General features: G+C 59.9%; 51 protein-coding genes and 1 tRNA gene (2 of these 52 cut by a window edge). 23 read left to right on the top strand and 29 right to left on the bottom strand.

The genetic code is table 11. From position 1 onward, the window contains the following. Positions 1-735, top strand: partial view of a CaiB/BaiF CoA-transferase family protein gene (locus FHT76_RS21985; RefSeq protein WP_183860947.1) — the 3' portion only. The gene continues 468 nt to the left of window position 1, outside the view; the window shows 735 of its 1,203 coding nt (coding positions 469-1,203); its start codon lies beyond the left edge, outside the window; it ends in the stop codon at positions 733-735. After that, complete coding sequence (locus FHT76_RS21990) at positions 732-2,390, top strand: thiamine pyrophosphate-binding protein (RefSeq protein ID WP_183860949.1); 1,659 nt, start codon at positions 732-734, stop codon at positions 2,388-2,390. Before FHT76_RS21985 ends, FHT76_RS21990 begins: the two co-directional genes overlap by 4 nt. A gap of 39 nt (positions 2,391-2,429) precedes the next feature. Here FHT76_RS21990 and FHT76_RS21995 read toward each other — a convergent pair whose 3' ends face one another. The 3 genes from FHT76_RS21995 to FHT76_RS22005 form a co-directional block, all read right to left on the bottom strand. Continuing rightward, on the bottom strand, positions 2,430-2,774 hold the full coding sequence (locus tag FHT76_RS21995) for a RidA family protein (protein ID WP_183754531.1): 345 nt from the start codon (positions 2,772-2,774) through the stop codon (positions 2,430-2,432). A 73-nt stretch (positions 2,775-2,847) separates the two neighbouring features. Continuing rightward, a complete protein-coding gene (locus tag FHT76_RS22000) occupies positions 2,848-3,186 on the bottom strand; it encodes a TIGR01244 family sulfur transferase (protein ID WP_183860951.1) in 339 nt (112 codons plus the stop codon). 69 nt (positions 3,187-3,255) lie between these two features. Beyond that, the gene (locus tag FHT76_RS22005) at positions 3,256-4,095 is read right to left on the bottom strand and encodes a DUF4432 family protein (RefSeq protein WP_183860953.1); all 840 of its coding nucleotides are present in this window, start codon (positions 4,093-4,095) and stop codon (positions 3,256-3,258) included. A 232-nt stretch (positions 4,096-4,327) separates the two neighbouring features. Here FHT76_RS22005 and FHT76_RS22010 point away from each other — a divergent pair, with 232 nt between their 5' ends. Continuing rightward, positions 4,328-5,683 carry a L,D-transpeptidase gene (locus FHT76_RS22010; RefSeq protein WP_183860955.1) on the top strand — a complete coding sequence of 452 codons (1,356 nt, stop codon included), beginning with the start codon at positions 4,328-4,330 and terminating at the stop codon, positions 5,681-5,683. A 68-nt stretch (positions 5,684-5,751) separates the two neighbouring features. Here the strand turns inward: FHT76_RS22010 and FHT76_RS22015 are convergent, their stop codons facing one another. The 6 genes from FHT76_RS22015 to FHT76_RS22040 form a co-directional block, all read right to left on the bottom strand. After that, positions 5,752-6,465 (bottom strand): ParA family protein, encoded by a 714-nt coding sequence (locus tag FHT76_RS22015; RefSeq protein WP_183860957.1) that lies wholly within the window; start codon positions 6,463-6,465, stop codon positions 5,752-5,754. 232 nt (positions 6,466-6,697) lie between these two features. Continuing rightward, positions 6,698-7,843, bottom strand: a complete 1,146-nt coding sequence (locus FHT76_RS22020; RefSeq protein WP_183860959.1) for an iron-containing alcohol dehydrogenase — start codon at positions 7,841-7,843, stop codon at positions 6,698-6,700. Next, a complete protein-coding gene (locus FHT76_RS22025) occupies positions 7,840-9,225 on the bottom strand; it encodes an aldehyde dehydrogenase family protein (RefSeq protein WP_183860960.1) in 1,386 nt (461 codons plus the stop codon). The genes FHT76_RS22020 and FHT76_RS22025 overlap by 4 nt, the downstream gene beginning before the upstream one ends. A gap of 105 nt (positions 9,226-9,330) precedes the next feature. Then, entirely contained in the window at positions 9,331-10,698 is a 1,368-nt protein-coding gene (locus tag FHT76_RS22030; protein WP_183860961.1) for a glutamine synthetase family protein, read from the bottom strand. Positions 10,699-10,843: 145 nt separating this feature from the next. Beyond that, on the bottom strand, positions 10,844-12,391 hold the full coding sequence (locus FHT76_RS22035) for an amino acid permease (RefSeq protein WP_183754509.1): 1,548 nt from the start codon (positions 12,389-12,391) through the stop codon (positions 10,844-10,846). 126 nt (positions 12,392-12,517) lie between these two features. Beyond that, positions 12,518-13,291, bottom strand: a complete 774-nt coding sequence (locus FHT76_RS22040) for an N-formylglutamate amidohydrolase (RefSeq protein ID WP_183860963.1) — start codon at positions 13,289-13,291, stop codon at positions 12,518-12,520. A gap of 176 nt (positions 13,292-13,467) precedes the next feature. Between FHT76_RS22040 and FHT76_RS22045 the strand changes: the two genes are divergently transcribed. The 7 genes from FHT76_RS22045 (at position 13,468) to FHT76_RS22075 (ending at position 20,282) form a co-directional block, all read left to right on the top strand. After that, positions 13,468-14,340: a MurR/RpiR family transcriptional regulator gene (locus FHT76_RS22045; RefSeq protein WP_183860965.1), complete on the top strand. Its 873-nt coding sequence runs from the start codon at positions 13,468-13,470 to the stop codon at positions 14,338-14,340. A 180-nt stretch (positions 14,341-14,520) separates the two neighbouring features. Continuing rightward, on the top strand, positions 14,521-15,624 hold the full coding sequence (locus tag FHT76_RS22050) for an ABC transporter substrate-binding protein (RefSeq protein ID WP_183754503.1): 1,104 nt from the start codon (positions 14,521-14,523) through the stop codon (positions 15,622-15,624). A gap of 72 nt (positions 15,625-15,696) precedes the next feature. Continuing rightward, positions 15,697-16,590, top strand: a complete 894-nt coding sequence (locus FHT76_RS22055; RefSeq protein ID WP_183754501.1) for an ABC transporter permease subunit — start codon at positions 15,697-15,699, stop codon at positions 16,588-16,590. After that, entirely contained in the window at positions 16,587-17,375 is a 789-nt protein-coding gene (locus tag FHT76_RS22060; RefSeq protein ID WP_183754499.1) for an ABC transporter permease, read from the top strand. The genes FHT76_RS22055 and FHT76_RS22060 overlap by 4 nt, the downstream gene beginning before the upstream one ends. Positions 17,376-17,389: 14 nt before the next feature. Then, positions 17,390-18,451, top strand: a complete 1,062-nt coding sequence (locus FHT76_RS22065) for an ABC transporter ATP-binding protein (RefSeq protein ID WP_016554562.1) — start codon at positions 17,390-17,392, stop codon at positions 18,449-18,451. Between the two features lie 139 nt (positions 18,452-18,590). Next, a complete protein-coding gene (locus tag FHT76_RS22070) occupies positions 18,591-19,925 on the top strand; it encodes an MFS transporter (protein WP_183861411.1) in 1,335 nt (444 codons plus the stop codon). A gap of 51 nt (positions 19,926-19,976) precedes the next feature. Then, positions 19,977-20,282 (top strand): NIPSNAP family protein, encoded by a 306-nt coding sequence (locus tag FHT76_RS22075; protein WP_183860966.1) that lies wholly within the window; start codon positions 19,977-19,979, stop codon positions 20,280-20,282. Between the two features lie 56 nt (positions 20,283-20,338). Here the strand turns inward: FHT76_RS22075 and FHT76_RS22080 are convergent, their stop codons facing one another. The 5 genes from FHT76_RS22080 to FHT76_RS22100 form a co-directional block, all read right to left on the bottom strand. Further along, on the bottom strand, positions 20,339-21,340 hold the full coding sequence (locus tag FHT76_RS22080) for an ABC transporter ATP-binding protein (protein WP_183860968.1): 1,002 nt from the start codon (positions 21,338-21,340) through the stop codon (positions 20,339-20,341). Positions 21,341-21,352: 12 nt separating this feature from the next. Next, positions 21,353-22,435 carry a Gfo/Idh/MocA family protein gene (locus FHT76_RS22085; RefSeq protein WP_183860970.1) on the bottom strand — a complete coding sequence of 361 codons (1,083 nt, stop codon included), beginning with the start codon at positions 22,433-22,435 and terminating at the stop codon, positions 21,353-21,355. After that, complete coding sequence (locus tag FHT76_RS22090; protein WP_016554567.1) at positions 22,432-23,274, bottom strand: carbohydrate ABC transporter permease; 843 nt, start codon at positions 23,272-23,274, stop codon at positions 22,432-22,434. Before FHT76_RS22090 ends, FHT76_RS22085 begins: the two co-directional genes overlap by 4 nt. 10 nt (positions 23,275-23,284) lie before the next feature. Then, positions 23,285-24,232 carry a carbohydrate ABC transporter permease gene (locus FHT76_RS22095; RefSeq protein ID WP_016554568.1) on the bottom strand — a complete coding sequence of 316 codons (948 nt, stop codon included), beginning with the start codon at positions 24,230-24,232 and terminating at the stop codon, positions 23,285-23,287. A 186-nt stretch (positions 24,233-24,418) separates the two neighbouring features. Beyond that, positions 24,419-25,678 carry an ABC transporter substrate-binding protein gene (locus FHT76_RS22100; RefSeq protein ID WP_016554569.1) on the bottom strand — a complete coding sequence of 420 codons (1,260 nt, stop codon included), beginning with the start codon at positions 25,676-25,678 and terminating at the stop codon, positions 24,419-24,421. 524 nt (positions 25,679-26,202) lie between these two features. Here FHT76_RS22100 and FHT76_RS22105 point away from each other — a divergent pair. The 3 genes from FHT76_RS22105 to FHT76_RS22115 are packed head-to-tail and all read left to right on the top strand — an operon-like array spanning position 26,203 to position 28,772. Next, positions 26,203-27,087: an N-acetylglucosamine kinase gene (locus tag FHT76_RS22105; RefSeq protein ID WP_183860972.1), complete on the top strand. Its 885-nt coding sequence runs from the start codon at positions 26,203-26,205 to the stop codon at positions 27,085-27,087. Further along, positions 27,084-27,848, top strand: a complete 765-nt coding sequence (locus FHT76_RS22110) for a GntR family transcriptional regulator (RefSeq protein ID WP_183860974.1) — start codon at positions 27,084-27,086, stop codon at positions 27,846-27,848. The genes FHT76_RS22105 and FHT76_RS22110 overlap by 4 nt, the downstream gene beginning before the upstream one ends. Before the next feature lie 48 nt (positions 27,849-27,896). Then, positions 27,897-28,772 carry a protein phosphatase 2C domain-containing protein gene (locus tag FHT76_RS22115; protein ID WP_183861412.1) on the top strand — a complete coding sequence of 292 codons (876 nt, stop codon included), beginning with the start codon at positions 27,897-27,899 and terminating at the stop codon, positions 28,770-28,772. Positions 28,773-28,861: 89 nt separating this feature from the next. Here the strand turns inward: FHT76_RS22115 and metH are convergent, their stop codons facing one another. Further along, positions 28,862-32,635: a methionine synthase gene (gene metH, locus FHT76_RS22120; protein ID WP_259129498.1), complete on the bottom strand. Its 3,774-nt coding sequence runs from the start codon at positions 32,633-32,635 to the stop codon at positions 28,862-28,864. A 172-nt stretch (positions 32,636-32,807) separates the two neighbouring features. Between metH and FHT76_RS22125 the strand changes: the two genes are divergently transcribed. Next, positions 32,808-34,067, top strand: coding sequence for an AGE family epimerase/isomerase (locus FHT76_RS22125; RefSeq protein ID WP_259129496.1), 1,260 nt, complete (start codon positions 32,808-32,810; stop codon positions 34,065-34,067). 136 nt (positions 34,068-34,203) lie between these two features. Further along, a complete protein-coding gene (locus FHT76_RS22130) occupies positions 34,204-35,457 on the top strand; it encodes a D-arabinono-1,4-lactone oxidase (RefSeq protein ID WP_183860980.1) in 1,254 nt (417 codons plus the stop codon). Between the two features lie 112 nt (positions 35,458-35,569). Here the strand turns inward: FHT76_RS22130 and FHT76_RS22135 are convergent, their stop codons facing one another. The 3 genes from FHT76_RS22135 to FHT76_RS22145 form a co-directional block, all read right to left on the bottom strand. Then, complete coding sequence (locus FHT76_RS22135) at positions 35,570-36,061, bottom strand: heme-degrading domain-containing protein (protein WP_183754475.1); 492 nt, start codon at positions 36,059-36,061, stop codon at positions 35,570-35,572. A gap of 286 nt (positions 36,062-36,347) precedes the next feature. Next, the gene (locus FHT76_RS22140) at positions 36,348-36,731 is read right to left on the bottom strand and encodes a hypothetical protein (RefSeq protein ID WP_183754473.1); all 384 of its coding nucleotides are present in this window, start codon (positions 36,729-36,731) and stop codon (positions 36,348-36,350) included. Positions 36,732-36,980: 249 nt separating this feature from the next. Continuing rightward, positions 36,981-37,724 (bottom strand): SIMPL domain-containing protein, encoded by a 744-nt coding sequence (locus FHT76_RS22145; RefSeq protein ID WP_183860982.1) that lies wholly within the window; start codon positions 37,722-37,724, stop codon positions 36,981-36,983. Between the two features lie 155 nt (positions 37,725-37,879). Here FHT76_RS22145 and FHT76_RS22150 point away from each other — a divergent pair. Together FHT76_RS22150 and FHT76_RS22155 are read left to right on the top strand one after the other, a co-directional pair. Next, positions 37,880-37,955 (top strand) — tRNA-Ile (locus FHT76_RS22150). A gap of 181 nt (positions 37,956-38,136) precedes the next feature. After that, complete coding sequence (locus tag FHT76_RS22155) at positions 38,137-38,979, top strand: SDR family NAD(P)-dependent oxidoreductase (RefSeq protein WP_183861010.1); 843 nt, start codon at positions 38,137-38,139, stop codon at positions 38,977-38,979. A 174-nt stretch (positions 38,980-39,153) separates the two neighbouring features. Here the strand turns inward: FHT76_RS22155 and FHT76_RS22160 are convergent, their stop codons facing one another. The 3 genes from FHT76_RS22160 to FHT76_RS22170 all read right to left on the bottom strand — a co-directional run bounded on the left by FHT76_RS22160 (position 39,154) and on the right by FHT76_RS22170 (position 41,029). After that, positions 39,154-39,396, bottom strand: a complete 243-nt coding sequence (locus FHT76_RS22160; RefSeq protein ID WP_183754463.1) for a hypothetical protein — start codon at positions 39,394-39,396, stop codon at positions 39,154-39,156. Between the two features lie 97 nt (positions 39,397-39,493). Next, a complete protein-coding gene (locus tag FHT76_RS22165; RefSeq protein WP_183754461.1) occupies positions 39,494-39,691 on the bottom strand; it encodes a hypothetical protein in 198 nt (65 codons plus the stop codon). A 1,149-nt stretch (positions 39,692-40,840) separates the two neighbouring features. Then, positions 40,841-41,029, bottom strand: a complete 189-nt coding sequence (locus FHT76_RS22170) for a hypothetical protein (RefSeq protein ID WP_016554582.1) — start codon at positions 41,027-41,029, stop codon at positions 40,841-40,843. Positions 41,030-41,337: 308 nt separating this feature from the next. On the opposite strand from FHT76_RS22170, the gene FHT76_RS22175 reads away from it, so the two are divergent. Next, on the top strand, positions 41,338-42,357 hold the full coding sequence (locus FHT76_RS22175) for an alcohol dehydrogenase (protein ID WP_183861012.1): 1,020 nt from the start codon (positions 41,338-41,340) through the stop codon (positions 42,355-42,357). A 383-nt stretch (positions 42,358-42,740) separates the two neighbouring features. Here FHT76_RS22175 and FHT76_RS22180 read toward each other — a convergent pair whose 3' ends face one another. The 3 genes from FHT76_RS22180 to FHT76_RS22190 form a co-directional block, all read right to left on the bottom strand. Further along, on the bottom strand, positions 42,741-43,310 hold the full coding sequence (locus FHT76_RS22180; protein WP_183861014.1) for a hypothetical protein: 570 nt from the start codon (positions 43,308-43,310) through the stop codon (positions 42,741-42,743). A gap of 210 nt (positions 43,311-43,520) precedes the next feature. Continuing rightward, complete coding sequence (locus FHT76_RS22185; protein WP_259129495.1) at positions 43,521-46,673, bottom strand: efflux RND transporter permease subunit; 3,153 nt, start codon at positions 46,671-46,673, stop codon at positions 43,521-43,523. A gap of 34 nt (positions 46,674-46,707) precedes the next feature. After that, the gene (locus FHT76_RS22190) at positions 46,708-47,895 is read right to left on the bottom strand and encodes an efflux RND transporter periplasmic adaptor subunit (protein ID WP_259129494.1); all 1,188 of its coding nucleotides are present in this window, start codon (positions 47,893-47,895) and stop codon (positions 46,708-46,710) included. A 378-nt stretch (positions 47,896-48,273) separates the two neighbouring features. Here FHT76_RS22190 and FHT76_RS22195 point away from each other — a divergent pair, with 378 nt between their 5' ends. From FHT76_RS22195 to FHT76_RS22210, 4 genes are all read left to right on the top strand, one after another. After that, a complete protein-coding gene (locus tag FHT76_RS22195; protein ID WP_259185876.1) occupies positions 48,274-49,056 on the top strand; it encodes a DUF2092 domain-containing protein in 783 nt (260 codons plus the stop codon). Further along, the gene (locus FHT76_RS22200) at positions 49,053-49,382 is read left to right on the top strand and encodes a hypothetical protein (RefSeq protein ID WP_259129491.1); all 330 of its coding nucleotides are present in this window, start codon (positions 49,053-49,055) and stop codon (positions 49,380-49,382) included. Before FHT76_RS22195 ends, FHT76_RS22200 begins: the two co-directional genes overlap by 4 nt. 77 nt (positions 49,383-49,459) lie before the next feature. Further along, positions 49,460-50,557, top strand: coding sequence for a DNA topoisomerase IB (locus FHT76_RS22205; RefSeq protein WP_259185877.1), 1,098 nt, complete (start codon positions 49,460-49,462; stop codon positions 50,555-50,557). Positions 50,558-50,683: 126 nt separating this feature from the next. Continuing rightward, positions 50,684-51,493: a Ku protein gene (locus FHT76_RS22210; RefSeq protein WP_183861023.1), complete on the top strand. Its 810-nt coding sequence runs from the start codon at positions 50,684-50,686 to the stop codon at positions 51,491-51,493. 21 nt (positions 51,494-51,514) lie between these two features. On the opposite strand, the gene ligD is transcribed toward FHT76_RS22210, so the two are convergent. From ligD to FHT76_RS22235, 5 genes are all read right to left on the bottom strand, one after another. Continuing rightward, positions 51,515-54,028: a DNA ligase D gene (gene ligD / locus FHT76_RS22215; protein ID WP_259129487.1), complete on the bottom strand. Its 2,514-nt coding sequence runs from the start codon at positions 54,026-54,028 to the stop codon at positions 51,515-51,517. A 2-nt stretch (positions 54,029-54,030) separates the two neighbouring features. Next, a complete protein-coding gene (locus FHT76_RS22220; protein WP_183861027.1) occupies positions 54,031-54,855 on the bottom strand; it encodes a Ku protein in 825 nt (274 codons plus the stop codon). A 9-nt stretch (positions 54,856-54,864) separates the two neighbouring features. Next, positions 54,865-55,134 (bottom strand): hypothetical protein, encoded by a 270-nt coding sequence (locus tag FHT76_RS22225; protein ID WP_183861028.1) that lies wholly within the window; start codon positions 55,132-55,134, stop codon positions 54,865-54,867. Between the two features lie 139 nt (positions 55,135-55,273). Then, a complete protein-coding gene (locus FHT76_RS22230; protein WP_183861030.1) occupies positions 55,274-55,627 on the bottom strand; it encodes a hypothetical protein in 354 nt (117 codons plus the stop codon). A 350-nt stretch (positions 55,628-55,977) separates the two neighbouring features. Next, positions 55,978-57,003, bottom strand: coding sequence for a substrate-binding domain-containing protein (locus FHT76_RS22235; RefSeq protein ID WP_183861032.1), 1,026 nt, complete (start codon positions 57,001-57,003; stop codon positions 55,978-55,980). A gap of 315 nt (positions 57,004-57,318) precedes the next feature. Here FHT76_RS22235 and FHT76_RS22240 point away from each other — a divergent pair, with 315 nt between their 5' ends. Continuing rightward, positions 57,319-57,671, top strand: the 5' portion of a protein-coding gene (locus FHT76_RS22240; protein WP_183861034.1) for an ABC transporter substrate-binding protein. 913 nt of this gene lie beyond the right edge of the window; only the first 353 of its 1,266 coding nucleotides appear in the window; it begins with the start codon at positions 57,319-57,321; its stop codon lies beyond the right edge, outside the window.

Consider the following 57,671-nt stretch of genomic DNA (forward strand, 5'->3'; position numbering starts at 1 on the left):
GGCATGTCGGGTTTCATGTCGATCACCGGTGAGCCCGACGGGCAGCCGATGAAGGCGGGCGTTGCGATCGCCGACATATTTACCGGCATCTATGCGGTCGCAGCCATCGAGGCAGCGCTGATTCACGCACAGAAGACCGGCGAAGGGCAGTTGGTCGATATGGCGCTGCTCGATGTCCAGTCAGCCGTACTGGCCAACCAGAACATGAACTACCTGGTCTCCGGCCGCGCCCCGACACGGCTTGGAAACGCACATCCGAATATCTCGCCCTATGAAGTCGTCCCCGCCGCCGATGGCTATCTGATTCTCGCGGTCGGCAACGATGGCCAGTTCCGCCGCCTATGTGCGATCCTCGGTCTCGAGGGTACTGCTGACGATCTACGTTTTTCGACGAACAAGGCGCGCGTCGCGAACCGTGACGAGGTCCGCAGGCTCGTTTCCACCGAAACGTTGAAATGGCAGAAAGCCGACCTTCTTAAAGCCTGTGAGGCCAACGCCGTTCCGGCCGGTGCGATCAACACCATCGAAGAAATGTTTGCGGATCCACAAATTGAGGCGCGTGGATTGCGGGTAGATCTCGCCGACGCAAAGGGTACGGTCATTCCCGGCGTCAGGACGCCGGTCGTGCTGTCGCAGACGCCGTTGCGTTACGAGCGGCCGAGCCCGCGGCTGGGAGAACATCAGGAGGAGGTTCTGGCGGAACTCGCCGAACTGGAGGGGAAAAGACCATCATGAAAAAGACTGGCGGAGAACTGATCGTCGAGGCCTTGAAAGCAAATGGGGTGAAACGCCTCTCCTGCGTGCCCGGCGAGAGTTTCCTTGCCGTACTCGACGCGCTCTACGATAGCGACATCGACGTGATGGTTTGCCGCCAGGAAGGCGGCGCGGCCATGATGGCAGACGCATGGGGCAGGCTCGCCGGCGAGCCCGGCATCTGCATGGTAACCCGCGGTCCGGGCGCTACGAATGCCACCGCAGGGCTGCATATCGCCAGGCAGGATTCTATCCCGATGATCCTGTTCATCGGGCAAGTCCAACGCGATGCAAGGGAACGCGAAGCCTTTCAGGAGGTCGAGTTCCGCCGTGCGCTGACGGAGTTCAGCAAGTGGGTAGGCGAGATCGACGACGCAGCGCGCATCCCGGAATTCGTCACCCGTGCCTTTGCAATTGCAACATCCGGCCGCCCCGGCCCCGTCGTCCTGTCACTGCCCGAAGACATGCTCCGAGACGAGGTAGAGGCGCCCCGCGCCAAGCGTTACTCGCGCGTCGAAGCTCATCCCGGCCGCCGCCAGATTGACGACTTTTACTTGCGGCTACTGAAGGCCGAGCGACCGATGGTCATCGTCGGCGGTACGCGCTGGGATGCGGATGCGGTGGCCGACCTGAAAGCGTTCTCAGAACGCTTCGCGCTCCCTGTCGGTTGCTCGTTCCGTCGACAAATGCTGTTCGACCACCTGCACCCAAACTACGCCGGGGATGTCGGCATCGGCATCAACCCCGCGCTGGCTAAGGAGATCAAGGAGAGCGATCTGCTGATCCTGCTCGGCGGACGGATGTCGGAAATGCCCTCCTCCGGCTATACGCTGATCGACATCCCTTACCCGCAGCAATCACTCGTCCACGTTCATCCGGATCCGTCAGAGCTTGGCCGTGTCTACCGACCCGACCTCGCAATCAGCGCGAGCCCGAGCGACTTCGTTGCGGATCTTGCTGATCTGGAGGCGCCCAGCGAACTCAGATGGGCGGAACGAACCGAACGGATGCATCAGACCTACATGGCATGGTCGACGCCACCGCAAACCGGTCCCGGCCCGGTCCATATGGGACCGATCATGGAGTGGATCGAGGCAAACACGCGGCCAGACACGATCTTCACCAACGGTGCCGGCAACTATGCCACCTGGCTGCACCGCTTCCATCGCTTTCGTCAATTCAACACCCAAGCGGCACCGGCGTCCGGCTCCATGGGTTACGGCCTGCCCGCCGCAGTCGCCGCCAAGCAGCTCTTTCCCGAACGCGAGGTCATCTGTTTCGCCGGAGACGGCTGCTTCCTGATGCACGGCCAGGAATTTGCGACCGCCGTGCGCTATGACCTGCCGATCATCGCCATTGTCATCAACAACGGCATTTACGGCACCATCCGGATGCATCAGGAGCGCGAGTACCCAGGGCGCGTCAGCGGCACCGATCTGACCAACCCGGACTTTGCCGCCCTTGCACGCGCTTATGGTGGCCATGGGGAGACGGTCGAGACGACGGAAAGCTTCGCAGCCGCTTTCGAGCGTGCAAGGGCGAGCGGCAAACCCTCGATCATCGAGGTAAAGCTCGACCCGGAAGCCATTACGCCGACGCGCACGCTGTCCGAAATCGCCCAAACAAAAAGCCGGTGAGCGAAACTCACCGGCCTTACAAATCGCGGTGCCGTCGACTTAGTCGAGGGCGGCCGTAACTGTGAACTCGACCTTGTACTTCGGCGCAGCAAGCTTGGCTTCGCTGGTTGCGCGAGCCGGCGTGTTCGCCGGATCGACCCAGGCTTCCCAGGCAGCGTTCATTTCTGCGAAGTAGGACATGTCGGAAAGATAGATCAGCGTCTGCAGGATCTTCGACTTGTTCGAGCCGGCTGCAGCAAGCAGACGATCGACTTCGGCGAGCGCCGACTTGCACTGTTCCGTGACGCTTTCGCCTTCGCCCACCTGGCCAGCGAGGTAGACGGTGTTGCCGTGGATGACTGCGCCGCTCATGCGGGCGCCGACGTCGATGCGCTTGATTGTCATGATTGTCTCCTATTGACGAAATGAAAGACGCCGCTGGATTGAAGCGGCGTCGAACCTGGATCAGTGATCAGTACTATGCGCGGATGTGGTGCGTCTTCTGATAGATCGCGGTCGAACGCGCACCGGAACGGCAATAGCCGAGCATCGGACGCGGAAACTCGTCCAAGGCATCGACCATGCCCGCAATAGCCTCCTCATTGACGCCCATAGGGCCGACCGGCACATGCGCGATATCGAGACCGAGTTCCTTGGCGCGCGCTGCTACCAGCGCAAAAGGCGTCTGGTCGGGGCTTTCATCGTCCGGACGATGGCAGACGATCGATTTGAAACCCAAAGCCTTGATCTGGTCGAGATCCTCGACCGAAATCTGCCCGGAAACGGAGTACTCGTCGTCGATCTGGCGAATGTCCATCGCTAATCCTCCTGAAATCGTGGGGTGAATGACTACGCCGCCCCATGCGCAGCGTCAACCGCAGATCACTCAAACGAAGGCGAAGCTGAGCGCATAATCGCGGCTCTCGCCGGGCTTCAGCATGACGAATTCGCCCGCCGCTTCCAACTCGGAGCGTGATACCCATCGATGCGACACCGGCTCGATGCCGAGAACATCGACAGGCGTCTTTTGATTGCGCCAGACCTGCAGGTGCGGCAGCGTCTCGGCAAGAATTCGCACTCTGAGAACCCTGCCACCAGTGGCAGCAATCGGGCCAAGCCGCACCTCGGCGAAGCCGCCTTCCGTTGCCGGCGCCTCCACGCAGAAGATGCCGCCCGGTTCCTCGCCGAAATTCCAAGGGAAGCCACCGCCATCGAGCATCTTGCCTTCGAGTCGGGTGCCCGCGTCGAACCACTTCCCACCGATGTTCATATGGTACATCAGGAAGGTCGGAACGACCTTGTCGCTCGTGTTGACGACCTTGTCTCTGAGGCTGACTTCGCCTGTCCCGCCGTGGATGAACCAATGGCGCTCGATGCGCGCCGGCAAGCCTTCGACGGTTACGATATCGATGTCCGCCCTGCACTCGGCATTGCCATTCTCGAACTTCGTCCAGAGAACTTTGGCTGCATGGCCGGGGCCTGATCCATGCAAGGGATATACCTTCCCGTCGGCGCGGCCGGGTATGGGCTCACGATGACGGATATGATCCGGTCCGCAGGTAAAGAGGAAGCCCTGCACGGAATGCGAAATGCGCGCATCGCCGTCATCCGGAACCGCCTCCTTGGGAGCAACATCGACGCCGTTGACAACACATCCGCCGACATCCATCAGCGACGTCTCGTCAAGCATCAGTTTCGGCCCCTTAGCGGCGGCAAACTCGATCATCGTCCAACTTCCTCCCGTTCTGACCACCTTTGCACGGTTATGTCGTGCCGCCGAATTCGTCAATCGCGACCACACGCTGAGCGCACCGGAACCGACCCATGCCCCCAAATGTTTATGACCAAAGGAAAAATCACGGAGTTTTTATCTTTTGTTCAGCACGATTTCATAAATTCCACACTAGCGTCAAAATTCGCAGGTGTGTGTCGGCCAAGTCACTGAAGGGTCTAAAGACGTGAATCGCTTTGTAATATCGGGATTGTCTGCCGCAGCAGCCCTGCTGGCCATCGCTGTCGCGGCACCCTCTGCCGAGGCGCAGCAGTTTTATAATGGTCGCCAACGTGACGTCGTCTTCGTGGCGCCAAACGGCGATATCCTCGACTACATCCCTTCGGGCGCAGCCTACGCACGCGACCGGCGCGGCAACCGTGTCCTCATCGATCCCTACGGCAATGTGATCGCAACCGAGATGCGTGCGCGTGGCTACTACCCGCGCCCGCCGGTGCGCGACGCCTACAATGGCGATGGCTACTACGGAAACGATCCGTACGGCGATGCCCGTTACTCCGAACGCGGTGCAGTCACCGGCTCGATCCCACGCGACGCTGCGATCGACCGACAGCCGCTTGACGATCAGCCTTACCCGCCGGGCGGCGATAACTATGCGTCCATCGAGCAGGATCAGCAGACACCCGAGATGTTGGAGCCGAAGCCGCCCCAGGAGCCGGTGATCACGCTCAAGAACAAATCGAAGTCCGAAATTGTTGCGCTGCAGGTTTTCCTTGATCGCGCTGGCGTGTCTCCCGGCGCCATCGATGGCCGCATGGGCGCGAACGTCACCAAGGCAATCTATGCCTACCAGCAGATGGCCGGCGAGACGCTTGACCCCAACAACACCGATGCCATTCTCGAGCAGTTGCGGATGACGGGCGGTCTACCGCTCGTCAGCTACACGATCACGCCGGCGGACGCCGCCGGCCCTTACGTAGCGGAAATCCCGGAGGACTACGCCCACAAGGCCGCCATGTCGTCTCTCGGCTACACTTCGACAACCGAGATGCTCGCCGAGCGCTTTCACATGGACGAAGGTTTCCTGAAGGAAATCAACCCAGGCGTGGATTTCACCGTCCCCGGCACAATCATCAAGGTCGTTAATCCGGGCGACGCAAAGGGTGGAGCAGTTGCGCGCATCGTGGCAGACAAGGGCCGCAAGCAGGTCTTCGCCTATGACAACAGTGGCAACTTGATCGCCGCTTACCCGGCCTCGATCGGATCGACGGACACGCCCTCGCCCTCCGGCACCGTGACGGTCGAGCGCGTCGCCTTGAACCCGGGCTACACCTACAATCCGAAGATCAACTTTCAGCAGGGCGCCAACGACAAGATCTTGAATATCCCACCGGGTCCCAACGGACCTGTCGGCACGGTCTGGATGGCGCTCTCGAAGCCGACCTACGGCATCCACGGAACGCCGGAGCCGTCGAAGATCGGCCGCACGCAGAGCCACGGCTGCATCCGTCTCACGAACTGGGATGCCACCGAACTGGCGAAGATGGTCAAGCCCGGCGTCACGGTCGAATTCGTCGATTGATCCCAGGCGGCACCAACCAGAAAAAATGCGCCTCTACGGGCGCATTTTTCATTTGTCGATCAGGTTATTCAAGCGGCAGAGCGGATCAGGGGGCCAGTACTGCGCGCCGGCTCCGGCAGTTTGACTGGTACCTTCGCCATGATCTCTTCAGCAAAGCAGCGAGCGTTCTCGCGCGCCTTGTCGAGGTTGCTGACACGGGCTGGATCGAGGGAATGCAGCGTACCGCCGCAGTCGAAGAGATCGCGGAAGGCTGAGCGTTCGATGATCGCAGTATCGAGCACCGGCACCTGACGCTCGCTCAGCAGCGACTTGACGATCGAGAGTGCCCGCGTCGTTACCATCGAGTTGACGCGCGTGAGGACAACCGAGTGCCCAATGCGGATACCCGCCTTCTCATCGAGATATTGCAGCAGCTCGAGCACCTGCGCACCGCCGCGCGCGTCCATCGCGCACCCCTGGATCGGGATCAGCACGCGGTCTGAAAGCCCGATGGCCGTCGCCAACAGCGGATTGCGCGCGCCTGGGAGATCGATGATGAAGTAATCCGTATTGTGCTTGTTTTCCGAAATGTGCAGCGGCAGGGACGCCGATGTGACGAAGTCGATCACCGAGATGTTGGGCACGTGGCCGGACACCTCATGCCATCGCGTGATCCAGTGCTGCGGATCGGCATCAAGGATGGTCACCCGATAGCCCTTTTGGGCAAGCTCAGTGGCGAGGAGAAGTACGGCTGTCGTCTTGCCGGCGCCGCCCTTGGTGTTTGCGAAAGTGATGACTGGCATGGTCGGTCCTCGAAGGGAAAATGTGAGCCTCTCTATGGCTCTGTCGCGCACTCTCGGAAGCATCGTGCGGTTAATGCATCCTTTCTAATCATGGTTAACAACTTCTAAACGCGACACCTGAAATTGCGGCCAGCATTTCTTGCACTTAGGCACAATCACGACGCCATGAACAAAAAAGGCCCGGAAAGCCTAGGCTTTCCGGGCCAGTTCAGGTCCGCCTTCTTCTCTAAGTTCAGAAGCAATCCTTAAAGAGTGCCTTGGTATTTTCGAGCGTCATCTTGACCGGATTGCCGCCAGCGCTCGGATCTTCGATCGCCATGGCCGAAAGCTCATCGATTCGGTCGGGCTTGATTCCCATCGCAGAAAGGCTGTCGGGAACGCCAAGTTCAGAGCGAAGCTGCAGCACGTAGTCGTAAAAACCGTCGAAACCGCCGGAAATGCCGAGATAGGCAGCAGCGCGCGCGATCTTCTCCTCGATCGCCGAACGATTGAAGCGAAGCACCGCCGGCATCACGACGGCATTCGTCATGCCGTGATGCGTGTTGTAGACCGCCCCGATCGGATGCGACAGCGCGTGGATGGCGCCAAGCCCCTTCTGGAACGCGACCGCACCCATGGCTGCGGCCGACATCATGTTGGCGCGGGCTTCGAGATCGGTGCCTTCCTTGTAGGCGCGCGGCAGGTATTCCTTGACGAGACGCATACCCTCAAGCGCGATGCCTGCCGACATCGGGTGGTAGAACGGCGAAGAATAGGCTTCCAGGCAATGCGCGAAAGCATCCATGCCGGTGCCGGCGGTGATGATTTTCGGCATTCCGACCGTCAGTTCCGGATCAGCGATGACAACGCCCGGCAGGAACTTCGGATGGAAGATGATCTTCTTCACATGCGTTTCGGAATTGGTGATGACGCTGGCGCGACCGACTTCCGAGCCGGTGCCTGCTGTGGTCGGCACCGCGACAATCGGCGCAATGCCGTCGAGGCTGGCACGCGTCCACCAGTCGCCGATATCCTCGAAGTCCCAGACGGGCCGCGTCTGGCCGGCCATGAAGGCGACGCACTTGCCGAGGTCGAGCCCCGAACCGCCGCCGAAGGCGACGACGCCGTCATGGCCACCATCCTTGAACGCCTTGACACCAGCTTCAAGGTTCTTGTCATTCGGGTTCGGGTCAACATCCGCGAAGATCGCGCGGCCGAGACCAGCTTCTTCGAGAATGTCGAGCCCCGTCTGGGTGATCGCCATCGACGCCAGACCGCGGTCGGTGATCAGCAGCGGCTTCTTCATGCCGAGGCTCTTGCAGGCGTCCGCCAGTTCCTTGATGCGCCCCCGACCGAGCTTGAAGGCTGTCGGGTAGCTCCAGTTGGCTGTGATGTTCATGCTGTGACTTTCTTCAGATGATAGGATTTCGGACGCGTCAGGTTCTGGAAGCCGATGATCGACAACGAGCCGCCACGGCCGGTTTCCTTGACGCCGGTCCAGCAGAGCGCCGGATCGAGATAGTCTGCGCGGTTCATGAACACCGTGCCGGTTTCGATCTCGCGACCAAGCCGCCCTGCCCGCTCCGGATCCTTCGTCCAGAGCGAAGCCGTCAGGCCATACTGGCTGTCGTTCATCAGGGCGATTGCCTCGTCATCGCTTTTGACCTTCATGATGCCGACGGCAGGGCCGAAAGTTTCTTCGCGCATGAAGGCCATCGAGTGATCGACGTTGACGAGGATCTGCGGCGCAAGATAAGCGCCACCATCATCCTGCGGAAAGAGCTTCGGATCGACCAGGGCCTTGGCACCCCTGGAGACAGCATCGGCGACCTGCTCGCGCACCACCTTGGCGAAACGTTTGTTTGCCATCGGGCCGAGCGACGTCTCCGGATCAAGTGGATTGCCGAGCTTGTAGTTCGACACCCAAGCGACCGACTTCTCGACGAAGCTGTCGTACAGCGATTCATGCACATAAATGCGCTCGATACCGCAGCAGCACTGACCGGAATTATAGGTCGCGCCGTCCATCAGCGTATCGACCGCTGCATCGAGGTCGGCGTCTTCCATGACGTAGCCCGGATCCTTGCCGCCGAGCTCGAGGCCAAGACCGGTAAACGTGCCGGCCGCCGCACGCTCCATCGAGCGCCCGCCTTCGACCGAGCCGGTGAAGTTCACGAAGTTGAAGCTGCCGGCGGCAATTAGCGCCGACGTCCTCTCGTGGTCGAGGAATACGTTCTGGAAGACGTCCTCGGGAACGCCGGCCTCGACGAACGCCTGCACCAGCCGCTCCCCGACAACAAGCGTCTGCGACGCATGCTTCAGAACAACGGTGTTGCCCGCCATCAGCGCCGGCGCGATCGTGTTGATCGCTGTCATGTAGGGATAGTTCCAAGGCGCCACGACGAAGACGACGCCATGCGCTTCGCGCTCGATGCGGCGCTCGAACTTGTCGCTTTCTTCGACGACAAGCGGCGCCAGCGCATCGGCGGCGATCGAGGCGACGTAGTTGGAGCGCTCGTTGAAACCCTTGTACTCACCGCCGTAGCGGATCGGTCGGCCCATCTGCCAGGCAAGCTCCGGCACGACGACGTCGGACATTTCATTGAGCCGCGCGACGCCCTTCAACACCAGCTGAACGCGCTGTTCCAGCGGCCGCTTTGCCCAGGCCTTCTGCGCCTTGCGCGCACGCGCCACCGCGTCTTTCGCCGCCTCCAGCGAAAGCGCCGGGCGTTCGGCGTAAACCGATCCGTCGATCGGTGAAATGCATTGGATCATTCCCATGATCTTCATCCTATGTTTTGGCATGCCGAAACCGGCGGACGCCCCAAACAATCTCCCGAGATATGGAAATCGTGTGACAGGACGCCGTCCGGCCTTGGCTACGCTTTATGCTCTTTCGAAACCGCGCGCCACTTCCCAGTCGGTAACGCGACGATCGTATTCTTCCTGCTCCCACTCGGCAGCACGGGTATAGTGGTCGATAACGTCATCGCCGAAGGCGCTACGCAGCATCTTCGATTCCGTCATGGCAGCGGTTGCTGCACGCAGGGTGCGCGGGATCTCGCGGACGCTGCGAGCGCCGTAGGCGTCGCCGACAAACGGCGACTCCAGCTCCATCTTCTTCTCGATACCCTCGATGCCGGCGGCGAGCAGTGCCGCAAACGCGAGATAAGGGTTGAGGTCCGAGCCGCCGACACGGCACTCGATGCGGATCGCGCGGGTATCGTCGCCGCAGAGCCGATAGCCGGCCGTGCGGTTGTCCTTGCTCCAGATCGCCTTCGTCGGCGCGAACGTGCCAGCCATGAAGCGCTTGTACGAGTTGATGTAAGGCGCAAGGAAATAGGTGATCTCGCTGGCGTGTGCGAGAAGACCGGCCACATAGTTGTTCATCAGCGGTGACATGCCGTACTTGCCGCCTTCGTCGTAGAAAAGCGGTGTCTTACCGTCGGCGCTCCAGAGGGACTGATGGATGTGCGACGAGCTACCAGCGGCATTGTAGTGCCACTTCGCGAGGAAGGTGATCGCCCTGCCCTTCGACCAGGCGATCTCCTTGCAGCCGTTCTTTATGATGGAGTGGCGGTCGGCCATGGTAAGCGCGTCGGCATACCGCACGTTGATTTCCTCCTGGCCCGCCGACGCCTCACCCTTCGAGTTCTCGACCGGAATACCGGCGCCTTGCAATCCGGTTCGGATTGCCCGCATGACCTCCTCTTCCTTGGTCGTCTGGAAGATGTGGTAGTCTTCGTTGTAGGCGCTGGCGAGCTTGAGGTTGCGATAACCGGATGCGTGTGCAGATTCGTAGGTCTGGTCGAATAGGAAGAATTCGAGTTCCGAGGCCATGAACGCCTTCATGCCCATGTCTTCCAGTCGCTTGACCTGCTTTTTCAGGATCGCGCGCGGCGAATGCGGTACTTCTTCATGCGTGTGGTGGTCAAGGAGGTCGCAGAGCACGAGCGCGGTGCCTTCGAGCCATGGAATGCGGCGCAGCGTCGAAAGATCGGGCTTCATCGTGTAGTCGCCATAGCCTTTTTCCCAGCTTGTCGCCTTGTAGCCGGACACGGTTTCCATCTCCATGTCGGTGGCAACGAGATAGTTGCAGCTATGCGTTTCCTTCCACGCGCTTTCCAGGAAGTATTCGGCCTGAAACCGCTTGCCCATCAGGCGGCCCTGCATGTCCACCTGGCACGCCAGAACCGTATCGATGCGCCCATCGGCTACATCCTGCTTGAGATCGTCGAGGGTATAGATGCTCATGGTGAATCCGCCTGAACTTGGAACTGAAATCGGTGCAACGAAAGAGCATGCAGTGAAACGAGTGAGCCGCCGTGATGCGTTTTCGTTGATCCGGAGAACGGGGCCGCTATCGCGGCCCCGGAGTCGGAGAGGGAAGTCGAGAACCTCAGGCTTCGCCGACTGCCTTTTCGGCTGCTGCGATCTCCGCCTGACGGCGCGCAACCTCGTCGCCGATCGGCGGTCCCTTGAAGCGGCGGTTTTCGAAGCCGAACCATACGATCGCGGTCAGCACGAGGAAGCCGACGGTGATGTAGAGAGCCCAATCGTTCGGAGGCTGGATGCCAAGAACGAAGATCAGCACCATCGCGAGGATCGACAGGATCGCGAACAGCTTGAACATGCCCTCGCCGAGGTTCCACGGCCCCATCTTGTCCCACTTCGACGTGCCCCAGGCAAAGAGGCCGAGGGTGATCGGGATCGCGAAGGAGAAGAACAGGAAGATGACCGTGCACGATACGACGATCGTGTAAACCGGCGTCTCACCGATCGAAACGAGCGACGAGCCCCAGACGAAAAGGACAGCGAGGATCGATCCGGTCCAGATGGCCGCGACCGGAGTACGGTACTTCGGGCTGACCTTCGACAGCGCCTTCGATGCAGGCAGACCGCCGTCACGCGAGAAGGCGAAGATCATACGCGAGACCGAGGTCACCGTTGCCAAGCCGCACAGCCACTGGCTGACGAAGATGGCGAGGTAGAGCAGATCCTTGACAACAGGGTTCACCTGGCTGTCCATCGCCCAGAAAAATACATTCCAGCCCTGCTTGGCTGCATCGTCCATGTTCGGCAGCATCAGCACGAAAGCGCACAGCATGATGTAACCGAAGAGCGCCGACCACAGGACCGAGGAAACCATGCCGCGTGGCACGGAATGCGCGGCTTTGACCGTTTCTTCCGAGGTATGCGCCGAAGCATCGTAGCCGGTGATCGTGTAGATTGGCAGCAAGAGACCGAGCAGGAAGACCCACGCGCCCGAAGTCGACGGCCAGACATTGCCACCCGCTTCGCCGGAGTAATTGGCGAAGGTAAAAAGCCGACCAATGTCATAGGACGGTGCTGCCAACAGGCAGACAGCGGCCAGTACGATCGCCGTCGCAAAGATCAGATAACCGGAGAAGTCCGTCAGCTTCGCCGTCAACCCAATCCCCATGTGGTTCACGAGCGCCTGCGCACCGGTAATGATAACCAGGAAGACGATGCGGACCATCGTGGTGTCTGTCAGGCCGAAGTAGCTTGTCCCGAAGGCGCCCATGAAGAAGTAGTAGGTGCCGACGTTGATCGCGCCCAGAACGGTGACGAGACCGAGCAGGTTGAACCATGCGGTTACCCAGCCGGTGAAGCGGTTGCCGAGAATCGAGCCCCAATGGTAGAGGCCGCCCGCGGTCGGATAGGCCGAACTGATCTGCGCCATCGCGACAGCGAACACCAGCGAGACGAAGCAACCGACCGGCCAACCGATGCCGATCGCCGCACCGCCGGCACCCGCCGTGGCTTGCGCCAGTGAGTTGATACCGCCGGAGAGGATGCAAATAATGGAAAACGAAACGGCAAAGTTCGAGAACGAGCTCATCCGCCGTTCCAGCTCCTGGGCGTAGCCCATGGAGTGCAGGATATGCATATCCTGCTTCTTGTCGTGATCCGTGTAATCGGACATGACTTCCCCCTGTTTAGCGATCATCCGCGGGATTGCGGATGATCATCCAGTGCCAAAGTGCCCGTGACGTTTTCGCCTACGGGCGGATCGCAGTTAGACTGCTCCCTGGGGTCTTTTTTTTCATTGTCAGGCGTCCAGGCTTTGCTGGAGAAGCCCTGTCAGATAGTCGGCCACGACCCCTTGACCGTCTTCGTCTGAGATGAGGTCGTTGCGGACCTCGATCATTACATTGCGGAGCCCATTGGACAGCCCATGCAGGATCAGCGTGTGGGTCACGCCATCCGCAGGGCCATAGGGCTCGTTGCGTTCGATTTTGTAGAGAGGCGAGCCGGACGATGCGGCGTTCAAAACGCTGTCTGCAAAGCGGCTGTCTTCGTCGTGCAGTATACCAATTTCCACAGCGCGCGTCTTGCCGTGGTACACCGGAGTGAAGCTGTGGACCGTTGCAATCACCGTCTCCCGCCCCCTCGCCTTACGATCGCGAATCAGTGCGCGAATGGCGTCATGGAAAGGAATATACAACGCTTCTGTCCGCGCGAGGCGTTCTTCCCCGCTGAGATGGGCATTGCCCGGTATCTCATAGACTTCGCTCTTCTCAGGCATGGCTCCGGCTGACTCCGGTGGCCTGTTGCAATCGTAGATCAGCCGAGAAAATCGCTGGTAGATGAGTGTGGCATCGAGAGCCTCCGAAATCCCGCGGGCCACGGCCAAAGCGCCCGGATCCCAGGCAATATGACTTTCCAGCGCTTCATCGGAGAGACCGAGTGTTCCGTACCGCTCAGGCAGCAATCGGGAAGCATGCTCGCAGATCACCAGCAACGAGCTCCTGCCGTTCGGTCGCTCGACCGAAACGCATTCGCCTTCCGCTTCGCTTAGGACCTTGAACTGAGCAGCCACCACAGGCGCATCCCGATCATTAATAAAGTATGTATAAGAAAAGAATTCTTCACGTTTCGACGACTGTCAAGCGCACTCTGAAAATTTCTTTTCATGACAGTAGTTGACATGGATTGTGACAGCGTTGTTAACTTTCAGTGGGAAAGTGGCACAAGACCAATCCCGGGGAGCATGATCGCGTGACCGCTGCGTCGAAGACAGTTTCGGACGTAATCCATTCGCATTTTGGCACGCTGACGCGGGCTGAAAAGCAATTGGCTGAGAGCCTTTTGGACAACTACCCTGTCTCCGGACTGGGAAGCATAACGACGATTGCTGAGAACGCCGGTGTGTCAACGCCAACGGTCGTGCGCATGGTCCAGAAGCTTGGGTTCAAGGGCTATCCCGACTTTCAGTCGCACCTCCATCAGGAAGTCGAAGCAACGATTTCAAACCCTATCGCCAAGCACGACCGCTGGGCCTCCAATGCGCCGGGCACGCATATTCTGAACCGCTTTGCCGACGCGATCATGGGCAATCTGCGCCAGACGCTGAGCGCGCTCGATACAGCGACGTTTGACAGCGTCGCCTCCCTCCTCTCCGACCGCAAGCGCGGCCTCTATTTTGTCGGCGGACGCATCACCGGCGCGCTCGCCGAATACTTCTTCACGCATATGCAGGTCATTCGCCCGAACACCGCTCTGCTCTCATCTAATTCGAGCAGCTGGCCGCAATACGTCCTCAATTTGAATCCCGGCGACTTGTTGGTCATCTTCGATATCCGCCGCTACGAGCAGGAGATGGTCAGTCTCGCGACCGCGGCCCGCAAGCGCGGAGCCGAGATTGTCGTGTTTACGGATCAATGGGGATCGCCTGCCGCCAAGCTCGCGCGCCACACGTTTCGTGTGCAGATCGAGGCCCCATCGGCCTGGGATTCATCAGTCGTCACTCTCTTTATTGTCGAAGCGCTGATCGAAGCCGTTCAGAGTTCGACATGGGACGAAACGAAAGAACGCATGAAAACGCTGGAGGGTCTGTTCGAACAAACCAGGCTCTTCCGCAAACTCAGTTAGGAGGGAAAATACGACAGCGAGATGACAGGCCGCGCTTGAGTGAACAACGTGTCGTAAATGAAACACCGCCGCCAAATGCCTGCTATACAAAGAAAAAATAAGGTCATCAAACTGTCACGAAAGCTTCACGTAACGTCAGTAACAGCATCGTCAGACACTGAACCACGAAGGAGAACAACAGTGATCTCTAATATTTCTAGAATTCTTTCACTTTCTACTGCAATTGTTGTTGCTTCGACTGCAATCGCAGCCGCTGAACCGAGCGCTGAACTCATCGCTGCCGCCAAGAAGGAAGGTACGCTGACCACCATCGCGCTTCCGCACGACTGGTGCGGCTACGGCGACGTCATCGCCGGCTTCAAGGCCAAGTACGGTCTCGAAGTCAACGAGCTGAACCCGGACGCCGGTTCGGGCGATGAAATCGAAGCCATCAAGGCCAACAAGGGCAACACCGGCCCGCAGGCTCCAGACGTGATCGACGTCGGCCTCTCCTTCGGTCCGTCAGCAAAGGCCGACGGCCTGATCCAGCCCTACAAGGTCTCCACCTGGGATTCGATCCCGGATAGCGCCAAGGATGCTGACGGCTTCTGGTACGGCGACTACTACGGCGTCCTCTCGTTTGTCGTGAACACCGACATCGTCAAGGAAGTCCCGAAGGACTGGGCCGACCTGAAGAAGTCGGACTACGCCAACAGCATCGCCCTCGCTGGTGATCCGCGCGCGTCGAACCAAGCTGTCCAGGCAGTTTACGCCGCAGGTATCGCAGCCGGTGAAAAGGATGCGACCAAGGCTGGTGAAGCCGGTCTCGCCTACTTCGCCGAACTCAACAAGGCCGGCAACCTTGTGCCTGTCATCGGCAAGTCTGCCTCGCTCGCTCAGGGCTCGACCCCGATCGTCGTCGCCTGGGACTACAACGGCCTGTCCTGGCGCGATACGCTGAAGGGCAACCCGCCGGTTGAAGTCGTCGTTCCGGCATCGGGCGTTAACGCTGGCGTCTACGTCCAGGCGATCTCCGCCTTCGCTCCGCATCCGAACGCTGCAAAGCTCTGGATGGAATACCTCTATTCGGACGAAGGTCAGCTTGGCTGGCTGAAGGGCTATTGCCACCCGATCCGCTTCAACGACCTCGCAGCCAACAAGAAGATCCCGCAGGAGCTTCTCGACAAGCTGCCGCCGGCTGCTGCCTATGAAAAGGCTGTCTTCCCGACGCTCGACGAGCAGGCTGCTGGCAAGGCTGCCATCACCGGCAAGTGGGACAGCGTTGTCGGCGCGAACGTTAAGTAATCTTTGACACAAGGCCTCTCCGCCCTTGGGCGGAGAGGTTTCGTTTTCATTGCCCCGATAAGGCTGTCGTCTATGAGCACCGTTTCAACATCCGTGGTCACGACCACGTCCATGATAAACCGCGACAAGATCGTAGACTGGCTCGGCATCGCACCGTTCATGATCTTCGCGTTGCTGTTCCTTATCGTGCCGACGCTTTATCTCGTGGCAGGCGCCTTCCTGACGCCTGAAGGCAATCTGACGCTCCAGAACATTGCCGACTTGTTCACGCCGTCGATCCTGAGCGCCTACTGGATCAGCATTCGGGTTTCGGTCGCCTCCGCCCTCGGCGGTGCGCTGATCGGCTTCTTTCTCGCCTGGGCCATCGTCCTCGGCGGCCTCCCAAACTGGGTCCGCTCGGGCCTTCTGACTTTTTCCGGCGTTGCTTCAAACTTCGCCGGCGTGCCGCTTGCTTTCGCCTTCCTCGCCACGCTTGGGCGCACCGGGCTCGTCACCGTATTGCTGCGCGATTGGTTCGGCTTCAATCTCTATTCCACCGGCTTCAACCTACTGAGCTTCTTCGGGCTCACCCTCACCTACATGTACTTCCAGATCCCGCTGATGGTGCTGATCCTGACGCCGGCTCTCGACGGGATGAAAAAGGAGTGGAAGGAAGCCGCGCTGATCCTCGGCGCCACCAACGGTCAGTATTGGCGGATGGTCGCCTTCCCGATCCTCTGGCCGAGCCTGATGGGCACGACGCTGCTGCTCTTTGCAAATGCTTTCGGTGCCATCGCGACCGCCTACGCGCTGACCGGTAGCTCGCTGAACATCGTGCCGATCCTGCTCTATGCGCAGATCCGCGGCGACGTTCTTCACAATGCCAACCTCGGCTATGCGCTGGCGCTAGGCATGATCGTCATCACCGGCCTCTCCAATCTCCTCTACATCCTGCTGCGCATGCGCGCTGAACGGTGGCAAAAATGAAGACTTCACGCCTTGGAGCCTGGATCGCCATTGCGTTCGGCTCGATTTACTTCCTGCTGCCACTCATCGCCACGATCGAATTCTCGCTGCGTATGCGCCGCGGCACATACAGTTTCGACGCCTACGCCTCGGTTTTTTCCGATGCGCAGTTCCGCGAAACCTTCGGCTATTCGATGCTGATGGCTCTGTTGACGATCATCTTCGGCATGCTGCTTGTGGTACCGACCGCCTACTGGGTGCGTCTGCGCCTGCCGCAAATCCGCCCGGTCGTAGAATTCATCACGCTGCTGCCACTGGTTATCCCGGCGATTGTGATCGTCTTCGGCTATCTGAGAATGTACAACTCATCCTCGATCCTGCCGCTGACGGGCTCGACCTCAGGCACCAACGTCCTGCTCGTCCTTTCCTATATGACGCTGTCACTACCCTACATGTACCGTGCGGTCGACACGGCGATGCGCGCAATCGACGTCCGCACCTTGACGGAGGCGGCCGAGAGCCTCGGCGCCAGCTGGACGACGATCATGTTCAAGTGCATCTTCCCGAACGTCATGAGCGGCGTGCTCTCGGGCGCCTTCATCACGCTCGCGATCGTCATGGGCGAATTCACCATGGCCGCTCTCCTCAATCGTCCGGCCTTCGGCCCCTACCTGCAGCTGGTCGGCGCTAACCGCGCTTACGAGCCGTCGGCGCTGGCGGTCATCGCCTTCTCGATCACCTGGCTCAGCATGGGCCTGCTCAATCTCGCCTCCCGCTTTCACCGAGCCGCTCCGGCCAAGTCGTAAGGTATCTGGTTTTCATGGCTTTCCTCGAACTCGCAAACCTCAAGAAATCCTTCGGCGCAACGCAGGTCGTGCATGACTTCAACATGCAGATCGAGAAGGGTGAATTCATTTCCTTCCTCGGCCCCTCGGGCTGCGGTAAGACGACCGTCCTGCGCATGATCGCAGGCTTCGAAACGCCCTCCGCCGGCCGCATAGCCATCGGCGGCAAGGAACAAAACAATCTGAAGCCGAACAAGCGCAATATCGGCATGGTTTTCCAGGCTTACGCGCTGTTTCCCAACATGACAGTTCACGACAACGTAGCCTTCGGCTTGAAGGTCGCCGGTGAGCAGGCAACCGAAATCGATCAGCGGGTAAAGGAAATGCTCGGGCTGATTAAGCTCGACCACCTCGCCGACCGCTATCCCTATCAGCTCTCAGGTGGACAGCAGCAGCGCGTGGCGCTGGCACGTGCGCTGGCGGTGCGCCCACAGGTGCTGTTGCTCGACGAGCCGCTGTCTGCCCTCGACGCCAAGATCCGCGTATCACTGCGCGAGGAAATCCGCGCGATCCAGCAGAAGCTCGGCATCACCACCGTCTTCGTGACGCACGACCAGGAGGAAGCCCTGTCGATCTCCGACCGCATCGTCGTCATGAACGCTGGTCGCGCCGACCAGATCGGAACACCCTTCGAGATCTACAACACGCCGGCCACGCGCTTCGTCGCCTCCTTCGTCGGCACGCTCAACATGATCGAGGCCAAGGTCGTCGATCCCGCCGTCAACCGTATCCAGATCGGCGATCAGGGGGTCACGCTAAAGCAGTCCGTCGCGGCTTTCAAAGCGGGCGATACGGTGTCTCTGGCGCTACGTCCGGAAGCCGGATCGTTGGCCGAGAGCGCACCATGCGACACGAAGCTGACCGGTCAGGTCGTCTCCGCGCACTTCCTCGGTTCGGTTATCCGCACCCGCATGAACGTCGGCGGCAACGTCATTTCCTTTGACATGTTCAACAGCCCCGGCGTAACGCCGCCACAAGCCGGAGAAACCGTAACGCTCCGTTTCATGGCAGCGGACCTGCTCGTCATCCGAGACTGAGCGCGCCCTAACCTTTGCGGTTTTGCCACACTCGTTCCCGCATTTCCGGCGCCATAGCTGAGGCGCCGGAAATTGCTTGAAATGGCGACGTCGATGCGCAACGACGGCTGAAACGTTTTCGTTAAGCAAAGTCAGCATGATGTCTCCCACGACGACAGCCTCCGCGCCTCGCCGCCTCACTTCGCAGGATTTTCGCACACTCGGTCTTTCTGCTCTCGGGGGTGCGCTTGAGTTCTACGACTTCATCATCTTCGTCTTCTTCGCGGCGGTGATTGGCAAGCTGTTCTTTCCAGCCGACATGCCGGAATGGCTGATAACGATCCAGACGTTCGGGATCTTCGCCGCCGGCTATCTGGTTCGTCCGCTCGGCGGCATCATCCTCGCCCATTTCGGCGACCTCTTTGGCCGCAAGCGCGTTTTTGCCTTCTCGATCCTGCTGATGGCGCTCTCTACGCTCGGCATGGCGGCGATGCCGACCTATGCGACCATCGGCATTGCCGCTCCGATCCTCCTTGTGCTCATGCGCATCCTGCAAGGTGCGGCGATCGGCGGTGAAGTGCCCGGCGCTTGGACCTTCGTGGCCGAACACGTTCCTTTCCGCCGGGTCGGTTTCGCCTGTGGCTTTCTCTGCTCCGGCCTGACGCTTGGCATCCTGCTCGGATCCTTCGTCGCAACGATCATTAACTCAGTCTTCACACCAGATGATGTCGCCGCCTATGCATGGCGCATCCCTTTCTTCCTGGGCGGCATCTTCGGCCTGGTTGCCGTCTATCTGCGCCGCTGGTTGCAGGAGACACCGATCTTTGCGGAGATGAAGCAAGCCCTCTCACTCGTTCCGGAGTTGCCGCTGAAAGCCGTCCTGCGCGACTACCCGCGCGGCGTCATCATCTCCATGCTGCTGACCTGGATCCTGTCGGCCGGTATTGTCGTGACGACTCTGATGACCGCGACCTTCCTGCAGAAGCTCTATGGCTACACCGCTCTGCAGTCGCTTGCGGCCACCAGCTTCGGTACGCTCTTCCTGATCTTCGGAACCGCTGCTGCCGGCGCAATCGTCGATCGGGTTGGCTCAGGACGCTTCTTTGTTGTCTCCAGCATCTTCTTTGGTGCAGCAACCTTCGCCTTCTATACCTACGCGGGCGTTTCGCTGACCGTCCTCTTCACGCTCTACGCTATCATGGGGCTTTCAGTCGGCATGGTTGGAGCAGTACCCTACGTCATGGTCCGCGCCTTTCCGGCCCGCGTTCGTTTCAGCGGCCTCTCCTTCTCCTACAACGTCTCCTATGCGATTTTCGGCGGCCTGACGCCTCTTGCAGTCGCATCGCTGCTGCCAATCAATCCGATGGCTCATGCCTACTACCTGCTCTTCATCGCCGCCCTCGCCTTCGTGCTAGGGCTCTATCTGATCGCCAAGGGAGACAGCGTCGAGGCAGACGTCGGCATCGAGGAACTCACCGAGCGCCTCGCCGCCTAGCTGTCGGAGGCGTGTGGCCACCGTCCGGCTTTGCTTCAAAGGAATGCTTCAATGATTACTTGCTATCTGCGTTACACGATCGACCCATACAAGGTTGCCGAATTCGAGGAGTATGCGCGCCTCTGGATTCCGATCGTCAATCGAATGGGAGGCACGCATCACGGCTATTTCCTGCCGTCCGAGGGCGCGAACAACATTGCCATTGCGCTGTTTTCGTTCCCGAGCCTCGCGGCCTACGAAGACTATCGCACGCGCATGGCAAGCGATCCCGAATGCCAGGCCGCATTCGATCTGGACAAACGAAATCGCAGCATCATCAGCTACGAGCGCAGTTTCATGCGCCCTGTCCTTGGCTGATCGATAGAAATGGAAAGCCCCGCTCTATGGCGGGGCTTTCAGTTTGAAGTCGGGCTCTAGCGGATTGCCTGGTCATTGGCATCGAACCGATGCATGTGGCCCGTGTCCGGCGTCGCATAGACGATCTCATCCGGCTCGTACTTATGCTCCCCGAATAGCCGCGCCGTGATCAGGCCGCACTGCTCGGATTCGAGATAGATGATCGTGTCCGCGCCGAGATGTTCGACGTGGACGACCTTCGCCCGCCATGTTCCCTGCTCGCGCGAAAGGGTGAGATGCTCCGGGCGCACGCCGACAGTCTTTGCGCCCGCATCTCCAACCTTGTCACCCGGAATGAAGTTCATCATCGGCGAACCGATGAAACCCGCAACGAAGGTGTTTGCGGGACGGTTGTACAGCTCCATCGGTGAACCGACCTGCTCGATCGCGCCGGCATTCAGGACCACGATCTTGTCGGCGAGCGTCATCGCCTCGACCTGGTCGTGGGTGACGTAGATCATCGTCGCCTTGAGGCTGCGGTGCAGCCGGGCGATTTCGAGGCGCGTCTGAACACGCAAGGCTGCGTCGAGGTTCGACAACGGTTCGTCGAAAAGGAAGAGCGCCGGCTCGCGCACGATCGCACGGCCAATGGCGACGCGCTGGCGCTGGCCACCAGAAAGCTCCGCCGGGCGCCGCGCGAGATACGGTTCAAGCGACAGCATCGAGGAGGCCTTCTTGACGAGCGTCTCGATCTCGTCCTTCGGCGTGCCGGCCTGCTTGAGGCCAAGGCCCATGTTGTCCTTGACCGTCAGGTGCGGATAGAGCGCGTAGGACTGGAACACCATCGCGATGCCGCGCTTGGCGGGAGGCGTCAGCGTCTCGTCCTTGCCATTGATGAGAACGGCACCCGAGGTGACGTCTTCCAGTCCGGCAATGCTGCGCAACAGGGTTGATTTGCCGCAACCCGAAGGTCCGACAAAAATGACGAACTCGCCGTCCTTGACCTCCAGGTCGATGCCCTTGAGCACCTCATGCGTGCCGTAGGTCTTGCGGATGGATTTGAGTTGAAGCGATCCCACTAGTCGTATTCCTTACAGTTTGACCGGCTCTTGGAGCCTGACGGCCTGGCCGATACGCACGCTTTCGTCGGCGGCGAGGCAGATGCGCAGCGAAGCGACGGCGTCTGCCATGTGGCGGTTGAGGTCGATGTCCTCGCGAATGGCCTTCAGCATGAAAGCCTGCTCGCGGTCGCAGAGTTCCTGATGGCCGGGCTCGCCCTCCATCGTCATGTCCTGGTCCGGTCGGATGAACTTTCCGTCAGGTCCCGTCTCCGCGGTGTGCAGGCGGATAACCGAGGTCTTTGTGTGAGCGTCGATATCGTCAGACTTGGCGTTCGGGTCCATGACGATCGAGACCGATCCCTTCGGCGACATGATGTCTTTCACGAAGAACGCCGTTTCCGAGATCATCGGCCCCCAGCCGGCCTCGTACCAGCCGACGGAACCATCCTCGAACAGCACCTGAAGTTGGCCGTAGTTATACATGTCGGGTGCAATTTCGTCGGAGAGCCGCAATCCCATCCCTCGCACCTCCACCGGCTTGGCATCGGTGATCTGGCACATGACATCGACATAGTGCACGCCGCAATCGACGATCGGCGACGTCGTCTGCATCAGCGATTTGTGCGTCTCCCACGTCGGACCACTGGACTGCTGGTTGAGATTCATACGGAAGACATAAGGGCCACCGAGCTTGCGCGCCTCTTCTATCAATCGCATCCAGGATGGGTGGTGGCGAAGGATGTAGCCGATCACCAGCTTCCGGCCAGCCTTCTTTGCCGCCGCGACGACGCGCTCAGCATCGGCGACAGTTGTCGCCAGCGGCTTTTCGACGAAGACATCGCAACCTGCCTCGAAGGCAGCGACCGCGTAGTCGGCGTGGGTGTCAGAATAGGTGCAGACTGCGCAGAGATCCGGCTTTAACTCGACAAGTGCTGCCAGGAAATCCGAATAGATCTCGTAGCCCCGCAACTCCTCAGGCAGCTTTGGCTTGGAGCGGTTGACCAGCCCGACAATCTCGAAACCGGGATTGTTGTGGTAGGCCAACGCATGGCTGCGTCCCATATTGCCGAGGCCGGCGACGAGAACGCGGATTGACTTGTCGGACGCACTCACTTGACCGCTCCCGAAGTAATGCCGCGGATCAGCTGCCGCGAGAAGATGACGTAGAGAACGAGGATCGGCAGGATCGCCAACGAAAGTGCCGCAAGCACTGCGTTCCAATTGGTCACGAACTGACCGATGAAGATCTGCGATCCGAGGGTGACCGTCTTCGTTGCTTCCGACGGCGCCAGGATCAAGGGGAACCAGAGATCGTTCCAGATCGGGATCATCGTGAAGACGGCAACGGTGGCCATGGCCGGGCGCACCAGCGGCAGCACCAACCGGAAGAAGATCGAATATTCCGACAGCCCATCGATGCGACCGGCATTCTTCAGATCGTCGGAGACGGTCCGCATGAATTCCGACAGGATGAAGATCGCCAGCGGAATACCCTGCGCCGTATAAACGAGGATCAGCGCCGTCAGCGTGTTGACGAGGCCGGCTGCCACCATCCCCTGCAGGATGGCGACCGTGCCGAGGCGGATCGGGATCATGATGCCGATCGCCATGTAAAGACCCGTCAGCGTGTTGCCCTTGAACTTGTATTCGGAGAGAGCGAAGGCGGCCATCGCGCCGAACAACAGCACGAAGAAGATCGAAACGACCGTGACGATGAAGCTGTTCTGGAAATAGGTGGCAAAGTCACCCTGCCCCAGCACGGTCTGGTACCCGACAAGGCTGAATGTGGAGGGCGTCGGCACCTGCATCGGCGAACGGAAGATCGCGTTGCGGTCCTTGAACGAGTTGATGATCGTTAGGAACACCGGGAAGATGGCAACCAGCGTATAGCCGATAAGTGCCAGGTGAACGAGACCGGTGCGGATTGGGGATGTGCGTGCTCTGTTGGACATGACACCCTCCTCAGAACTGGTACCGGCGCATGCGCCGCTGGATGGCAAAGAGATAGAAAGACACGCCGGCGAGGATGATCAGGAACATCACTGTCGCGATCGTCGCCCCCATTGAGCGGTCACCGAGCTGCAGCTGGAAACCGAAGAACGTGCGATAGAGCAGCGTACCAAGGATGTCCGTCGACATATCGGGCCCGGCAAGCGCACCTTGCACTGTATAAACCAGGTCGAAGGCGTTGAAATTTCCGACGAATGTCAAGATCGAGATGATGCCGATCGCCGGCAGGATAAGCGGCAGCTTAATCTTCCAGAATTGTGCCCAGCCGGTGATGCCGTCGCACTCGGCGGCTTCGATCACCTCTTCCGGGATGCTGAGAAGCGCTGCGTAGATCAGCATCATCGGAATGCCGATGTACTGCCAGTTCGAGATCAGCGACACGGCGATCAGCGCCGGTCCGGATTGTCCGAGCCATGGAGCGAAGAGCGACTTCATGCCAACAAGGCTCATCAGCCACGGCGCAACGCCCCAGATCGGCGACAGGATAAGCTTCCAGATGAAGCCGACGATCACGAAGGAAAGCAGTGTCGGCAGGAACATCGCGGTGCGGTAGAACGCCACGAAGCGCAGCCGCGGCGTCGACAGCAGCGCGGCCAGCGCGATGCCGATCGGATTCTGCACGCACATGTGAATGAGGAAGAAGATGAAGTTGTTGACCAGCGCGTTCCAGAAGTCACGGGCCCAGCGGGCATCGCCGAACAGCACCTTGTAATTCGCGAGACCGACGAAGGCAGGCGCGCCATCGACCGTGTTGTAGAACGAAAGCCTCAGCGTTTCGATCAGCGGCAGGATCATGATCGCCGAGTAGACGACGAATGCCGGGAAAAGAAAGACGCCGATGTGCCAGCGCACGGGGCGCTTGATGGGAACGACATCGACAGCGGATAGGGCTTCGCTCATGGCTTTTGCCTGTTCTTCTTGGCGGCGCCTCTGGCGCAGCGCATCTGACACGGCGGGCAGAACGCCCTTTCCTCTAATCGTCTCCCCGTCCGCTCGGGTTTCGAAGGCGGCGGGGAGAGGAAAAGCGGATACGAAATTGGCTTTGAGCCGGCGTGAGGGACGGCTGACGCCGCCCCTCGGCTTTCATTACTTGCCTGGCTTGTACCAGCCGTCGAGGCCCTTCTGGAGCTTGTCGGCGGCTGCCTGCGGCGTGTCGGTGCCGTTGATGACGTTCGCCGACTCAATCCAGGTCTCGTTTTCGAGGTTTGGCGTGCCGCGCCCGAGGATCTGATAGGTCGAACGGATCGTCGACTTGTACGGGCCGCGCCAGGAAACGAATTCCTGAGCCAGCGGATCGCTCATCTTCACCGGGTTGGAGTTCAGGCTGAAGAAGCCCGGCAGCGAGTTCGCGTAGATGTCGGCGAATTCGCCGGACGCAACCCACGACAGGAACTTCTTGGCTTCTTCGGCATGCGTGCTCTTGGCATTCAGCGCGACGCCAATATCCGGATGGTCGGAGATGTAGCCCTGGTCGCCAGCCTTCGGAACCGGCGGCGGGAAGGCGCCCATCTTGAACTGCGCCTGGCTGTTGAACAGCGCGATTTCCCAGGAACCGGCCGGGTAGATCGCCGCACGACCGAGCGTGAAGAGGTTCTGGCTATCCGAATAGGTCTGAGCTTCGAAGCCATCGCCAAGGTACGGCTTCCACTTGGCGAGCTCTTCATACGGCTTGACCCAGTCGGCATCCGTCAGCTTCTGCTTGCCTTCGATCAGCGCCAAACGACCGTCTTCACCCTTCCAGTAGTTTGGGCCGATGTTCTGGTAGCCCATGGTTGCGGCTTCCCAGAGGTCCTTCGTGCCCATGGCGAGCGGGATATAGGTGCCGTCCGCCTTGATCTTCTCCAGAGCTGCGAAGAACTCGTCTTCCGTCTTCGGAACGGAGATGCCGAGCTTGTCGAAGGCGTCCTTGTTGTAGATGAAGCCGTGGATGACCGAAGCCATCGGCACGCAGAAGGTGGATTTGCCGTCATCGGTCGACCAGGCAGCCTTGGCAACCGGCGTGAAATTCTCCATGCCAGACAGGCTCGTGAGATCGGCGAGCTGCTGCTTCTTGAAGAGTTCAAGAGACGTATCGAACGGACGGCAGGTGATGATATCGCCAGCGGAGCCCGCATCGAGCTTGGCATTCAGCGAAGCGTTGTATTCCGTCGGCGCGGTCGGCGAGAAGACGATCTTGATGCCCGGGTTCTTGGCTTCGAACGCCGGGATGATCTTTTCCTGCCAGATCTGCAGGTCGTCGTTACGCCAGCTTTCGACCGTCAGCGTGACGTCGGCGGCATGAGCGAAGCCGACGGATGTCAGCAGGCTCGAAGCCAGCAGGAAGCCTTTCAGTGCAGTGTGTCTCATTTCCCTCTCCTGTTTTGAGCGCCGATAAGGCGCCGTTCTTGACCTGAAACGAGCGACTGCATGCACGAGGTGACACGCAGCGCCCCATTGAGGGCCGTCAACAACTGCCGGCCCGAAAGCTCGATCGGCACGACAGGCAAACACCCGTCGACCAGACAGCGTACCCGAACAAGAAACCGATCCGGCACAGCCATGAAAGGGAAAACTGACGGCAAGAACGGCTTGAGGGCGACAAAGCCGCCACGACCGATTCCGCATTTCATCGAGTGGCCCGGCTTATCTCAGTCCTGCCGGTTTATCGCTGCCCGATGCGCTGTTCCCTTTGAGTTGAATTAAGGCCAAAAAAATACCAATTGTCCAGCCAATTTTAACATCTGAACGACAGAAATGCTGCATTAAAAATTTTATCGTTCAAAATCAATAATATAAAAAGATGAATTTTTGCTACGCTTTGCACTTGGTAAATGGTATTTTTTTGGTATTGTAATAAAAACGAGGGAAACGAGCGGATTTTCGGTGGTTCAATGACAGAACTTGCGATCGGCATTGATGGCGGCGGCTCCAGTTGCCGCGCCGCGGTCACGAATGCGGCGGGGCATATCCTCGGCCGTGGCACAGCCGGTCCGTCGAACATCCTCTCCGACCTCGACAATTCGCTGCTCAACATCGTGGCGTCGGCCAGAAACGCATTGCGCGACGCCGGCCTATCGCCTGAAACCGTTTCCACCGTCGCTGCCGTGGTTGGCGTTGCCGGCGCGAACGTCGGCGATTATGCCGAACGGATCGAGCGCGCCCTGCCCTTTGCCAGACGCCGGGTTGTCACTGACGCAACGACAGCCCTGCAGGGAGCTCTCGGCGATTACGACGGCGTGATCGGCGCATTCGGCACAGGGTCCGTTTACAATGCGCGCCGCAACGGCAAGCTCTACGGCATTGGAGGCTGGGGGTTCGTTGTCGGTGATCAGGCAAGCGGCGCTCGCCTCGGCCGCGACCTCTTGGAGCAGTCCCTGCTTGCGCATGACGGGGTGCGCCCGTCCTCGCCTGTGACCCAGACCGTCATGGCCGAGTATGGCGACAATCCCGAGCGCGTCGTCGAGTTCGCCCATGTATCCCGTCCCAATGACTTTGCCCGCTATGCACCCGTCGTTTTCGAGGCTGCAGCCAAGGGCGACCCGGTTGCGACGGCGATCGTTCGGAACGCAGCAGCCTCGATCGGAGAGAGCCTTGATGCACTGCTCTGGCCGGAATGCGAGGCGATCTGCCTGTTGGGCGGGCTGGCGAACGCCTATCGCCCGTGGCTCGCAGAACGTCACGTTGCTCTGCTGCGCGAGCCGCGCGGCGACGTCCTGCAGGGCGCCATCGATCTCGCTGTGAAGTTTCTGCACGAGGAAGGAGCCGGCGCGGTATGACCGACGATTTTGCAAACCTTCTCTCCCCCGAACGCCTTCAGGCCGGCGGCACCGGCCCGCTTTACGTCAAACTGCGCCGCACGTTGGAAGATGCCATTCGAACAGGCACGCTTGGCCATGGCGACGCTCTGCCACCCGAGCGTGACATCGCGGAATTTGCAACAGTCAGCCGGGTGACTGTGCGCAAGGCAATTGATGAACTGGTTGCCGACGGACTGTTGGTTCGCCGCCATGGCTCCGGCACCTTCGTGACCAAGCCCGTTTCGAAGGTCGAGCAGCGCCTTTCGCAGCTCACGTCCTTTACCGAGGATATGGCCCGTCGGGGCATGACCTCGCGCTCTGAATGGCTGCACAAGGGCATTCATACGCCCTCGCCGGATGAAATGATGATTCTCGGCCTCGCGACGGATGTCAGGGTCTCACGCCTCAGCCGATTGCGCATCGCTGATGACCAGCCGCTGGCTATCGAAAACGCCAGCGTCTCTGGAGAATTCCTGCCCGATCCCTTTGTCGTGACAACGTCGCTTTATGCCGAACTCGAGCGCCGTCAGGTCCGCCCGGTCCGCGCCGTGCAGCGGATTTCCGCTACCAACATGAAGGAAGCCGACGCCCATCTGCTCGGCGTACCCGTCGGCGCTGCAGGGCTGTCGATCGAGCGTATCTCCTATCTCGGCTCGGGGCGAGCGGTTGAATTTACGCGCTCGCTCTATCGCGGCGATGCCTATGATTTTGTCGCCGAACTGACGATCGGCGTGCCGTGATGCCTGGTCGCATTGAAGAGACGGCGAATGGCGTCTATTCCATGTACCATGACAGCTCGCATCACACTCCTCGACAGCATCTCCGATCCCGGAAATCCCGCAAAGCCGAATGACGACAGCTTCGGCTGCAACGAGTCCTGCGCCTTCGTCATCGACGGTGCCACGGGGCTCGGCGACCGCCAATATATGGATGTGGCGGGCAGTGACGCCGCCTGGATCGCCCAGCATTTCGCTCGCGGCTTTGAGGATCAGATCACTCGTGAGTCCAGCATCTCGGAGGTTGCGCGCGGCCTCTCGGTCGCAGCCCGGGCAGCTTTTCTCCGACACAACGAGAACGTGCCGCGTTATGCCTGGCCATTGACAGCATTCGCGATGCTGCATCAGACACGCGATGGCTTCTACTTCATCGGCCTCGGCGACTCCAGCGTCTTCCTGCTACAGGAAGACGGCTCCGCCACCATGCACATGGCAATCCCGGGTGCCTATCAATATGAGCAGAACCAAGCCCGAAAACACATTGCGCGCACAGGCGGCATCACGAAGGAAGGTGGCGCGCTCGGCAATACCGAGACCCTCGCCTCGTTGCGCCAGCACCGCGAACGGCAGAATACGCCGGAGAGCGGGGTCTGGACCCTAGGCCTCGTACCGGAGGCAGCCGACCACCTGATTTCTGAACGGCTGGATGTCGGGCGCAAGGCGCACGCAATTGTCTGCAGCGACGGCCTTTCGGATCTCGCGGTCCTTTACGCAGCCTATGATTCAGCGGGCCTCGTACGCACCGCACGCGACAAGGGCTTGCGGCCAATGCTTGATGAACTCAGGCACTTCGAACGCGAGATCGATCCCGAAGGCCTCCGCTACCCGCGCTACAAGCAGAGTGACGATACCACCGCCCTGCTTGTCGAATTGACGCCTGACGCCTGAGACAACTTTCGATTCAGAATCAGTGCTTTGCGCCGAAAACCTGAATCAATCAATGCAGCCGTTGAATCAAATACTGAAGACGCAGCCAATCAGGCCGCGTCCTCGATCTCCTCGTCGCGCTTGCGCGGCACGTAGTTAAGAACCGGCCCAAGCCAGCGCTCGACCTCCGCAACATTCATGCCCTTGCGGTTCGCGTAATCCTCGACCTGATCCCGCTCCACCTTGGCGACGCCGAAGTAGTAGGAATCGGGGTGGCCGATGTAGATGCCGGAAACGGAAGAGCCCGGCCACATCGCATAGCTCTCGGTGAGCGTCACCCCAGCCGCCTTCTCCGCATCGAGCAGGCCGAACAGCGTCTTCTTTTCGGTATGGTCAGGCTGTGCCGGGTAACCCGGTGCCGGGCGGATACCGGCATATTCCTCGGTGATGAGCTGCTCATTGCTGAGATGCTCGTCCTTGGCGTAGCCCCAGTATTCGCGACGTACCTGTAAGTGCATGCGCTCGGCGAAGGCTTCGGCGAAGCGATCGGCCAGCGCCTTCACGAGGATCGACGAATAGTCGTCGTTGGCGCGTTCGAAGCGTTCCGCGATCGCGACCTCCTCGATACCGGCCGTGACGACGAAGCCGCCGATATAGTCCTGAACGCCGCGTTCGACCGGCGCAACGAAGTCCGACAGCGCGACGTTCGGCCGGCCGTCACGCTTCGACAGCTGCTGGCGCAGCGTGAAGAAGGTTGCAAGCTCGTCCTTGCGGCTCTCGTCCTTGAACAGGCGGATATCGTCGCCAACCGCGTTCGCCGGCCAGAAGCCGATGACGGCACGCGGGTGGAACCACTTCTCGTCGATGATCTGCTTCAGCATCGCCTGCGCATCGGCCCATAGCGCACGAGCGGCCTCGCCCTGCTTCTCATCCTCGAGAATAGCCGGGAACCGACCACGCAACTCCCAGGTCTGGAAGAACGGCGTCCAGTCGATGTACTTGGCGATATCAGCGAGATCGTAGCCGTCGAACACCTTGGTGCCGAGGAAGCTCGGTTTGGTCGGCTTATAGACCGCCCAATCGACCTGTTGCGCATTTTCGCGGGCGCGGGCAAGCGGCAGACGCACTTTCTCGGCCTCGCTGCGCGCATGTGCCGCCGCCACCTTGGCGTATTCGGCGCGGATGTCGGCCACGTAGCCGTCGCGATTGTCAGGCGACAGCAGCGTCGAGACCACACCGACGGCACGGCTCGCATCCGTGACGTAGACAGCCTGACCCTTGTTGTAGCCCGGATGGATCTTGACGGCCGTGTGGACACGGCTCGTCGTCGCGCCACCAATCAGCAACGGCAGGTCCAGACCCTGACGCTCCATCTCGGCGGCGACATGCACCATCTCGTCGAGCGACGGCGTAATCAGGCCCGACAGGCCGATGACGTCAACCTTCTCGGCAACGGCGGTCTCGAGGATCTTCGTCGCCGGCACCATGACGCCGAGGTCGATGATCTCGTAGTTGTTGCAGGCGAGCACGACGCCGACGATGTTCTTGCCGATATCGTGGACGTCGCCCTTGACGGTCGCCATCAGGATCTTGCCGGCAGCCTTGCGGTCGTCGCCGCCGTTCTGGCGCTTCTCCTCTTCCATGTAAGGGAGGAGCACGGCCACAGCCTGCTTCATCACGCGCGCCGACTTGACGACCTGCGGCAGGAACATCTTGCCGGAGCCGAACAGGTCGCCGACCACGTTCATGCCGGCCATCAGCGGGCCTTCGATGACGTGAAGCGGACGCTCGGCCTTCCGGCGCGCCTCTTCGGTATCGGCGTCGATATATTCGGTAATGCCGTTGACCAGCGCATGCTCGAGACGCTTCTCGACCGACCATTCGCGCCAGGAGAGATCCTGCACGCGTCCTTCGCGCGCAGCCCCGCCACGGAATTTCTCGGCCACTTCGAGCAGCCGCTCAGTCGCGTCACTGCGGCGGTTCAGCACCACGTCCTCGCAGGCCTCGCGCAATTCCGCGTCGATCTGGTCATAGACGGCAAGCTGGCCGGCATTGACGATACCCATGTCCATGCCCGCCTGGATGGCGTGGTAGAGGAACACGGCATGCATCGCCTCGCGCACCGGCTCATTGCCGCGGAACGAGAAGGACAGGTTCGACACGCCGCCCGAAATATGCACCAGTGGCATCGTCTTGCGGATCGTTCGGGTCGCCTCGATGAAGTCAACGCCGTAGTTGTTGTGCTCCTCGATGCCGGTCGCGACCGCGAAGACGTTCGGATCGAAGATGATGTCTTCAGGCGGGAAGCCCGCCTTCTCGGTGAGCAGCTTGTAGGCGCGGGCGCAGATCTCGACCTTGCGTTCGTAGCTGTCTGCCTGCCCGGTCTCATCGAAGGCCATGACGACGACAGCCGCACCATAGGCATGCAGCAGCTTCGCCTGCGCCAGGAAGTTCTCTTCGCCTTCCTTGAGCGAGATCGAGTTGACGATCGGCTTGCCCTGCACCCGCTTCAGGCCGGATTCGATGATCGAGAACTTCGAACTGTCGATCATCACAGGCACGCGGGCGATATCCGGCTCGGCGGCGATCAGGTTCAGGAACTCGACCATCGCCTTTTCGGAATCGATCAGGCCCTCGTCCATGTTGATGTCGATGATCTGCGCGCCGTTTTCGACCTGATCGCGCGCCACGTCGAGCGCCGCCGTGTAATCGGCATTGGTGATCAGCTTGCGGAATTTGGCGGAGCCAGTGACGTTGGTGCGCTCACCGACGTTGACGAAAGGAATATCCTTGGTCAGCTCGAACGGCTCGAGGCCCGACAGCGACATGAACGGCCGATGCTCGGGGATCGGGCGCGGCTTGTACTTCGCCACCACCTCGGCGATCGCCTTGATGTGTTCAGGCGTCGAGCCGCAGCAGCCGCCAACGATGTTGACGAGACCCTCGCGGGCGAACTCGTCGATCTGCGCCGCCATCAGCTCCGGCGTCTCGTCATACTGGCCAAACTCGTTCGGCAGGCCGGCATTCGGATAGGCGCAGATGAAGGTGTCAGCAACGCCCGACAGCTCCTGCAGGTGCGGACGCATGGCGTTGGCGCCGAGCGCGCAGTTCAGGCCGATCGTGAACGGGTTGGCGTGACGCACCGAGTTCCAGAAGGCGGTCGGCGTCTGGCCGGAGAGCGTGCGGCCGGAAAGGTCGGTGATCGTGCCCGAGATCATGACCGGCAGGCGAATGCCCTTCGCCTCGAAGCGCTCCTCGCAGGCAAAGATGGCGGCCTTCGCATTCAGCGTGTCAAAGATCGTCTCGATCAGGATAATATCGGCCCCCCCGTCGATCAAGCCGTCGATCTGCTCCGCATAAGCCGCCCGCAGGTCATCGAAGGTGACGGCGCGGAAGCCGGGATTATTGACGTCAGGGGAGATCGAGGCCGTGCGGTTCGTCGGGCCGATTGCGCCGGCGACGAAGCGGCGACGGCCATCCTCGCGCTCGGCGCGGATGCAAGCGCGGCGCACGATCTCGGCGCCTTCCTTGTTCAGCGCATAGACCTCGCCTTCCATCGCGTAGTCAGCCTGCGCGATGCGGGTCGACGAGAAGGTGTTGGTCTCAAGGATGTCAGCGCCGGCCTTGGCGTATTTGTAATGAATCTCTTCGATCGCATCCGGCTGCGACAGGATCAGAAGGTCGTTGTTGCCCTTCTGGTGGCAGGCGCAGCCGATGAAGCGATCGCCGCGGAAATGGTCTTCATCGAAGCCCAGACCCTGGATCTGCGTGCCCATGGCGCCATCAAGAACGAGGATGCGTTCGCTCGCGGCTTTCTTCAGCGCAGCAAACACTTCACTACCGTCGCGCTTTGCCCCTTCGGAACCAAACAGAGTATCAAACACGGGCGGACTCCTTGACGTCGTTACGGACCAGATGGTCCAATCACATAAAGATATCTTTATGTCAATATATCCGTGTCATGTGGCGCCTTTGCGGCGCTTGGCAGATGACAGACTCGGGCGGCCTCTATATAGGCGGTTGCAAAGGCTTTGTGCACGAAATCGGAGGAGTATCATGGCACCTGCAAACGGCGACGCCGCGCTCGGAAACTGGACCACCCGCAGCTACCACCGCAACTGGCTGCTTGCGCAGGCAAACGGGCTCTTCGATTTCTTCCAGCACAATTCCATCAATCCCAAGGGCGGCTTCTTCGATCTCGACGACGCGGGCAAGCCGCTCGATGCCGCCGGCCAGGTCCGTCCGATCCATATCGCGTCGCGCGCAGTCCACTGCTTTGCGATCGGCACCCTGCTCGGTCGCCCGGGCGCCTCGGACGTCGTCGACCACGGGATGCAGTACATCTGGAACCATCACCGCGACACCAGAAACGGCGGCTATTTCTGGTCGCTTGATGACAATGGCCCGGTCGACACCAACAAGCAGGGCTACGGCCACGCCTTCGTGCTGCTTGCGGCCTCTTCCGCCAAGACGATCGGCCATCCGCTGGCCGACGGCATGCTTGCCGACATCACCGAGGTCCTGAACACCAAGTTCTGGGAAGCCAAGCACGGCGCAATTGCCGAGGAGTTCACCGCCGAATGGCAGCCACTCGACGGCGGCAACTACCGCGGCCAGAACTCCAACATGCATCTCACCGAAGCGCTGATGGCCGCCTTCGAGGCGACGGGTGATCGCGATTATCTCGCCAAGGCCGAAAGCATCGCCGACCTCGTCATCCGTCGCGCTGCCGGTTCCGTCGGCTGGCGCGTCGGCGAGCATTTCACCACGGCTTGGAGCCTCGACAAGGACTACTATCATCCAAACGAGATGTTCCGGCCGGCAGGCACAACGCCCGGCCACTGGCTGGAATGGGCACGCCTCCTCCTCCAGCTCTGGGTGCTCGGCGGCAAGAAGCAGGAGTGGATGCCGGATGCGGCCAGGAGCCTTTTCTCGCAGTCGATCGCGCTCGGTTGGGACGACGAAAAGGGTGGCTTCTTCTATACGCTCGACTGGGACGACAAGCCGGCCAAGCGCAACAAGCTGTGGTGGCCGGCCTGCGAAGGCGCCGCTGCCGCGCACTTCCTCAATGATCACCTGCCGAGCGACTACCACGAGGAACACTACCGCAGGATCTGGAACGTGATCGAGCGCTCGTTCATCGACCACAAGAACGGCGGCTGGCATGAGGAATTGACGGAGGATCTCGTTCCCTCGCACAGCCTCTTCCCCGGCAAGGGCGACATCTACCACGCCCTGCAGGCATGCCTGATCCCCCTCTTCCCGGCGACCGGCAGCCTGACCAAGGTCATCGCGGAAGCGGGCGGCAAAATCTGATTTGAGCAAGCGCCACCTCCGTGGCGCTTGACCATTATTTTCGAGCGCAGGCCACGACGCTGGCCCACTGTCGCCAAGCGACGACAAGCAGCCGGAATGATTGTGCGCTGAAAAACAGATCGGTGCGAGGTTTTGTATGACGCTTATCCCAACGGCCAATTGGGCGGCCAGCTTTCACTATGGATTCCGAGACTGCCTATACCCGTCTTCCCTGGACGCGGTTTGCGAAATCGTGGCGCGATCGCCAAAGATAAAGACGCTGGGATCCGGCCACTCGTTCAATGCGATCGCGGATGGCGAAGTTGCCCTGTCGCTCGCCGATCTGCCAATCAACCCTCTCGTCGAGAGTGACGGAACGCAAGTTTCCGTTGCCGGTCATTGCACCTATGGCGAGCTTGCGCTTTTCCTCCATCGCCATCGTCTGGCCGTTCACAACCTGGCCTCCCTACCCCACATCTCCATCGCCGGAGCGATCGCAACAGCGACGCACGGCTCGGGCAATCGGAACGGCAATCTGGCGACGGCGGTCTCAGGACTCGAAATTGTCGCTGGCGACGGCCGCCTGATGAAAGTTGCTCGCGGCGATGCCGATTTCGCCGGCATGGTCGTGCACCTCGGCGCCCTTGGTGTCGTTACACGTGTGACGCTTGACGTTCAGCCGGAGTTTCAGGTCGCGCAGTGCGTCTACGACGGATTGGCTTGGGACAAGCTCTTGGCTAACCTCGATGAAATCATGGCTTTGGGTTACAGCGTCAGTGTGTTCACCCAATGGGGCCAGCAAGTGGGGTCGATCTGGGTCAAGAGAACCGCATCAGACGATAAATGGCCTGCGGACATCCACGGTGCAACGCGCGCAACGGTCAACCGGCATCCGATAAGCGGATTGGATGCACAAAACTCCACCGAACAACTCGGGCAGTATGGGCGCTGGTCCGACAGGCTACCGCACTTCAAGATGGGCTTCACGCCGAGCAACGGCGAGGAGATACAGTCCGAGTTCCACATCCCACGGGAATACGGAGCGGCTTCCATCGACGCTCTGCTGTCGATCCGTGAGAAGTTTGCCCATCTGGTGCAGGCGGCCGAGTTCCGGACAGTTGCGGCAGATGAACTATGGCTCAGCCCGCAATATCGCCGCGACACGCTCTCGATCCACTTCACCTGGACTCGGGATCAAGACGCGGTGAACGCGGCTGCGAGGCACATTGAGCAGGCGCTGTCGCCCTTCGCGCCCCTGCCACACTGGGGCAAGGTTTTCACGGGCCACCACGTCGGCGGCAAATATGAAAAGCTTGCCGAATTTGCCCGCCTCCGAGACCGGATGGATCCGGAGCGGACGTTCTCCAACCCGTGGTTGGAAACCGTCGTATTCGGCTCAGGTGAAGGCTAAGCGCTGGCCGCGAACGAGGTTTGGCTCGACCTGATCGAACTGCAACTTTCTCCGGAAGGGATCGCTGGCAGCACAGAGCTCGCGCTTCAAACTACGCCAGCTGGAATGGCAATCATGCCAGACGCAACGCGTCGAGATCCTTCGCCAGCATCAGGGCGAGCGCCTCGACCACAAGGTTGTGGTCGTCGCGCTGTGGCAAGCCGGAGACGGTGACTGCTCCAATGCAGCCGGTGCCCTTTACATTGATCGGAAAGCTGCCGCCGTGTGGCGCATAGTCGGCATCCAACAGGCCGTTGTCGGCAACCGTCTTGCCCTTCTGCTTGAGGTCGAGGCCGATTGCATAGCTGCTTCTGAAATAGCGTAGCACCAGGTTGCGCTTGCGCCGTACCCATTGAACGTTATCCGGCGTAACGCCCGGGAGCGCGGCATAGAAAACCGGCATTGCATGCAGCGTGACATCGATCGCGACGCCGAGACCGCGTTCGCTCGCGAGTTCCTGCAGGAGCCTGCCGAGCTGCCATGCCGTCGTGAGATCGAAGGTGTCGAAGCTTAGCAGCCTCTCCTGGTCGGCGATCCGTCCGAGGTCTTCATCGGGCATGGTCATGTTTGTTCCCTCTCCTGCAATGCTTTTTTCTGAACAAATGCAAGCGGAAGGGAAAAGTAAAGCAGAATCGTGGCGATACCCTAGAGCTACAGGAGAGCATTGTGAATGATCGCGGATTGTCGGCATCGCGGTCTAGCGCAGTCGTATCGGCACCGGCCACAAAATGGATTGACGCACCACATAACGCGGCGGGGGCCGGCGCAGACAATTGCGCCGGCCTCAAGCAGTCCTTCATGCCCCTGTGATTTTCATGCCGGAAGCGCGACGGATCACCGCAGTCCGCCACTCAACTGTCGGCGTGGCGTTCAGCCGTCTGTTCCGCAACGGCGGCGATTTCAGGCACGCCGTTGGCCAGAAGGCGCTTGCGAACCAGGACGCCCATGACGCGGGCGGCGGTCGAGAAACTCATTTGGTCGAGCGGTCCCTCGCCTTCCCAAGGCTTTGTCAGCCGTTCGGTGACGGCCCCGACGATATTCATCGGAACGATATCGTCGCATTGGCGCATCGCTTCAAAGACCTGGCTGATGGGAACGACGCGTCCTTCGAAGGTGACGATTGGTTCCGTGAGTTCCGTATCCCACTCTTCGAAGGCATAGAGTGCTTCGCGGAAGAGTTCCTGAAGGGTGAACGGGGCGTGTCCATTGTGAAGCGGCGGCAAGGCATTCGTCATGTCTGTCTCCTCTTTAGGGCTAGTGCCATTCCTCCTTTTCGGCCGGGCAGCTACGTGGGAAGCAGAACTCAGGTTTCCCCTGCGGGACCGAATAACACGATCTATGTTATAGTGTAATATATGCGTGAGAAAGCCTTTTATCGGCCTCACGGTTCCCGCGCACCGTAGAAAAGAAATAGGCCATTGATATTGCAGCGAATATCAATGGCCGTTTAATCTCAAATGGAAGGCGGCCGAGCCACCCGACGATCATTGCGCGATCGAAAACGTCACGTTGACGGTAATGTTGTAGCTCGTCTCACCGCCCTGGATGGGAACGGCTGAGTCGGCCCCCTCCTTCATCATTGCTGCCCGAAAAACCGGCACCGGCTGCGGGCGCGGCAGGGTCTCGGTGATCTCGACCACGCGGCCGAGCTTGACATCGGCGGCTTCGGCAAGCGTCTTCGCCTTCGCGATGGCATTGGCAACGGCATTCTTGCGTGCCTCCTCCATCGCTTTCTCCGGCTTGTCGTTGGTGAACTGGATGTCGCCGCCCTGGTTGACGCCGAGCGTAACCGCCTCGTCGAGGATGGCGCCGAGCTTGGACAGGTCGCGGACACGCACGCTCAGCGAATTGGACACCTGGTATGCGATCAACTCCGGGGGCTTGGGCTGGCCATCGTTGGATTGCGGATAATTGAATTGCGGTTGCACGGAAAAGCCGGAGGTCTGGAGATCCCGCTCGGCAATACCTGCCTTTTTCAGCGCAGCCAGCACCTCGCTCATCGCCTTATTGTTCTCGTCGAGCGCTTCACGTGCGGTTTTTGCCTGCTTCACAACGGAAAGGTTGAGCACCGCCATGTCGGGCGCTACGCTGGCCTGGCCCTCGCCGCTAACGGAAATCACGGGCTCGCGAGACTGGGAATCGGCAGCCAGCGTCGGCAGTGCCGTGGCAGCAGCGGTCGGAAGGCTCAGCAGAAGGCTGAAGGCGATTGTTCTGGTGTTAGGCAACACGATATTTCACTCCGTGATTGTGAAGTCTCGTTTGTCGTCTTGCCGATTGATTGTGAAGCTATTGCGGCAGTCCCTTGTGACCGCTGCAGAATTGCGTTAGAGCGAAACCCGTTCCGGGGAACCATTGCGCCGGACACGGCAGCGACGTTGCCGCCGGGCCTGTAGCTCAATGGTTAGAGCCGGCGGCTCATAACCGCTTGGTTGGGGGTTCGAGTCCCTCCGGGCCCACCACTCTCTTCAGAGTTTTCTGCGCGCTTCGCCTGTGCCATTTTGGGCGACGGATCGAAACTCATGCGCGGCCTTAATAGGAACGTCCAGGTCGGCCAGGATGGAGTGGCCTTCACGCGCTGTCGTTGACTGTTCAAACGCGCTCGCGCACAAAAGCTCCCGAGCAAGAGGGAGGCTATCCGACATGAAAGATGTCGTCGCATTGGTGACGGGCGGAAGCCGTGGCGTCGGCCGCGGGATTGCGCTTGCTTTGCTCGCCGAGGGAGCCACGGTACACGTTACTGGCAGGACGTTTTCCGAGGTAGAGGCGGGTCCCGAGGGTAACCGCGCCGGATCGCTCCAAGGGCTGGAGCTTGAGGCCGCGAACCTACCCGGACGAGTTGTCATTCATCACTGTGACCACAGCAACGACGCCGAAACCGAGCGTGTGGCCGCGGGGATCCGAACCGGCGGCGGGCTGCATATTCTGGTGAACAATGCGTGGCCCGGCTATGAAGGTATGGTCGAGGATGGCGAATTCACCTGGCCTCGACCGTTCTGGGAGCAACCAAGCCGGCGATGGGACGCCATGATCGGCACTGCACTGAAGGCTGCTTTCATGATGTCGCGGGAAGTGGCGCCGATGATGATCTCAACCCATCGCGGTCTAATCGTCAATATTTCATTCTGGGCAGCTCAACTCTACGAGGGGAATGCGATCTATGGAATCGCCAAAGCTGCTGCCGACAAGATGGCCGCAGATTTCGCGCACGAGCTGCGTCCCCACAACGTCGCCGCCGTCGCACTCTATCCCGGTCTGGTCCGCACTGAAGCGGTCATGCGGAACGCAGATTATTTCGACTTGTCCAACTCCGAGTCCCCCAGGTTTATCGGGCACGTCATTGCCGGACTTTGGCGAGACCCTGCGCTGATGTCGAAATCCGGGCACGCCTTGGTCGCAGCAGAGCTGGGCCGGCAATACGACATAGCTGACATCGACGGCTACCGACCTGTTCCCCTCACAGCGGCGGACTTTGCAAAGAGCTGAACTCGCGTCTGCCTTTGCACAGCCTCGACGGCCTGTCCGCTACCGCGTCGTGCGCATAGATCGGCGATGTCGAGCACCCGGAAAAGTTTGAGCAGCTTCATCGTTTCGGCGCCTCTCGTTTGGGCGGCCCCCTGTGTAAACGGCACCATAGCAACGCTGAGTCGGCCGTTGGGACTAGTGGACAACCGGGGATGCCGGAGCGATGAAAACATCCACGGTTGCCAGAGGAAACCGCGCGATCAGCATACCAGTGAGTTCCTCCTGGGTGCGATGACCGCGATTGAAGAGGTCGAGCGCCGCGCTGCAGATCATCTCCGATCTCTTGTCGTCCGGTTTGGCCTTGTAATGCCTGTACCAAGACTGAACGGACAGCGAGAGCACGGCCAATTCGGTTTCAAGGATACTCGTGACTAGCATTCCTGATCTCCCCCAGATTGAGGCGACCGCTTTACAGCCCCTCATTTGTAAGCCTGCAATCTCTGTTGAGCCGATGCCGAAGATTCCGGCTTGGCATTCAGTGTGAAGCGACGGCGCGACGACCGCTGGACGCGAGATGTTCAGTGATCGCGCGCCGGATTTCCGTGACCGTATCGAAAAGCTTGTTGTCGAGGTCAATGACACTGAACCGGACAGCGATGAACTTGAGGCGGTTTTCGACGGGAACCGCAATCCCGACTTCCTGACCGTTGAATACGACAGCTTGCTTTCGCATAGACAAACCTCGGGCGTGGGCGCACGCACCATCGAGCAATTGGATCAAGGATTGACGACGGAGTCAGCTTGTCGTCGTCGGTCGGTATCGGATCGACACGAGATCACGCACTCGTTGAGCCGTTGCGAAGAAACCAAGTCGTAGAAACAACGTCATCACCCTCCTCGAGTGAGGTCAAAGCGCCGCGGAGTGCTGCCGGAAGTACTGTTAGTGGGAACTGCCCTGTGAAGTGAACGTATTCGAGAAAACCAAGGCAAGCAACTGATTTTTGTGATTTTTTAGCATTTCGAATCATATGACAATTACCGCATGTGCGAAGCCGAAATGACGTACGTGCGTCGCTCATACACAAGAGTTCGAAGGAACGAAGGACCGCCATCTCGGGCGGAAAGCCTCCCATTGAGACCAGGTCCAAGCTTCGTCACCGGTAAGAATTGGCGACCAGCTGCGCTTCCGCCAATCGATCAACTGCCTGAACGGCAAAAATGCGGGCCTCTTTTTTGTGGACACGCCAGGAACAAAATCCGACCCGCTGTGTTTTGGCTATGCTTTGGGAAGTGAAACCCCTCAAAGTGCAACTCGCGCCTCTGCCCCCGCACCCGCGACTGCGGGGCTTTTTCTTCGCTTGCCGTATATGAGGGGAAACTTATCGATCTACACGCGTTTGTTGTGATCGGTCCCCTTTCTGGGTGAGAAACAGAGCCTTCAGATGGATCTCGGCGAGGCATTCAAAGCTTAAGGACCGTATTAGCTATTAAGAGTTCTAAACCTAGGTCACGTCGGTGCGATCAACGTCGATCGCAATGCCACGGCTGAGGGCATCCGAGCCGTAGGGCCTGGTCGATACGATAGATGACGAGCTCATAGACCGCCGTTCTTCGGCGCGAGGCGATTTCGCGCGCAAAGCAAAGTGCAAAAATCAGCTCGATGAGTTCGCTCTCCGGCATTGCCTCATTCTCGCTTACGATCAGAAGACATCCAATTGGCGCAAGAACAAAAATCGAAACATCAGCAAAGACGCAAATACCAGTCCGCCTGCGCTCCCCTAGTTTTCGTTGGGTCGATCCTGGAGCCGACCCCAGCCTCTCCCGGATCGACGAGCGTACGGTTGGCGCCTTTGGCGAATTGGTTCCGACCGTACGCTGCCGATTACTGTTGGTGCTCCGATGCAGCATCAAAATCGGTGACGATACCGTGACGCAACGCCTCTTCCTCGGCTGCTCGCAAAGCCTGCTGGATAAGCAGTATGACAAAATCGTAGTCAGGACTTTCCCAGGATGCCATTTCGCGGGCGACGCCCAATGTAAAGATCAGTTGCTGCACAATTGTCTCGGTCACGACACGACTCCAGTAGGCCGGGCAATTCTAGACGACCTGAGAAAAAGCAACTATCGCAACGATCCCGTGATCTTGTGAGAGAAAACCACCACGCAGTTGGTGGGAATGTACCATTGACCTCCGACAGGGCGGCACGCTGGATTTGGTTGACCCACGCCAGCCGAAACCCTGCCCTATGCTCGGTTGGGTGAGCGGATTGAAGAACACCTCCACCGCACTAGATGCGGCCACGCATGCGAAAGCCTGCCGCGGTGATACGATTGGCAATGCCTGCTGAACGTGAGGTAACGAAATCTGAGGAGGATTCCATGCCGAGCATGCGCGCTGTCGAAGTAAGAAATGCCAATGCGCCTTTGCAACTGGTCGAACGCGAGATTCCGACCCCCGCTGCCGGCCAGGTCTTGATCAAGGTTCAAGCGTGCGGAGTCTGCCATAGCGATGCCTTCACTGTATTGGGAGCCTTTCCCGGCATCGCCTACCCGCGCATACCGGGCCACGAGGTCGTCGGCGTTATCGACCAAGTCGGCGAACGCGTGCCGCGTTGGAAGGCGGGCCAACGCGTCGGAGTTGGCTGGCACGGCGGTCATTGTGGGCACTGCTCCTCCTGTCGCCGGGGCGATTTCGTGACCTGTGAGACGGCACAAATTCCGGGGATCAGTTATGACGGTGGTTATGCGGAGTATATGGTCGCACCGTTTGAAGCCTTGGCCGTAATCCCCGATGAACTCAATGCCGCCGAGGCCGCGCCCCTTCTGTGCGCCGGGATCACCACTTACAACGCATTGCGCAACAGCGGCGTTCGGGCGGGCGATACGGTTGCCGTGCTTGGTGTCGGCGGGCTCGGCCACCTTGGCGTGCAATTCGCCGCGAAAATGGGCTGTCGCACGATCGCCATTGCGCGGGGTGCCGACAAGGAGCCGTTGGCGCGTGAGCTCGGAGCTCATCGCTATCTTGACAGCACCACGCAGGATGTCGCCGCCGAATTGAGCAAGCTCGGCGGAGCCCGCGTGATCCTGTCGACCGTCACCAATTCACAGGCGATGAGCGCGGTGCTTGGTGGATTGGCAGTCAATGGCAAGATGATAGTGCTTGGCGCTTCATCCGAGCCGATTGAAGTCTCGCCATTCCTCTTGATTGGCGGTCGTCGCGGAATTCAGGGATGGCCCTCTGGGACATCGAGCGACTCGGAAGACACGCTCGCATTCAGCGCTTTCGCCAACGTTCGTCCGATGATCGAAACCATGCCGCTGGAGCGGGCCGCAGAGGCTTATGAGCGAATGATGAGTGGGGCGGCGCGGTTCCGGATGGTCATAACGACCGGCAAATAGCTGAGCTTGGGCGAGTTCGAAACTTCACGTTTGCATGCGACAGCGGGAGAGCCGAGAGGTCAGCCTACCCGCGGTGATCCTCTCGAGCCCTCAGGGACCCGAAGGTACCCCTGTGCGTCCTTTTTGGCGGAAGGACAACAATAACTTAGGCTGAGTGAAGCTACTTGGGAAGTTGGACAAAGGTCCGATCGAAAAGAGGGAGGCTGAAGGAGGGTTGGTCCGCGACATCCTAAAGCCTCCCTCATCCTTCGGGGCAGAAGGACAAGGGTCAGTTAGTGCCGACAGTCCGCTTGGCTAGTCGGACTTAGGTCTGACGACTTTGTGACCAAGCTGCGAATCGGGCGCATCTGCGCACCGGTTTCGGAAATGGGACACGCGACGAATTAGAGCCCGTGCGCCAAGACCTTCTGGCAGCCTGGCGACAGGCGAGACATGTTCTCCCTCAGGCAGGCGATGCCGCGGCCGCCACCGAGCGGAACAGCACGGCAGTAAGATCGGAAGTCCGGCCCGCACGCCTCGCGGGCAATGACCATCTCCTCGCGCGGCGAAAGTTCCGGTGCGGCTGCGGCAGCAGGCGCGGCGGCCTTGGGCGTGCCGCTATCCGGCGTTGCCGGGGCTGTCGATGCGTCGGACGATGATTTCGGAGTAGCGGCCTTGCCGCTTCCGCCGAGCGCGCTGATCGCCTGCTTGCATCCGGACGACAGTGACGCCTCATGCTGCTGCAGGCAGGCGAGCGCTTCCTTGCCGCCCGGCGTGACGCCGGAGCAATTCGATAGGAAATCGCTGCGGCAGGCGGACTTGATGGCGTTGCGCTGCGCATCCGTCGGCTGTTGCGCAACTGTCGTGCCCGCAAACAGCGTGACTGCGCAAAGCAGCGGCAGGCCAAGTCTCGTTCTCCAAGTGGCGCGTTTCGCGGATGAGACATCCAATGATGACGACGAGAAATCCTTCATAGTTCCTCTCCCTGCGGAAATCACAGTGTCGACCACGTCGGCATCGTGAGGCTGCTTCTGGGGGCCCTCTTCGGGAGGGCGCGCCCTTGCTATCCACGGCACAGAGGATGGGCCACGATGGGCTCGCCTCTGTCTGGGACAACAAATCCTCAATTGTGGGCGTCAGTGTTGCTCAATGACCTGACAGTCGCGTCTCTGACGCCACGGCATTTATGTCTGTGTATCCGGTACTGCCGCAGTGCGGCGCTTTCGATATTCCTCGAAGCGTTGCAGGATCACATAGAAGGACGGCACCAGCAAAACCGCTAGGCAAGTCGACGCGATCATGCCGCTGAAGACTGAGATACCGATCGACCGGCGCGCATTGGCCCCGGCGCCGGTCGCCAGCACGAGGGGCAAAACGCCGAGAATGAAGGCGAACGACGTCATCAGGATCGGCCGGAAACGCAATCGTGCCGCAAGCACTGCCGCGGCAGCGATTTCCATTCCCTGCATTCGCTTTTCACGTGCGTATTCAACGATCAGAATGGCATTCTTCGAGGACAGCGCGATAAGCAGAATGAGGCCGATCTGCGTATAGAGATTGTTGGCGACGCCGAGCGCCGTCAGGGCGCCGACCGTGCCGAGGAGCGCGAGAGGAACCGCGAGAATGACCGCGAAAGGTAATATCCAGCTTTCGTACTGGCCGGCCAGAACGAAATAGACCAGCAGAATGGCGAGCCCGAAGACGTAGTAGATCTGCGTGCCGACTGCCTTCTCCTGGTAGGACAAGGCGGTCCATTCAAAGCCGGCCCCGGTTGGTAATGTCTGATCCGCGATCTGCTCCATGACATTCAGCGCCTGCCCCGAACTGAAGCCGGTCGCGGCGCCGCCAACGATCGTGGCGGTAGGATAGAGATTGTAGAGGCTGATCAGCGACGGTCCCGGCACGCTGGTCACGTCGATTACTGTACCCAGCGGCACCATGGTGCCATCGCCCGCCTTGACTTTCAGATTGCGGATGTCATCCGGCCGCACGCGGAATTCCGGCGACGCCTGCACATAGACCTGGAAGGTGCGGCCGAACTTGTTGAACTGTGTCACATAGCTCGATCCGACATAGCCCGAAAGCGCAGAGAACACCTGCCCGACGGTGACGCCGAGTGTCTCGGCCTTGATGCGATCGACAGAAACCTCGAGCTGCGGAGCGTCCGCTCGGAACGAGGTCTGCAGCCGCTGCAGCGAGGACTGCGCGTTGCCGCGCTCGACGATCGTATTGGCCAGTGTTTGCAGCAGCGCGAAATCGAAGCTGCCGTCCTTGAGGAGCACCTGCATGGTGAACCCACTGGCGTTGCCGATACCCTGGATTGCAGGAGGAACCAGGACAAGCGTCTTTGCCGTCATGATACTATCCAGCGCGCCGTTCAGGTGCTGGTATATCGACAGCAGGTCCTGGCCTTTTTCCTTTCCACGCACGTCCCAGTCCTTGAGAATGACATAGGCGACACCGGCGTTCGGCAGGCTTGCGCTGTTGTCCAGCACCGAAATCCCGCTGATCGTCAGCACCTGATCGACGCCGGGCGTCGCCTCGGCGATCTCGCTGACCTGCTGCATCACCGCATCCGTGCGCTGCTTCGAGGCGCCGTCCGGCAATTGCGCGCTGATCAGCACATAGCCTTGATCCTCGGTCGGGAGAAACGCAGTCGGAAGACGGGTTAGGCCCCAGAAGGCAACACCGATCAGTGCCAAGCCCACGAGGACTGAGATCGTACTATTCCGCACAAGGCCACCGACAAGCCGCGAATAGCCATTCTCGGCCGCATCGTAAACTCGGTTGAAGCCGCGATAGAAGAAGTTGCGCCGTTCGGGCGGCACAGGCGGCCTCAGCCAGAGGGCGCATTGCGTCGGCTTCAGGGTGATCGCGTTGATTGCGCTGATCAGCGCCGTCGCGGCGATGACAAGCGCGAACTGCCGGTAGAGCTGGCCGGTCAAGCCTGGCAGGAAGGCGGCCGGAATGAAGACCGCCATGAGAACGAGCGTAATGCCGATGACCGGACCGAGAAGCTCGTCCATTGCCTTCTCTGCCGCCTGCCGACCTGGCATCCCCTCCTCGACATGGCGCGAAACCCCCTCGACGATGACAATCGCGTCATCGACGACGATGCCGATCGCAAGGACGATCGCAAACAGCGTCGACAGATTGACCGTGAAACCAAGCGCCGCCATCGCCGCAAACGCACCGATGATCGTCACAGGCACAGTCGTCGCCGGAACCAGCATCGCCCGCCAATCTTGCAGGAACAGCAGGATCACGATCAGGACCAGAACGCCCGCCTCGATCAGTGTCTTGTAGACTTCCTTGATCGACGCCTCAACGAACTTCGTCGTATCGAACGGCATGGTGTATTGAAGGCCGGGTGGGAAGCTTTTCGACAGATCCGCCATCTTCGCTCGAACGGATTGGGCAACCGCAATGGCATTCGCCTCCGGCAGCTGGAAAATGCCGATACCGGTCGCCGGTCGCCGGTTCTGCAGGAAGGACTGGCTATAGGTCTGCGCGCCGAGTTCGACGCGACCGATATCGCGTATACGCGTTATCCGACCGCCATCGGCAGAATCGACCTTCACGATGATGTTTTCGAAGTCGGGAGCGTCGTTGAGACGACCGCTGACATTGAGCGTATATTGGAAATCCTGTCCGCTAGGCACTGGAGGCAGTCCGACTTGCCCCGCCGTGACCTCCTGACTCTGCTGCTGCACCGTACTGATAACGTCCTGCGGCGTCAGTCCGCGGGCCTGCAACAGATCCGGATCCATCCAGATCCGCATCGCATACTGGCCCGCGCCGAAAACGCTGACATTGCCGACGCCGGGAAGCCGAGCCAGTTCGTTCTGAAGGTTGATGACCGCGTAATTCGACAAGAAGAGGCTGTCGAAGCGGCTGTCAGGCGAAGTGAGAGTGACGAACCCCAGGATCGACGTCGACTTCTTCTGCGTCGTCACGCCTTGAACCTGAACGGCTTGCGGCAGCGATGGCATCGCAATGGCGACGCGGTTCTGGACCAGGACTTGCGCCTGATCCGGATCGGTGCCGATTGCAAAGGTGACCGTCAACGAATAGGTGCCGTCGCTGGCACTGGTCGACTGCATGTAGAGCATGTTTTCGACGCCGTTGACCTGCAATTCGATTGGCAATGCCACGGTATCGACCAGAGTCTTGGCACTCGCGCCGGGATAACGCGTCGTCACCTGAACGGTCGGCGGAACTACGTTGGGGTACTGGGCGACCGGCAGCTGGAACAATGCGACGGCGCCGATCAGGACGAAAACCAGCGCGAGAACATTCGAGAGTACCGGCCGCTCGATGAAGAAGCGCGAGATCATCCGTTTCGCCTCCTGGAGCTGATCCGCTGCCGGCTCATGGGACCTTCGATCCGCTCGGATCCCCCGTTGCCGCGGCCTCTATCGTGATTTTCTCAGGCGTGACTTTCATATCGGGTACGGCCCGTTGGATCCCGGCCATGACGACCCAATCCGCGGGATCGAGACCGGATTCGATGACTCTCATCTGGCCATTGCGCTGGCCTATTTTGACGACTTTCTGCTCGATCACGTCGTCCTTGCCGAGCACCAGCACGTAATTTCCCTGCTGATTGGTACCGATCGCATCATCACGAATGACGAGCGCCTTGTCCTGGTGGGCGACAGGAACACGAACGCGGACAAAAAGACCCGGCAAAAGTGCGTGGTCCTTGTTGTCGATGATGCCCCGAACCGAAAGCGTGCCTGTCGAGGCATCGATCTGCGGTGAGACGTAGTCGAGGTGCCCCTTGTGTGGATAGCCCTCCTCGTCGCCGAGCCCGATTTCCACCGGGATATTGGGAAGGTCGGCTTGGGTCAGCTTGCGCCCGGCCTTGGCGAGGCTCTGCTTGATCATCAGCACCTGAGCCTCACTGACGTTGAAATAGACGTAGAGCGGGTCGGTCTGAACGATTGTGGCAAGCTTCGTCGGGCCTGACACGCCGACCAGCGCGCCGACATCCACGAGGTGGTTCGTTACGGTGCCATCGAAGGGCGCGACCACCTCCGTATATCCGAGGTTGATGTTTGCAAGATCGAGGCTCGCCTGCGCGTTCAGGATGGAGGCGTTTGCTTCATCCAGTGTCGCCTTGGCGCTGTCGACGGCTGTCTGTGTAGTCACTTCCTGCTTCATCAGATTGAGCTGCCGGTCGTATTCCTGCTTCGCGCCGACTTGCGACGCCTGCTGCGAAGCCAGTTGCGCCTGGGCTTGGTCAACCTGTGCCTTATAGGTGTCGCGCTGGATGCTGAAGAGCTTGTCGCCCTTCTTTACCGGGGTACCGTCTTTGTAGTCTATCGTTTCAAGAAAGCCTTGCACGCGGGCCTCGATGTCGACCGCGTTTATCGCATCCGTGTTGCCGGTCAGCTCAAAATATTCAACCACCGGCTGCTGCAATGGCTGCGCCACGTTCACCTTCGGCGGCGGCGGCGGCACATACGCATTGTTCCCGCTGTCGCATGCCGATAACGCAGCGACCACCGTCAAAATACCGATATGATGCAGCCCTCGATACGAACTTTCGCGCATTTTTCTGCCCCGATGCATGCACGAGCTTCGGATTTCATGTGCGCCCCTGGCGTATCCCAACAGTCCATGCGCCTGGGCAGAGTATAGTATGAACCAATATTTCCGCATTTCCGCGAAAAGCAATAGAGGCACGCGCGATAAATAGTTGGCGATACGGGATGAAACATGTGACAAAAGATGAACTTGCAGTTACATTTCGGCCGCAAGAAAAAGAAACGTACAGTAGCCGGGCTTCCGTCCAATCCGACGGTCTCCGCGGTTTTTGATGCCCCGAAGGCACTCGAAAGCGTGGCCTTGCTGGCAATGCCGCCGGCGACCTTAACGTACCCAGCATTCGACGCGTACCCAATCAACCGTTGCGAAAGTGAGGGCCGTGACATGGCGAAATTAATGTTGGCGACACGCTTCAAGGTATTGGTGACCTTGTGCGCAATAACCGCAGGCTCGAACTGCCCGGCGTGGGCGGACGACTCGAAGGAATTGCTGAAGGCAATGTCCGACTATATGGCGGCTCAAAAGACATTCTCCTTCGACTATGTCTCTTCCGTGGAAGCTGTGACTCCGACCTTCGAGAAGCTGCAATTCGTCAGCTCCGACACAGCAACGGTCGGCCGGCCGGACAAAATCCGGGTGACGCGCACCGGAGGTTTTGCCGACCTTGACGTCAGCTTTGACGGCACGAAGTTCACGGTTCACGGAAAGAACCTCGACGCCTACGCCCAGATCGACGCAAAGGGCAGCCTCGACGAGCTTTTCGACCGGCTTCAGAACGCCGGTGCAGAAATCCCGGGCTCCGATCTGTTGCTCTCGAACAGCTTCGATACGCTGATGGACGGCGTCACGGAGTCCAAGCACATTTCAAGCGCTGTCGTCGACGGTGTGGAATGCGAATACCTGACATTCCGGAAGAATGATGTCGACTGGCAGATATGGATAGAATCGGGGGCGAAGCCTGTTCCGAAGCGCTATGTGGTGACCAGCAAACACGTGGTGCAGGCGCCGGAATACATGCTCGAGGTCCGGAACTTCCGCACAGGAGAAGATGTGAAGGTGGCAAACTTTGCCATCGAAATACCCGGCGATGCCAAGAAGGTTGATCTCAGCGAACTTGGTCAGATCGATGAACTGCCCGCGCCGACAGAGACGGGAGATGCACAATGAAAACCTCCGTACGGATTTTCGCTATTGCGCTCGCGGTTGCGTTCGCCTCCCTCGATGTCAGCATGGAGGGGAACGACCTAGCCACGGTAACCATCAGCGCATCCACCCCGGCACAAGCCGAAATCGGCCGCCCCCTGACACCGCTGTCCTATGCGGGCGCCGCTCGTCGAACGACACGCCGCGTCGTGCGCAGAACGACCGTCTACGTGAACACGCTGCCGGCAGGCTGCGTCTACGGGCCGTACTACGGGGGCTACTACTACCGGTGTGGATCGCTCTACTACGCCAAGAGCGGCGCTACCTACGTTCAGGTGGTCATCGAATAGCAGGATTGCGGAGCTTTTGAGTGGCTGTTGGTAGGCTGCCGGGCTGAATCGGAACCTACCGACGGCAACGGCGTTTCATGCTCACTGTGGACCAGAGAGCGACCTATAAACAGCAACTTGACGAGAAACTGGCGGCTGCGCTCACCGAGCCACCGGCGACCGGGGGTATCGTCTTTATTGCGAACCTGGTGACGGGCATAACAAGGCGAGCCGTCAAGAACGGATTTGTCTACCACGACGCCCAGGGCACGCGCATCGCCGACCAGGCGGAGCTCGAGCGAATCTCGGCGCTGGCCATTCCGCCCGCCTACACGGAGGTTCTCATCTCCGCCGACCCGAATTCTCATCTGCAGGCTACCGGCCGTGATGCGCGCGGCCGCAAGCAGTACCGCTACCATTCCAAATGGACGGCTGAGCTAGAAAAAAGCAAGTTCGAGCGGTTAGCCGATTTCGGCTCGGCGCTTCCTGCGATCCGCAAGAAAGTAGACTCCGACCTGCGGCGCCGGACGCCCAATATTGACAAGGCGCTGGCGACCATCGTCTGGCTTCTGGACAATCTCTATATCCGCGTCGGTAATGCGAGTTACGCCGCAGACAACGCCTCCTACGGCCTGACAACGCTGCGAAACCGGCATGTGAAAATCTCAGGCTCGAGCATCCACTTCCGCTTCAAGGGCAAGTCCGGGAAGGAATGGCGCCTCAGCCACAGCGACCGTCGCATCACCCGCGCCGTGCGCATGCTCCAGGAATTGCCCGGCCAGCAGCTGTTCCAGTATATCGATGACAGCGGCGCCTCTCATCCGATCCAGTCGCAGGACGTCAACGCCTACATACGGGAGGCGTCCGGAACCGACTTCACGTCCCGGCAATTCCGCACATGGGGCGCAACACAAATGGCAGCAATCGCGCTCGCCGCGCTTGAGCCGGAGCAAAGCCAGCGCGGGCGAGCGCGACAAATGAACGAGGTCGTCGATGCAGTTGCCGCACGCTTGGTCAACACGCGCGCCGTCTGCAGGTCGTCCTACATCCATCCGAAGGTATTCGAGAGCTTCGAAGCAGGTGAGCTTGCCAAGCTCGCTGCCGGCCGGCCGAGCCGAAGCGCCAGATTACTGCGCTGGATGGACCAGGGTGAAATCGCTGTGCTGCGCTGGCTGAAAGGCCTGAACGGGCGCTAAGGGCAGCCGTTTCATACATCCGCCGCTTAGCTACGATCGCGATGGAACCAAACCACGCCCCAGGCCGTTATGGGAAATCGCCGCGAATGCGGCCACGGGAGATGGCGCCAGGGCGCCAGGGCGCAAATGGCACGTCAGACCTATTGGAAGGGCTATCTCAAGCTGTCACTCGTCACCGCCGCGGTGTCGCTCACCCCGGCTACCACGGACAGCAACCAACTTCGATTTCACGTCTTGAACCGAAAGACAAAGAACCGCGTCGAAAGCCGCTACGTCGACAGCGTCACCCACAAGCCAATTGCCGACAAGGATCAAGCCCGGGGATATCCCCGCGGCGAAGACGACTATGTCATTCTCGAGGACAAGGAGCTCGAAGAGGTCGGACTGGAGAGCACCAAGACCATCGACATCGATACATTCGTGCCACGCGGCTCGATCGACTGGATCTGGTACGACAAGCCGCACTTCCTAACACCGGAGGACAAGGTCGGTACGGAGGCATTCTGCGTGATCCGCGAATCGATGAAGGCAAACGATGTGGTCGGCATTGCCCGGCTCGTCCTTTACCGGCGCGAGCGCGCCGTCCTGCTGGAGCCTCAGGGCAAGGGTATCATCCTTTGGACGCTGCATTTCGGCGACGAAGTTCGTCCGCCGGCAGCCACGCTCGACGGCGATGGTAAGGTCGATGCCACCGTGCTTTCCTTGATGACGAAACTCGTCAAGGACCGGACCGAGGAATGGCAACCGACCATGGTGCAGGATCCTATCCAGAAACGCCTGAAAGCGATGATCCGCGCGAAGCAAAAGAGCCTGGTCAAAGCCACACCGCCATCCTCCAAGCGGCCGACAACAAAACCGACAGGCAACGTCGTCAACATCATGGACGCCCTGAAGAAAAGCCTCGCCAAGGAAACGGGGCGTCCGAAATCTCACTGACAGATCGCAAGCGACCGTCCCTTACTTTCGCTTCTCCAGCGGAACGGCGGCGGCAAAGAAATCCGCCCACGGATCGCTCCGCAGGCCATCGAGACGCGCCGGAGCGTTGTCGACGGTGAAATAGGCCGGACCGATTTCCTCGGTCAGCTCGGTCCACTCAAGCGGCATGGAGACAGCAGCCCCTGGCCGGGCGCGGGTGGAGTAGGCGGCGACGGCCGTGTTGCCACGCCCATTGCGCAGATAGTCTATGAAAATCTTGCCGGTCCGCTTCGCTTTCGTAGCGGTCGCAAGATACTTGTCAGGCTGATCTTTTGACATCCCATCGGCGAGCGCCTTGGCGAGGGCCTTGACCTGTACCCAGCTGGCCTTCGGTTTTAGCGGTGTGACGACATGCAGCCCCTTGCCGCCGGAGGTCTTGACGAAGGCCGCCAAACCCGCCGCTTCGAGACGCTCCTTCAACTCGTTGGCGGCAGCGATGATATCCGACCAGCTGACGCCATCGGCCGGATCAAGATCCATGGTGATCATGTCCGGTTTCTCCCAGCTGTCAGTCGTGGCACCCCAGGGGTGGATTTCCAGCACGGCGGACTGGACGAGCGCCACCATCCCGTCGAAGTCCATGATGCGCAGCAATTTCTCGCCGCCCTTGTCCTTCGGATCGGTGATCTGTTCGATGTTTGGATTCATGCCTTTCCAGGCGTGCTTCTGGAAAAACCGCTGGTGGCCGGCGATGCCATCGGGGCAGCGCAACAGAGCAAGTGGCCGCTTCGTCACATAGGGTTCGATAAAGCGCCATACCCGTGCATAGTAGCTGGCCAGCCCCTCTTTGGTGACGCCCTCCTCGGGCCAATAGATGCGATCTGGATGCGTGAGCGTCACGCTGGACTGAGGCAGTTCTCGAGCGGGTGCGTTTGTTAGTTCCGGCATCACGTCCTCTGGCGCCTTGTCTTCCCTCAGTCCACGAAATGCAGCATGCCGCAAGTTGCCGTCAGCCGACCATGCCTGAAATTCAACCTCGGCGATGAGCTTTGGCGTGACATAGACCAACCCACGGCGCTCTTCGGTGGTGAGATCATCGTCGAAGGAGTTGTCTTTTTGCGCCATTGCCGACAACGTCTCATAGAGTCCTTGGGCAACATTAACGCTGAAGCCCGTCCCTACCCTGCCGACATGCGCGAGCTTGCCCTTGCGGTAAACGCCCATGGCCAGCGAGCCGATTGCATTCTTCATCGCGGTCGAGGGCACATAGCCGCCGATAACAAATTCCTGTCTCTCCAGGCATTTCGATTTCACCCAGTCGCCGGTACGTCCCGAAACGTATTCGCTGTCAGCCAATTTCGACACAATGCCTTCAAGACCAAGCTGGCGGGCATGCTCCAGAACCACTGTGCCGCTTTCGGTAAAATGCTGGCTGTAGCGGATCATTCCGGAGTCGCCCGCGAGTAGCGCCTCCAGCAGCCGCTTCCGGTCAGTCACCTTTGCCTGCCGCAAATCATAGCCGTCGAGATACAAGAGGTCGAACGCATAAAAGACAAACCGATCATGCCGCCTTTCGCTGAGATCGCTTTGCAGCGCCGAAAAATCCGAGGCTCCGTTTTCCCGCTCGACGACGATTTCTCCATCAAGGATCGCCGACCTTGCCGGCAGCGCGGCGAAGGCATCGGCAATCTCCCGGCCGAACTTCTCGGTCCAGTCGAGCCCGCTGCGCGTCAACAGCCCTGCCTTGCCATTTTCAAGCCGAACCTGAAGCCGGTATCCGTCGAACTTGATCTCGTGAATCCAGCCTTTGCTTGATGGTGCCTTCGCCTTCAGCTTGGCAAGCTCAGGCTCGACGAAGTCAGGCATCGCTGCCCTTTCGGCGCCCTTCGGCCAATCGTGGCGTTGCGGCTTCGCTCGAGTCGCCACAGCCCTTGCAGCGGGCTTCGATGCACCCTTGCGACGGGAGTCCCAGGTGGCGTCGGGGTGCTTTGTCACCTCTTCAATCTTGCGGCCGCTTTTCACCGATTCCGGCCGCTGTTTCAGGATATCGCCTTTGCGGCGCGCATCCTCGTCCTCCGCCTTGATCAGCAGCCAGTTCTCCTGCTTTTCGCCCGGCTTGCCATGCATGCGAACCAGGTGCCACCGACCGCTGAGTTTCTCGCCTTCGAGGTCAAATTCCAAGTGACCCTTCTTGTAACCCTTGTGAGGATCACCATTCGGCGTCCACGTTCCACGATCCCATAGAAGCACTGTGCCGCCGCCATATTGACCCTTCGGGATGGTGCCTTCGAAGTCTCCGTAGTCTAGCGGATGATCCTCGACATGCACTGCAAGCCGCTTTTCATCGGGATTGAGGCTCGGTCCGCGGGTGACGGCCCAGCTCTTCAGCACACCATCGAGTTCCAAGCGGAAGTCATAGTGAAGGCGTGACGCGTCGTGTTTCTGAATCACGAAATTGAGCGTGGCTGGTGATGTGGATTTGGTGGAACGCCGGCTTCCTCTTGGCTCCGGCGTCACCTTGAAATTGCGCTTCGCCTGATAGGCCTCCAAAGCCATGCTCAGCTCGCTTTCGTTTCGCTAGAGGCGCGCTTCGCCGCCCGTGGCTTGGCGCTCAGCTTGGCACTCTGGCGAAGGGCATCCATGAGGTCGATGACCTTGCCCTGCGGCTTTGGTTTTGCTTTGGGCAGCTCCCGGCCCTCGATCTTCGCCTTTACAAGCTCCGAGAGCGCCGTCTCGTATCGATCCTCATATTCCTGCGGATTGAACGTACCCTTTTTGGTACCGATGATGTGGCCGGCCAACTCAAGCATTTCCTCGTCGAACTTCATCTCCGGAATGTCCTTGAAGACCGTATCGGGCTTGCGGACCTCGTAGTCGAAGCTCAGCGTGGTGGCGACGATATAGTCGTCCTGCGGCCGGATCAGAACTGTGCGGTTACGGCGGAACAGCACCGCCTCGGCAATCGCCGCCACCTTCTGATCGCGCATCGCACGAGCGATCAGCCCGAGCGCCTCCCCGTCATCCCCGCTGACGGGCGCCAAGTAGTACGGCTTGTCGAAATAGAGCTTGTTGATTTCGTTGTAGGGCACGAAGTTCTGGACGTTCAGCACCTTGTCGCTCTCAGGCATGACGCCCGCAATCTCGTCGCCTTCGATCACAATGTATTCGCCGTTGTCCAGTTGGTATCCCTTGACCTGATCATCACGTTCGACGGCCTTGCCAGTCTCGCTGTCGACGAACTGCCGCTCGACGCGATGGCCGGTCTTTCGACTGATGATGTTGAACGAAATGCGATCCGAGGTGGAGACGGCGGTGTACAATCCGACCGCGCAAACGAGATCCCCGACTTTCAGATGACCCTTCCAGCTTGCCCGAGCCGCCATGACGTTCCCTCAGTTGTCGTTTTGCAGTTTGCGCCGCCGTCTTTCGTCCAATGCTACGATCTTCTCGACGGCCGCGACGTCGTCGCTCGTCACGACAGGAACGGGATCTGCGGCGATCGCTTCAAGCACGTCGGTCGACAGTCCGCCGTTGCGGATCACCCATTCAAGGGTTTCGCGTGTCTGGCGCTCGGCTTTGAGCTGCGCGTACAGCGCGATAATCAGCCTGTCTCGCGCATCCACCCGACCGTTCTTGCGATCGATTTTTGGGATGTGAGGCACCGTGTCACCCGCCCGCGTTTGCAACGAAGGGATTCAACAGATCAAAGGCGAAAAAGTTCCGGGAATCCGGGCCCTCCGCTCGCTTTTTTTGCTAAAAGTCACCCGGCGAACGGAAAAACCGATCTTCTCCTTGCTCCGCTCAATGTTTTGCCGGCCCCCTCGGGACCGTGGAGCCGGTTGCCGAAACCGGGTCGCTCGCCGGGAATGTGCCTTCCAGTCCCTCGTCGAGCTGTTCTTCCATTGTACTTTGATCACCCGACGCACGAGCGCTGGGCCGCGCTGTCACGGGATCGGAAGTACCCTCGTCGGTCGCGGCGGCGATCTCCAGCATCAGCGCCTTGGCGCGTTCGACCGCGTTTCTTGGGTTGACCGATTGCGCCTCGTCGTTCCGTAGCAGCACGGAAACCACCTCTCCACCATCGCCAACGAATTCGATGGTAAAGCCCCGTTTGCCGCCCATTTCGGGAATGACCTGCGTACCGACGACCTGCATGACGCTCTCCTTAAACATCTCTTCTTTGAAGGAACGGAAGCGACAACCGAAGGTTCCAAGTTGCTGGAAAGGGAGCGGCGCACAAAAAGAAAAGCCACCGCTCCCGCGGTGGCTAAGGTGTGAGGTCAAGAACCTCCAGAGGGAACAGTTGCTTCATCGACCGGGAGGATGGCCGACATGCGTCAGCAACTGCCGGCAATATGCCGCGTTGGCGCCGCCGGCTCAATCAACGAGGCACCGAAATCCTTTGCTTGAGGCAATCAACTTTCCAGATTCCAGGGGAACCGCGCGATATTCTACTCGCAGGCAGCCCTGAAACGGCTCGCTCGCGGCGCGCCGGACGAGGAAGACTAGGACCTGGACGGTCTCGCCGGCCCCGTCGATTCGCGCAGAATGAGTTCGACGGGCCAGAGCTCGTGGATTTCCAATGGAGACCGACCCGACAGCAGTTGCAGGACAAGATCCGCACATCGCGTTCCGGCCGCCCGCATCGAGGACCGCGTCGCCGACAGCGACGGCACCATGTTGTCGGCGGTGAGATACGGAAAGACGTCGTCATGGGCGATGACCGAGACGTCGCGCCCGATCTGCATCCCAAGCGATCGGACCGCGCGATAGACACCGAGCGCCGTCATCATGGATCCCGCCACAAAGGCTGTTGGTGGGTTCGGTTGCTCCAGGAAGGACCGCGCAAACCGAAAACCGAGCTCGTCCGTGAAGTTGCCGCTCGCCATCAGCTGCGGATCAGGCTCGATGCCGTGACTTTGAAGTGCCTTGCGGAAGCCACTGTCCCGGTGAAGAGCGTAGGTCGCGCCCGACCGACCATTGATCATTGCAATGCGCCGGTGGCCAAGATCGATCAGGTGCGACGTGGCGCGCTTGATCGCAGCTTCGTTGTCGATGTCGAGCCAGGCATGCGGCACATCGATGGCCGACCGCCCGTGCACGAGGAACGGCATGCCGAGTTCGTGGAGCAGCGCAATGCGCTCGTCATTGGGTTTGGGCGAGTGCACGATGATCGCGTCGACACGCCGGCTCTCCACGAGTCGACGGTAGAGCTGCATCTCATCCTCATGGTTGGGATCCGCCATCGGGATGACGAGAATGTCGGTCTCCTCCGCCACCAGCCGCTCCGCCATGCCGGCCATGAACTCCGCGAAGTGAAATTCGCCGGCGCGCCCCATTACCACGCCGATAGCCCCTGCTCGACCGGTTTTCAGCCGCACGGCATTGACGTTCGGGCTATAGCCCAGCCGCGCAGCAGCTTCCGCCACACGGGCGCGCGTGGTCTCGCTCACCTCGGGGTAGCCGCTCAGCGCCCGACTGACCGTGGTCGGGGACAATCCTACCTGCTTCGCGAACTCTTTAAGCTTCATCCGACAGTGCGTCTTTCGTCCTGACCTGGCTGGCTGGACGCCAGCAGGTGCTGTCTCCCTTATGGCCTAAGCGTATCAGTTCGCAAATAACCAAACCGTTTTCAATTTTAGATATTCCTTCGAGTGAGGTTTGTCTCTTTTTCCCACAACCGAAACTACCGCCATCCCTATGATTTTTCTTTGTTATCAATATGTGATCGCGGTTGTGCGACTTTGACACGTGTGCCCGCTTGACTCAATATCGACCTTCTGACAATTTTTTCCAGCCAAACCGTTTTCAATTTTTCCAATGTTTGGTTCTTTTGGGAGGAAGATATGAAATTTCATTTCACAGCGGTCGCCATCGCGGCCGCGCTGCTCGGTGTCGCACAGCCCTCGTTCGCCGCCAACATCAGTATTTCCGCAAGCTCGACCGGCAAGAACCTCGACCTGTTCCGCAAGCAGCTCGACGAGTTCGAGAAGGCAACCGGCAACAAGGTCAGCATCGTGACCATGCCGTCGTCTTCGACGGAGCAGTTCTCGCAGTATCGCCTGTGGCTCGCCGCCGGCAACAAGGACGTCGACGTTTATCAGACCGACGTCATCTGGGCGCCGCAGCTCGCCGACCAGTTCGTCGACCTCAAGGATGCCGCAAAGGATGTCGTCGGCGATTTCTTCCCGTCGATCAT

This window comes from Rhizobium sp. BK176 (assembly GCF_024808055.1).

What these genes read in the sequence shown, in the direction of transcription:
- FHT76_RS21990 (WP_183860949.1), top strand. Translation starts at nt 732, where the DNA reads ATGAAAAAGACTGGCGGAGAACTGATCGTCGAGGCCTTGAAAGCAAAT.
- FHT76_RS21995 (WP_183754531.1), bottom strand. Translation starts at nt 2,774, where the DNA reads ATGACAATCAAGCGCATCGACGTCGGCGCCCGCATGAGCGGCGCAGTC.
- FHT76_RS22000 (WP_183860951.1), bottom strand. Translation starts at nt 3,186, where the DNA reads ATGGACATTCGCCAGATCGACGACGAGTACTCCGTTTCCGGGCAGATT.
- FHT76_RS22005 (WP_183860953.1), bottom strand. Translation starts at nt 4,095, where the DNA reads ATGATCGAGTTTGCCGCCGCTAAGGGGCCGAAACTGATGCTTGACGAG.
- FHT76_RS22015 (WP_183860957.1), bottom strand. Translation starts at nt 6,465, where the DNA reads ATGCCAGTCATCACTTTCGCAAACACCAAGGGCGGCGCCGGCAAGACG.
- FHT76_RS22020 (WP_183860959.1), bottom strand. Translation starts at nt 7,843, where the DNA reads ATGAACATCACAGCCAACTGGAGCTACCCGACAGCCTTCAAGCTCGGT.
- FHT76_RS22025 (WP_183860960.1), bottom strand. Translation starts at nt 9,225, where the DNA reads ATGGGAATGATCCAATGCATTTCACCGATCGACGGATCGGTTTACGCC.
- FHT76_RS22030 (WP_183860961.1), bottom strand. Translation starts at nt 10,698, where the DNA reads ATGAGCATCTATACCCTCGACGATCTCAAGCAGGATGTAGCCGATGGG.
- FHT76_RS22035 (WP_183754509.1), bottom strand. Translation starts at nt 12,391, where the DNA reads ATGTCCGATTACACGGATCACGACAAGAAGCAGGATATGCATATCCTG.
- FHT76_RS22055 (WP_183754501.1), top strand. Translation starts at nt 15,697, where the DNA reads ATGAGCACCGTTTCAACATCCGTGGTCACGACCACGTCCATGATAAAC.
- FHT76_RS22060 (WP_183754499.1), top strand. Translation starts at nt 16,587, where the DNA reads ATGAAGACTTCACGCCTTGGAGCCTGGATCGCCATTGCGTTCGGCTCG.
- FHT76_RS22065 (WP_016554562.1), top strand. Translation starts at nt 17,390, where the DNA reads ATGGCTTTCCTCGAACTCGCAAACCTCAAGAAATCCTTCGGCGCAACG.
- FHT76_RS22070 (WP_183861411.1), top strand. Translation starts at nt 18,591, where the DNA reads ATGTCTCCCACGACGACAGCCTCCGCGCCTCGCCGCCTCACTTCGCAG.
- FHT76_RS22075 (WP_183860966.1), top strand. Translation starts at nt 19,977, where the DNA reads ATGATTACTTGCTATCTGCGTTACACGATCGACCCATACAAGGTTGCC.
- FHT76_RS22090 (WP_016554567.1), bottom strand. Translation starts at nt 23,274, where the DNA reads ATGTCCAACAGAGCACGCACATCCCCAATCCGCACCGGTCTCGTTCAC.
- FHT76_RS22095 (WP_016554568.1), bottom strand. Translation starts at nt 24,232, where the DNA reads ATGAGCGAAGCCCTATCCGCTGTCGATGTCGTTCCCATCAAGCGCCCC.
- FHT76_RS22100 (WP_016554569.1), bottom strand. Translation starts at nt 25,678, where the DNA reads ATGAGACACACTGCACTGAAAGGCTTCCTGCTGGCTTCGAGCCTGCTG.
- FHT76_RS22105 (WP_183860972.1), top strand. Translation starts at nt 26,203, where the DNA reads ATGACAGAACTTGCGATCGGCATTGATGGCGGCGGCTCCAGTTGCCGC.
- FHT76_RS22110 (WP_183860974.1), top strand. Translation starts at nt 27,084, where the DNA reads ATGACCGACGATTTTGCAAACCTTCTCTCCCCCGAACGCCTTCAGGCC.
- FHT76_RS22115 (WP_183861412.1), top strand. Translation starts at nt 27,897, where the DNA reads ATGACAGCTCGCATCACACTCCTCGACAGCATCTCCGATCCCGGAAAT.
- FHT76_RS22125 (WP_259129496.1), top strand. Translation starts at nt 32,808, where the DNA reads ATGGCACCTGCAAACGGCGACGCCGCGCTCGGAAACTGGACCACCCGC.
- FHT76_RS22130 (WP_183860980.1), top strand. Translation starts at nt 34,204, where the DNA reads ATGACGCTTATCCCAACGGCCAATTGGGCGGCCAGCTTTCACTATGGA.
- FHT76_RS22135 (WP_183754475.1), bottom strand. Translation starts at nt 36,061, where the DNA reads ATGACCATGCCCGATGAAGACCTCGGACGGATCGCCGACCAGGAGAGG.
- FHT76_RS22140 (WP_183754473.1), bottom strand. Translation starts at nt 36,731, where the DNA reads ATGACGAATGCCTTGCCGCCGCTTCACAATGGACACGCCCCGTTCACC.
- FHT76_RS22155 (WP_183861010.1), top strand. Translation starts at nt 38,137, where the DNA reads ATGAAAGATGTCGTCGCATTGGTGACGGGCGGAAGCCGTGGCGTCGGC.
- FHT76_RS22160 (WP_183754463.1), bottom strand. Translation starts at nt 39,396, where the DNA reads ATGCTAGTCACGAGTATCCTTGAAACCGAATTGGCCGTGCTCTCGCTG.
- FHT76_RS22165 (WP_183754461.1), bottom strand. Translation starts at nt 39,691, where the DNA reads ATGCGAAAGCAAGCTGTCGTATTCAACGGTCAGGAAGTCGGGATTGCG.
- FHT76_RS22175 (WP_183861012.1), top strand. Translation starts at nt 41,338, where the DNA reads ATGCCGAGCATGCGCGCTGTCGAAGTAAGAAATGCCAATGCGCCTTTG.
- FHT76_RS22180 (WP_183861014.1), bottom strand. Translation starts at nt 43,310, where the DNA reads ATGAAGGATTTCTCGTCGTCATCATTGGATGTCTCATCCGCGAAACGC.
- FHT76_RS22185 (WP_259129495.1), bottom strand. Translation starts at nt 46,673, where the DNA reads ATGATCTCGCGCTTCTTCATCGAGCGGCCGGTACTCTCGAATGTTCTC.
- FHT76_RS22190 (WP_259129494.1), bottom strand. Translation starts at nt 47,895, where the DNA reads ATGCGCGAAAGTTCGTATCGAGGGCTGCATCATATCGGTATTTTGACG.
- FHT76_RS22195 (WP_259185876.1), top strand. Translation starts at nt 48,274, where the DNA reads ATGGCGAAATTAATGTTGGCGACACGCTTCAAGGTATTGGTGACCTTG.
- FHT76_RS22200 (WP_259129491.1), top strand. Translation starts at nt 49,053, where the DNA reads ATGAAAACCTCCGTACGGATTTTCGCTATTGCGCTCGCGGTTGCGTTC.
- FHT76_RS22205 (WP_259185877.1), top strand. Translation starts at nt 49,460, where the DNA reads ATGCTCACTGTGGACCAGAGAGCGACCTATAAACAGCAACTTGACGAG.
- FHT76_RS22210 (WP_183861023.1), top strand. Translation starts at nt 50,684, where the DNA reads ATGGCACGTCAGACCTATTGGAAGGGCTATCTCAAGCTGTCACTCGTC.
- ligD (WP_259129487.1), bottom strand. Translation starts at nt 54,028, where the DNA reads ATGGCTTTGGAGGCCTATCAGGCGAAGCGCAATTTCAAGGTGACGCCG.
- FHT76_RS22220 (WP_183861027.1), bottom strand. Translation starts at nt 54,855, where the DNA reads ATGGCGGCTCGGGCAAGCTGGAAGGGTCATCTGAAAGTCGGGGATCTC.
- FHT76_RS22230 (WP_183861030.1), bottom strand. Translation starts at nt 55,627, where the DNA reads ATGCAGGTCGTCGGTACGCAGGTCATTCCCGAAATGGGCGGCAAACGG.
- FHT76_RS22235 (WP_183861032.1), bottom strand. Translation starts at nt 57,003, where the DNA reads ATGAAGCTTAAAGAGTTCGCGAAGCAGGTAGGATTGTCCCCGACCACG.